This is a genomic window from Acidovorax sp. Q11 (assembly GCF_054950075.1).
In genome coordinates this window covers 1-53,370 of the sequence record NZ_JBUDZG010000030.1, presented here as the reverse complement: position 1 = coordinate 53,370, position 53,370 = coordinate 1, and the positions used below count along the sequence as shown (strand labels likewise).

Sequence of the window (53,370 nt, the reverse complement as noted above, 5' to 3'; positions counted from 1 at the left end):
CGCGCTGGCGCTTCGCTTGCGGACCAATGCCTCCAATTGGTCACGCTCGTCTGTCGTTAAGTTCATCCTGTGCATACCTTCGAATATGGAGTGCATGCAGCCAATTTCAATGATTCAGTGGACTAGGCCGTCCCAGGCCAAGCGCAGGCCGGGCCTGAGCGGGGTTGAAAAACCCGTGCGGATGTTGTTCTCGCGGTTGGCCGAGATGGGAATGTCCACCGTGACCACCAGCGTGCGAAAACCTGCACGCTCCACACGGTGGATGAGCGCATCAATGCGCGCCTGGTCGCCGGGCAGGTAGGCCTGGAACCAGGTACCCGGGCTCTCGCGCGCCACCTCTTCCATCGGGATCAGCGAGGTGCCACTCATGACCGACACGATGCCCGCACGCTGCGCCGCACGCGCCAGCACCAGATCACCCCGGTAGGTGGACAACGCATTGATGCCCATGGGTGCAATGCCGAAGGGGCTGCTGTAGCGCTCGCCAAACAGCTCCACGGACTGGGAGCGCTGCGAGACGTCGCGCAGCACACGCGTGGCGAAGGCGTATTCGCCAAACACCTCGCGGTTGTCGCGCAGCGAGGCATTGTCTTCGGCCGCGCCCGCGATGTAGCCAAAAATGGGCCGGGGCAGACGCCGACGCGCGGCGTCCTCAAAGTCGTGCAGCGACAACATTCGGCGCAGCACGGCCGGGGGGCGCGGCAGTGGCGTTGCAGCAGGAGACAAGGGATCAGTGGCGGTGGTCATGGTGTGGACATCGGTACAAGCGTTCAGAACGCGTTCATGCGAGTCCCCACTCTAGGCAGCATTCGATGCGCATAAAAGCGAAATATCTAGAATGAAATCGTTCGCTTTTTCGACCAAAGACCATGCCAAGCCCTTCCATCAAGCAGCTCGAAGCCTTCTGGTGGGCCGCCACCTGCGCCAACTTCACCACTGCTGCAGACCGCGTGCATGTGTCGGTGTCGTCGCTGTCCAAGCGCATCGCCGAGCTGGAGTCGGTGCTGGGCCAGCCACTGTTTGACCGCAGCGGCCATCGTGCCGTGCTCACCGAAGCGGGCGAGCGCCTGCTGCCTGCAGCGCTTGATGTGCTCCAGGCCATGACGGCGCTGGGCCAGGCGGTGGATGCGCGCCCGGCAATCACTGGCCGGTGCCGCTTTGGTGTGGGCGATCTCTCGGCGCTCACCTGGCTGCCCGCCTTTGTGGCTGCCGCCCGGCAGGCCCACCCTCGCCTCGCGCTGGAGCCTGTGGTGAATGTGGGCAGCGTGCTGGAGCGCCGCCTGGACGATGGCGAGCTGGACTTTGCCGTGATCGCCGGGCGCTCCTCCCGCAGCAGCCTGCTGTCGCAACCGGTAGGGGCTGCGCACTTCACCTGGGCGGCCGCACCGGGCCTGCCCGGTGCGGGCAGGATGGGCGCCGGGGCCTTGCTGCAGCGCCATGCCCTGGTCACCCTGCCACCCGGTGCGGGAACCACGCGGCTGCTGGACGACTGGCTGTTGGCGCACCGCGTCACAGTGCCTGAGCGCATCCTGTGCAACAGCTGGGGGGCTGTGGCGGGAATGCTGCGCGCTGGCGTGGGCGTGGGCTTTCTGCCAGCGGGCTGGGTCCGCACACTCGGCCTGCGCGCGGTGGGCGGACGCACGCCGCTGGCGCCCCTGCACTACGCATACCAATGGCGACGGGGCGATACGCGGGCGCTGGTGGCTGCGATGTTGCGCCTGGCCCAGGCGCAGGTGGATTTTTCAGCCCCGCCTGCCCTGGCGGCCTGAGCGTCGGTCCCAAGCCTCCCGTAAAAGCACCATCACGCGCCCTGAATGCGTAGGCTGGAAGGAAAAAAACGGGCCACAAGGGCCCGTTACAGGAATGGAGGGGTGGCGCAGCGGCCCGCAGGCGCAAACGCCCCCAGGGTCATCGGCCCATCGGCCGCACCGTGCGTGCCCAGAAGGACCGAAGGAATCCGGCTTGTCCGAACGATCGAACATGCCGGGTTCCTTCACCCGGCCTCAGGCCTGCAATACCGCCAGACCACCCAGGTAAGGGCGCAGAGCCTCAGGCACCACCACACTGCCGCCGGCCTGCTGGTAGTTGTAGTTCCGGCACGCTTCGCTTCACTTTCGCGCTGCGAAAGTGAGCCTACACAGAAACTATCCGCTCAGGTCGGAGCAAGCTCCGACACTCCGCCCATGTATGGGCGGAGAACGGACGGAACCTCGACGGTTCCGTCCGCACGCTGATAGTTTTCCAGCACCGCCACCAGCGTGCGGCCCACGGCCAGGCCAGAGCCGTTCAGGGTGTGCAGCAACTCGTTCTTGCCTTGTGCGTTCTTGAAGCGGGCCTGCAGGCGACGTGCCTGGAAGGCTTCGCAGTTGCTCACCGAGCTGATCTCGCGGTAGGTGTTCTGCGCGGGCAGCCACACTTCCAGGTCGTAGGTCTTGGCGGCACCAAAACCCATGTCGCCGGTGCACAGGCTCATCACGCGGTAGGGCAGGCCCAGCTTCTGCAGCACGGCCTCGGCGTGGCGCGTCATTTCTTCCAGCGCTTCGTAGCTCTTGTCGGGGTGCACGATCTGCACCATTTCCACCTTGTCGAACTGGTGCTGGCGGATCAAGCCCCGAATGTCGCGCCCGCCGCTCCCGGCTTCCGAGCGGAAGCATGGTGTGTGGGCCGTGAGCTTGATGGGCAGGTCGGCCTCTGGCGTGACCACATCGCGCACAAAATTGGTCAGGGGCACTTCGCTGGTGGGGATGAGGTACAGCGCGGTGTTGTCCGGCACGGGCTCACCGTCCTGGCCGCCCTTCTTGGCGGCAAACAGGTCGCCTTCAAACTTGGGCAACTGGCCGGTGCCCTTGAGCGAGTCAGCATTCACGGCATAAGGCACATAGCACTCGGTGTAGCCATGCTCCTGGGTCTGCACGTCCAGCATGAACTGGGCGAGTGCGCGGTGCAGGCGGGCGATCGGGCCCTTCATCACCGTGAAGCGCGAGCCCGAGAGCTTGGCGCCCATGTCGAAATCCAGGCCCAGAGGCGTCCCCAGATCCACATGGTCCTTCACCTCGAACGCGAAACTGGGGGGCGCGCCCCAGCGGCGCACTTCCACATTGCCGGTTTCGTCGCTGCCTACGGGCACAGACTCGTGCGGCAGGTTGGGCACGGCGACCAGCATGGCCAGCAGCTCGGACTGGATCTGCTCCAGACGGGCAGCGGATTGTTCCAGCTCCGCCTTGCCTTCAGCCACCTGGGCCTTGACGGCTTCGGCGCCGTCCTTGTCACCCCGGCTCATCAGCATGCCGACCTGCTTGGACAGCTGGTTGCGCTGGGCCTGCAGCTCTTCGGTGCGGGTCTGCAGCGTCTTGCGCTCGGACTCCAGGGCCTGGAAAGCGGAGACATCCAGGAAGGCCTGGGGCTTTTTGCGGGTTTCCAGCCGCGCGATGGCGGTGTCGAGGTCTTTGCGGAGGAGAAAAATGTCAAGCATGGAGGGATTTTAGACGGCTAGAGGAGCCAGAAGGGCAGCGGCGATCAAAGGACAACACATACAAAAGGTGCAGCGCCAAAAGCACCTGGCACTGATGCAGGAAAGGCCAAATCTCCGCATCTAAGCAACGCTCATTTCAGTTGACGTTGAATGTATCCACCTTGCTTACCTCCATCACCGTTGTAGAGCGCTCGCCGGTCGGCCGAGACACACTGGACTCACTCTTTAATACCAAACCTCGATAAATCCCACCAGCCACAACCCAAAGAGTCTTTTCTTCATCCGTAGAAGACTGCGCATCATCAGAAACAATCAATTTCTCATTGATTTTAAACCGACAAACTTCAAATGCACCAAGAGGAGTTTCAACCACCTCTCGCCCGACATAAGTTCTAGATTCTGCGCCATCCGCAACCGAAGAAAGTGCCCCAGAGGGACTAGCCCGATATGAATTCACCAAATAACGCTGCCAAACCGTCTGACCGATCTCCATTCTTACCGGAAACGCTTTAGGCGGAACCATCTCATCAACAGATAAAAACATCTTTGCAGACGCCCTCTTATGCTCCTTCAAAACTCCATTTTCCAATGAAAAGTATGTATTTACATAATCAGGCCCACTAACCGTCGCTTCAAGTACACCGTTTGCCGAGGCGGACTGGCTTACAGTATAGTATTCCTGCTTCTGATATGACACTCCAGTGCTAGCACGAAAATCTTTTTGCACAGAAATTCTCATACCTGCCCGCAAAAAACCCTCATTAAAACAATCCTCGGATGTTTTAACCACCTGGCCATCACCACCTCCACCGCAAGAAATTAGCAGCGTACTAACAATAGAGATAGGGATAAATCTTTTCATCATACAATATCTAAAAATATATTACAAAAAAATCTCAAAGCGACAAAAATTCAAAAACAATCATTTTCAATTACTAAAAATATCGATTGCGCAAATAGGCGCCCAGGACAGCACCACTCGGCATGCAAAAATAACAATGTAAGCATATCCACACATCTAAGCAGCGCTTGATCAACCCAAACTGATCAGATCGAAGTTCGCACCGCACAAAATAAGACCGACCGTCTCCTGCGGCTGGGGCCGGTAGGCGCCGGTCTGCAGCGCGGCCAGGCCCAGCGCGGCAGCGGGCTCCACGGCCAGTTTCAGCTCCTTCCACAGCCAAAGCTGGGCGGCACGGATGGCGTCGTCGGGCAGCAGCAGCGCATCGTGCACGTGGCGCTGGCTCACCTCCCAGCCAATGGCCCCGATGCGGCGGGCGCCGAGGGAATCGGCGGCCACGCCACCCACGTCCACATCCACCGGCTGGCCCGCAGCGCGGGCCGCGTGCAAGGTGGGGGCGCGCTCGGGCTCCAGCGCGACCACATGGGCGCGGCTTTCTACCCACGCGGCCACGCCGCCAATCAGACCGCCGCCACCCACACTGACCAGCACCGTGTCGGGCAGGCGGCCGGCCTGCTCTTCCATCTCCAGCGCCAGGGTGCCTGCGCCCGCCACCACCTCGGGCTGGTCGTAGGCATGGGCCTGCAGTGCGCCGGTGGTCTTCTGGCGGGCCACGCAGGCTTCAAAGGCTTCGGAATAAGCGGCGCCAGTGACGACGACTTCAGCCCCCAGCGCGCGCAGGCGGGCTCGTTTGGCCTCGGGCGAGACCTCGGGCACAAACACCTCGCAGCGCACGCCCAGGGCCTGGGCAGCCGCCGCCACGGCAATGCCAGCGTTGCCGCCCGAGGCAATGATCACGCCGCTCTCGGGCACGGGGTTGGCCAGCAGACGGTAGAGCATGCCGCGCGCCTTGAAGCTGCCGCCCACCTGCAGGTGCTCCAGCTTGAGCCAGACCTCGGCGCAGTCCACCCCCAGGGATCGGCCGGACACGCGCATCAGCGGCGTGGTGCGCAGAAAGTCGGGCTGGGTGGCCAGTTGGCGGCGGGCAGCGGCAATGGCGGCGCGGTCGATCATGCAGGGGCTCCGGATGGCAGGTGGTGTCAAAAGAAGGGGCAGTGTAGGGGCTGCCCGCAACATGCAGACACAAGGCTGACTGCACGCGCGCCGCGCAACTGCCGATAACATGGACAGAGCAGCCCCCAACCAACGTCCGTTGCGGGCTTGCCTGCAGGAGGAAAGACATGTTCTTTGTGTTCGGCCCGTCGGGCCAGATGTACCGGGGCGGCCCGGAGAACCTGGCCCAGATCTCGTCGGTGCGGCGCGTGCAGCGGCCCCAGGCACTGCGCACCCGGGCGCTGGACCTGCCGGGGGAACCCGCGCCCGTCTTCCCTGCCCCGCCCCACGCGGCCACGGCAGAAGCCGCCCCCCCTGTGGTCAACCTGCGCCTGCAGGACGCCGTGAGCGCCTACTCACAAGCCGAACAGGGCCCCCAGCATGCCCGCCAGCCGCTGACCCGGGTCAGTGATGTCATGACCCGCGGCGCACTCAGCGTGCAGCCGGATGCGCGCGTGAACGACGCCTGGCAGACCCTGGCCGAGCACAAGGTGGCCCAGGCACCGGTGGTGGATGTGCTGGGCCGGGTGATTGGCCTGCTGTTACGGGCCGACATGGCGCCGCTGGACCTGCTGCCCGAGCCCGGCGCCGTGAAGCAGGCGATCGACCTGGCCCGCCGCCCGGTGGCGGAGGTGATGGTGAGCCCCGTGCCCACGGTGTCCCCCGACACCGAACTGCGCCGCGTGGCCGCCGTGCTGCTGGACACGGGCCTGCCAGGCCTGCCAGTGACGGACGAAGCGGGCGTGCTCTCGGGCTTTATCTCGCGCACCGACATCCTGCGCGCCGTGGCGGCCGATCCACCACTGGACCTGTGGAGCGGGCCTGCTGTGCCGTTGTGACGGAAAATTTGAATAAAAATGGCTGCTACCGCGCAATGGTCAAGCGTTAGTAGCTATCAATTGATGAGCAAAAAAAGAAAAGGGCGCCTGTGAGCGCCCTTTGTCTCTATTGAACCGCCCCACCGTCAGTGTGCAGACGGCCCCGTCTCGGGCGTGCGCTCGCGAATCTCCAGCCCCGTGGCCGCATCGATCTTGAGCCCCTTGGGCAGCGGGAACTTGATGGTCTCCTCGATGCCCGCCATGCTGCGCACCGACACCGCGCCCAGCGCCTTGATGCGGTCGATGACCTGCTGCACCAGGATTTCAGGCGCCGATGCGCCCGCCGTGAGCCCCACGCGCGCAAGGCCGTCAAACCACTCGCCTTTGAGCTCTTCGGCACTGTCCACCATGTAGGCGGTGGTGCCCAGCTTGGCCGCCAGCTCGCGCAGGCGGTTGCTGTTGGAGCTGGTGGGGCTGCCCACCACGATCACCACGTCCACCTGCGGGCTCAGCACCTTCACGGCGTCCTGCCGGTTCTGGGTGGCGTAGCAGATGTCCTGCTGCTTGGGCTCACGCACGCTGGGGAAACGCGCACGCACGGCGGCCGAGATTTCGGCGGCATCGTCCACCGAGAGCGTGGTCTGCGTGACCACGGCCAGCTTCTCGGTCTGCGCGGGCTGCACGCGCGCCACGTCTTCCACGTCTTCCACCAGGTGGATGCCCTGGTCGAGCTGGCCCATGGTGCCTTCGACCTCGGGGTGGCCCTTGTGGCCGATCATGATGAATTCGTAGCCCTCCTTGGCGAGCTTGGCGACCTCGACATGCACCTTGGTCACCAGCGGGCAGGTGGCGTCAAAAATGCTGAAGCCACGCGCCGCCGCCTCTTGCTGCACGGCCTTGCTCACGCCGTGGGCACTGAAGACCAGCGTGGCGCCCGGGGGCACGTCCGACAGCTCTTCAATGAAGATCGCGCCCTTGGCCTTGAGATCGTTCACCACGTAGGTGTTGTGCACGATCTCGTGGCGCACGTAGATGGGGGCGCCAAATTTCTGGATGGCGCGCTCCACGATCTCGATGGCGCGGTCCACCCCTGCGCAAAACCCGCGCGGCTCGGCCAGCAGGATTTCTTGCGGTGCCTGCATCACAGGATCCCGATCAGTTGCACTTCAAAGGTCACGGGCTGGCCCGCCAGCGGGTGATTGAAGTCAAACAGCACCGCGCCATCTTCACGCACTTGCTGCACGGCGCCTGCGTAACTGCCCTGGCCATCGGGCGTGGGGAACTGCACCACATCGCCCACGTTGTATTTCTCGTCGGGGTCGCCCAGCTCGTTCATCAGCTTGCGGGCCACCCACTGCTGCATGTCGGGGTTGCGCTCACCAAAGGCCTCGCCCGCAGCCAGCTCAAAGGTGGTGCGCGTGCCTTCGGCCAGGCCCAGCAGGCGCTGCTCCATGGCGGGCGACAACTCGCCCGTGCCCAGCGACAGGGTGGCGGGTTTGTCGGCAAAGGTGTTGATCACATCGCCTGCAGGGCCCGCCAGACGGTAGTGCAAGGTGAGGAAAGAGCCCGGCTGGACGGTGGGCAAAGCAGCAGCGGTAGAGGTCATGACAGTCTCGATAAACTCCTGCGATTGTAGAAAACCGGGCAAAGCCCTACCGCCACCACCGCCGCTGGCGCGTCCCACCTCCTCGTTCCATGGCCCTCAAAGACCTGCCCGCCGACGCCCAGCCCCGCGAAAAACTGCTGGCGCGCGGCCCCGCCGCCCTGGCCGATGCCGAGCTGCTGGCCATCCTGCTGCGCACCGGCATCGTGGGCAAGGGCGTGCTGCAGATGGCGCAGGAGCTGCTGGACCCGCCCGGCATCGACCCGGACACCGGCGCCATCAACGGCGGCTTCGGGGGCATTGCCGGGCTGTTGCACACCAACGCGGCCGACCTGGAGCGCATCAAGGGCCTGGGCCCCGCCAAACGCGCCGAACTGGTGGCCGTGCTGGAGCTGGCGCGCCGCGCCCTGGCCCAGCAGCTGCGCGAGCGCGAGGTGTTCGACTCGCCCGACACCGTCAAGCACTACCTGCAGCTGCACCTGGCCGCCAAGGGGCACGAGGTGTTTGCCGTGCTGTTCCTCGATGCGCAAAACCGCCTGCTGGCGCTGGAGGAGCTGTTTCGCGGCACGCTCACCCAGACCAGCGTGTACCCGCGCGAAGTGGTGCTGCGCGCCCTGCACCACCAGGCGGCCGCCGTGGTGCTGGCCCACAACCACCCGAGCGGCAGCGTACAACCCAGCCGCGCCGACGAGGCGCTGACACAGACCCTGAAAACCACGCTGGCGCTGGTGGATGTGCGCGTGCTCGACCATGTGATCGTGGCGCCGGGCCAGGCGTTGTCGATGGCGGAAAAGGGCCTGGTGTGACCGCCCCTGCGCCCGCACCGACCCCCCCGCCCACGGCGCTGCAAGCCGCGTTGGCACGCGCTGCGCGCACGGCGGCGGGCGGCCATGCCGCAGCCGCAGAGCCAGCCCCCGCGCCAGCCCCGCCGCCCTCCACGATCCACCGGTCCGCCCGGCGCGCGGGCCTGGCCGACAAAAAAGCGGCAGCCAAGGCCGCCATGCGCCCGCTGCGCCACGCCCCCGCCACACCCGCAGCCGCAGACAACCCCGCACCACCCCGCCGCCGCGCCCCCCCGGCCCCGCGCCGGGCAGGCGAGCGCATCACCCAGCTGCAGGACCTGGCCACCGTGGCCCGCCGCCTGCGCGAAGACCAAGAGCGCCGCGAGGCCGAAGACAAGGCCCGGCGCGAAGCAGCAGCACGGGCCGAGGCCGAGCGCCACCTCTTCAGCCGCAGCGTGGGCCCCGTCACCCCGCTGCGCAACCCCAACCTGGCGCGCGTGCGCCGCCACCAGCCGCCGCCGCTGCCGGTGCAGCACTGGCTGGACGAAGAACGGGTGCTGATGGAGTCGATCAGTGACGATTTCGACGTGAGCACCCTGCTCGACACCGATGACCAGCTCAGCTTTCGCCGGCCCGGCATTGGCGTGGAGATCACCCGCCGCCTGCGATCGGGCCACTGGAGCATCCAGCGCCAGCTCGACCTGCACGGCCTGCGCGTGGACGAGGCGCGCGAGGCGCTGGGCGACTTCATCCGCCACGCCCACAAGACGGGGCTGCGCTGTGTGCGCGTGGTGCACGGCAAGGGCCTGGGCTCGCCCGGCAAGAGCCCCGTGCTCAAGGGCCGCGTGCAGCGCTGGCTGGTGCAAAAAAGCGAGGTGCTGGCCTTTGTGCAGGCCCGGCCCATGGATGGGGGCGCTGGCGCGCTGGTGGTGTTGCTGCAGCCGGTGCTTCACAGAAATGCAAAAACAGGCTCTCTTCCGCATTCTGGATAAACCTTTTCAGCTACTATTTTTATAGCATTTTGATTTCTGCTTAGCGTTCGGGTTGAGTGGGTCAAAACCAGTTCAACATCTTCCATCCGTTCTGGCTGAACGTCTATCGAAGCCTGGGACAACCCCGGAGCCGTTATGGCTGAGCTTGTCAAAGCATTGACATGCTGGTTCGAAAAGCATGCTGGTGCGGAGGGCGGGAGCCGGGTTATCGCTCCTGCTTCGACAAGCGCAGCCCGAACGGTTGGGGTGTATACCAAGGCTTCGGCAGGCTCAGCCCGAACGGTTTGCGAGCCACATGAACTTAGGCAGTCCCAACCTTCACGGCCAGGAAACATTCACTACAAAAACAATAGCTTCCAAGGCATAACCATCAGGCGCCAGCAGCCAAAAAAGCCTCAAACCGGCCCCAACGCCATCCGCCCCGACGCCGACACCGTCGCCTGGCTCGCATGCCGCGTCTCCACCCGGTTGCGCCCCGCCCGCTTGGCGTCATAGCAAGCCATGTCCGCCGCGTACAACACCGACGGCACATCCTGCAAACTCGCATCCAGCACCACCAGCCCGATGCTCACCCCCAGCGTGAAACTGCGCCCCTGGTACGACGGCTCCCAGGCATGCACCGCCACACGCAGCTGCTCGGCCACCGCCTGGCCGCGTGCCAGGGCGCAGCCGGGCAACACCACGGCAAACTCGTCGCCTCCCAGGCGCGCCGCCCAGCCGATCTGGCGCACCTGCGATGCGAGCAGGCGGGCCACATGGCGCAGCACATCGTCACCCGCGTCGTGGCCGGCAATGTCGTTGACCACAGTGAAATGGTCCAGATCGAGGAACAGCACCACCCCGTCGCCCTGCGGCTCGTTACCATCCTCATCCTCTGCGGAACTGCGCTGGCGCGTGGAGCGCTCGGCCATCAGCAAGCCCAGGCGCTCGTCAAAAGCGGCGCGGTTGTAGAGCTGGGTGAGCGCATCGTGCGAGCGCTCCCAGGCGTGCTGCACCTGGGCTTCGCGGGCGGCGGTGATGTCTTCCAGGATCCACACGGTGCCGCCATGCATCTCGTCGGGCCGCACGCTGCGCCCCTGCACACGGGCCCACACGGGCGTGCCGTCCTTGCGCATGAAGCAGATGTCGCCGTCGAACGCACCGTGTGCCGCCATCTCGGAGCGCACGCGCTCGCCCACCTGGGCATAGTCGGCGTCGCTGGCGTACACGGTGCGTGCAGGGCGGCCCTGCAGCTCCTGCGCGGTGTAGCCCAGCATCACGCAGGCCTGGCGGCCCACCACGTCGAGCATGCCGTGGCGCGAGATGATGATGCCCACCGAGGCGCTGTCCAGCACGGCCTGGAACTGGCCGTCCAGCGTGTCCTTGCGCTGCTGTTGCTGCTGGCCCTGCTGCACCAGGCCCTGGAACACGCGCACCAGCTCGCCGACCTCGCCGCCCGCACGGGGCCAGTCCTGGTCGGCCGGGGGCTGCTGGTGCCGGGTGCTGGTCTTGAGCAACTGGCGCGCCTTGTGGGTGAGCTGCGCCAGGGGCTGGGCCATCCAGCCCATCAGGGCCACGGCCAGCAGCATGCACAACAGCATGCTGGCCACGGCCAGCCACCAGGCCTCGCGCTGGGCACCGCGCAGGGGCGCCAGCAATGCCTGCGAGGTACTGACCCGCGCCACGATCCACTGCGGCAGGGGCATGCCCGCCATGCTCACAATGTGGTCGGGCTGCACATGGCTCATGCCCCGGCCCACCACGGGCTGGGCCTGGGTCAGCCAGCGGGTGTACACCGGCGCCAGCCCGGCTTCGTCGCGCACCTGGCCCAGGATGCGGGACGAGTCGGAGTGCGACAGGATGGTGCCGTCGCGTGTGAAGACGATGAGCTGCGAGTCCTCGCGCGCAGGCAGCGTCATGGACGGGGGCAGCAGGCTTTGCGACTGCAGGCGCAAGGCTCCGGCCACCACGCCCAGCACGGTGCCGTCTTCGCGGTGCAAAGGCATGGTGAACATCACACGCGGCTCGCCGCCGCGCCCCGCGATCAGCTCGGACACCAGGGGCTTGCCATCCACCAGGGTGCGGCGCAGGGCGTCGCGCTCGGCCGGGTCCAGGTCGGCGGCCTTTTGCTGCTGCCCGGCACGCAGGTTCAAGCGCAGCTCGCCGTTGTCGCGGGCCACCTGCATGGTGTCGAAGAACTGCACGGCGGGCAGGCCCTGCTGCAGCAGCCATTCGAGCGACGATGGGGATTCGAGCATGCCGGGCGTGATGCCTGCGGCCACGGTGCGCAGCACCTTCTGGCTTTGTTCGATCTTGCTGGCCAGCAGGCGGGCCACCACCTCGACCTCATCGGTCTGCTGGTTGACCACCCTGCGCACGGCCTCTTGCCCCGACGCGCGCGTGACCAGCCAGGCCGCCAGAGCCCCCGACAAGGCCACGGCCAACGCTGCCACCAGCATGAGCCACAGCACCAGCGCACCCGGCACCAGCCAGCCGGGTGCGTCGTCGGGCGCAGCCGAAGGTGCGGGGGCTGTCATGGACACCCCGGCACAGGAGCGTCGCAGGCACACGGTAAGTTAGGCATGGGGACGGGTCACAGCAGACATGTCCCAACAAATATACGCAGCCCCCGGGGCCGGGGGCTTGGGTGGAACCCTTGGAAAAACGCAAGGAAAAACCCTGAGTGCGGCGCCGCCCCGCTGCGCGGGGACGGCGGGCCCTCAGCACCCCGCCATGGACTGCAACGCCCGGGGTTGGGGCAGGTTCAGCACGTTGCCGGTGCCATGGATGAGGCCCAGCTCCCGCAAATGGCGCAGCACGCGCGAGAAGGTTTCGGGGGCAATGCCCAGTTGCGCGGCAATCAGGCGCTTGCGCTGGTGCAGCGTGACCTGCATGGCGCCCGTCGGGTCCGATTCGGCGTGCTTGAGCAGCCACTGCGCGCAGCGCGACTCCGCATCTTGCGCGAGGCGGCTTACCGCCAGTTCGGATTGCTGCCGGTAGCCCTGGGCCATGTCCAGCAGCAGGCCGCGCGCGCCTGCTGGCATGGCTGCCAGGCTGCGCCGGAATTCCTCAATCGGCAGGCGCCGCACCTGCAGGCGCGTGTCGGCCACCATGTCCACCGGGAAGGGCAGGCCCATCAGGGCCGACGCGGCATCCAGCCAGAACGGCCCCTCCACCGCGCCCAGCTGGTGGCGCAGAAAGCCGTCATCCAGCACGCCGCGCAGCACGCGGCCGCTTTCCAGGTGCAGCACGGAGGTGAGGACCTCGTTGCGCCTGCGCAGCACTTCGCCGGGGGCGATCACCTCGGTGTCAGCGGGCAGGGAGAAAAGGGTAGAGGGCAGCATGGAAGCCACTTTGCCGTGTCGCTGCGCCGGGGGCATTGAGCAAGATCAAAGCCAAACCACGTCGCAAGCCGCGCCCTGCAAGGGTTTTGCGCAAAAACACAAGAAAGCTGCGTGCGGACCTGCTACCGCCCACCTGCCTGCACCCGGCCCTGCTTGCACTGCGATGGGATGTGCAGCTGTAAGAACCTGTGTCAGCAGAGGCACGGAAATTGCGGATTCCTGCGTGCGGGCCCGCCGCTGCACCACGGTGCACACCGGGCCGCAATCCCCCCTTTCCCAACGCCGGGCATCCGGCATTTCACCTCCAGGAAAATCCATGAAAAAAAACCTGTCCACACTGTCTCTGTCCCTCTCGCTGGGCGGCGCACTGCTGCTGTGCACCGCCGGGGCCCAGGCCCAAAGCTCGGTCCAGCTGATGGGGCTGACCGATGTGTACGTTGGCTCCATGAAAAATGCCGGTGACGCGGGCCGCAGCGCGGTGGTGGGCAGTGGTGGCATGACCACGTCGTGGTTCGGCGTCAAGGGCACCGAGGACCTGGGCGGCGGGCTCAAGGCCAACTTTGCGCTCACCTCGTTCATCAAGGTGGACAGTGGCGTGCAGGGCCGCTTCGCCAACGACACCTTCTTCTCGCGCGATGCCAACGTGGGCCTGTCGGGCGGCTTCGGCACCGTCACCGTGGGCCGGGGCATGGCGCCCAACTTCCTGCCCTCCATCGTGTCGAACCCGCTGGGGGATTCGTTCACCTTCGCGCCTGTGATCCTGCACATGAACGTGCCGCTGTTCAACGGCACCGGCTGGGGGTCCACCACACCGTCGGACACGGGCTGGGCCAACGAGATCATCTACAGCACGCCCAACTTTGGCGGGCTCTCGGCCAACCTGCACTACCAGTTTGGCGAGATTGCGGGCGACAGCGGCAAGAAGAACGTGGGCATCAACGCGCTGTACTTCAACGGCCCCATCACCCTCACCGGCTTTTACGAGCGCGACCAGATGAGCAACCCCGCCGTGCCCAGCACCTACCTGGGCACCACCAAGACCGACTGGATGCTGAGCGGCGCCTACGACTTCACAGTGGTGAAGGCCTTTGCCAGCTACGGCCAGGCCAAGGCCGACAACACCACCAACAAGGCCAAAACCACGCAGCTGGGCGTGTCGGTGCCCGTAGGCGCCACTGGCAAGGTGCTGGCATCGTGGGCTCAGACCACGCTGAGCGCCACCGACATCTCGCGCAAGACCTTCACCGTGGGCTACGACCATTTCCTGTCCAAGCGCACCGACCTGTACGTGATGGCCATGGCCGACCGCATTACCAACCAAGCCAAAGGCAGCAGCGTGGGCGTGGGCGTCCGCCACCGTTTCTGAGGCTTTTCTAGCAGGGCCTTTTTGAAGAAAAAAGGCCTCTTCCGCGCTACAGAGAATCTACACAAGCTATCAAAACAGTAGCATTCATGGATCTGTAACCAAACTGTCACGGCGGCTGGGTATCTTTGCGTCCTTGCTCAGAGACCCACAACGCGATGCAGAACACCCAATGGAGCCGGCTGGAGGCGATGATGGCGCTGCTGTCGCCCGCTGCACGCCATGGCACCGGCCCGCTGGCCCGGCTGATGCAGGCGGGTGGGCTGCATTGCGTCTTCCAGCCCCTGGCTGATCTGCGCGAGGGCAACATCCATGCCCACGAAGCCCTGATCCGGGGCCCCCAGGACTCCCCCCTCCACACCCCCGACGTGCTGCTGAGCCTGGCGCGGCAGGAGGGCATCCTGCAAGACTTCGAGCTGCTGTGCGTATTCACCGCCCTCGCCCAATGGGGCCAGCACGAGGCGCCGGGCCGCCTGTTCGTCAACATCAGCGCCGACGCGCTGGTGCACGGCGTGGCGCTGGTGGGCGCCGAGATGCTGGGCGAGACCGTGCGCAGCTTTGGCCTGAGCGCCCGCATGCTGGTGCTGGAGATCACCGAACACGAGCGCGTGAGCGACATGCCCGTGCTGCGCCAGGCCATCAAGGCCGTGCACGCCTGCGGTGCGCGCGTGGCGCTGGACGATTTTGGCGACGGCCGCTCCAGCCTGCGGCTGTGGTCCGAGGTCAAACCCGACTTCGTGAAGATCGACAAATACTTCATCCACGACATCAGCGACCACCCTGAGAACCTGCAGATGCTGCAAGCCATCAAGGGCATTGCCGATGTGTTTGGCACCAAGCTGATTGCCGAAGGCATCGAAACCCGCGACGACCTGCGCGCGCTGCGCGACCTGGACATCCCCTACGGCCAGGGATGGCTGCTGGGCCGCCCGGCGCGCGAGCCACGCAACACGGTGGAGGGCCCGGCGCTGGAAGTGATGCAGGACCGCCGCGTGGCCGTGCTGCCGCACCTGGGCCAGACCGCGCGCCCGGGCATTTTGCGCAGCCTGCTGGTGGTGCAGGCCCCCACCGCATCGCCCGCCACCAGCAACGATGCGGTGGCCGCGATCTTCCACCAGCACACCGACCTGCATGCACTGGCCGTGGTGGACGGCACCCGCCCCGTGGCGCTCATCAACCGCCAGCAGTTCATGAACCACTACGCCACGCTGTACTTCCGCGAAGTGCACGGCCGCAAATCGTGCCTGGCATTTGCCAACCATGCACCGCGCGTGGTGGAGCTGGACTGCGATGTGGACCAGCTCGTGGGCATCCTCACCTCGCAGGACCAGCGCTACCTGAACGACGGCTACATCGTCACCGACAACGGCCGCTACCTGGGCCTGGGCACGGGCGACCAGCTGGTGCGCGCCGTGACCGAAACCCGCATCGAAGCCGCGCGGCACGCCAACCCGCTCACCTTTCTGCCCGGCAACATTCCCATCAGCCTGCACATGCAGCGCCTGCTGGAGAGCGGCACCGAGTTTGTGGCCTGCTACGCCGACCTGAACAACTTCAAGCCCTTCAACGACCACTACGGCTACTGGCGCGGCGACCAGATGATCCGCCTGGTGGCGCGCCTGGCCACGGCCCACTGCGACGCGCGCCGCGACTTCGTGGGCCATGTGGGCGGGGACGATTTCATGCTGATCTTCCAGAGCAGCAACTGGCTGCAGCGCTGCAAGAACATCGTGGACGAGTTCGCCCGCGAGGCCGTCACGCTGTTTGACGACGGCGCCCGGCTGGCGGGCGGCATCCATGCAGAAGACCGGCATGGCGTGCGGCGGTTCTTTCCGTGCACCACGCTCGCCATCGGTGCGGTGCGCATCACGCCCGGGCGCTTCCGGCACGCCGAAGAAGTGGCCAACCTGGCCGCCGTGGCCAAACACGAGGCCAAGCTGGCCGCCACCGGTGTGGTGCTGCACGGCGGCTTCACCGAATCCAGCCTGGGCGCGCTGGCCGCCACGCGGGCGCTGCAGGATGTGCTGGCGGCGTAGTTTCCGTCGGGTGTATGGATGGGGCGATTCACGCTGCCAGCCAGTTCGCCTCTACCTCTCGCGCGCCTCTGAACGAAGTCCATGCGCTCATGGATTCTGTGCGCGCCCGGATTGAGTTCCCAGGCACACAGCCTTTCAACTGTGCAGGCTATAGTTTGATGGGCTGAGGTATGCCGGGTTTCTCGGAATTTTTATAGCTGTGCTTTTGTGCAGCACATGGACCGCCATCCCAAGCTGCAAGCCACTTTCAGGAGAAATCAGTGTCCAGAATATCCCGCAAGTCCCAGTTCATCCCGCAGGTTTTGCGGTCTTAGTTGCGTTGGGCCGCCCCCAATGCTCACTTCCTTCCGCCTAACACTGATTCAAGAGCCCGACGGCACGGGGGAACTATCCGCTGAGGTCAACGCAAATGGCTTCGCCGGAAAAGGATCTGCTTGGTTCAACATTGCCGAGATCACTGCCTTTGCACAAGCGCTTGCGAGCACCTATCCGCTGCAGCCAGATAAAGCCCTTGAGCTAAAAGGTGGCCGGTGGAACTCAGTAGTACACGGGCAACTGGAGCATGTTCACCTCGGCATGCGCTTTTATCCAATAGGTAACCTCGGAACGATCGGCTGCCGTGTTCACCTGGCGCACCAAAACGAAAGTGCGAGCCTTGTACCGGAGTACGCTGTCACCGTCGAGCTACGCACAGACTATGAGGCGCTGCGAGAGTTCGGCGCATCTCTGCTCTCAGTCGCGAAGGGAGAGAGCGATGAAGCCATCTTGCCGTGCAGTGCGGCTTAGCCCTTCTATCGAGAGGACGCTTACCGGCCTTCGTACTACCAGCGCCTCTCATATCAAGCGTTAACCGTCACCAAGCAAACCAGTCCTCCATCGCGCTACGCGCCACCCATAAACATGAACGAAGCCGAAATCGCCTCAGGCCTGCCAAGCACACCGCACTATCAGTACGCGCAGCGCGTGGGGGGCCAGCTCTTCCTTGCGGGCCAAGTGCCGCAAGCCTCCGATGGCTCGATCGTGGCGCCCGAGGAACCGCGCGCCCAGGCATCGCAGTGCTTGGCGAATCTGAGCAAGGTTCTGGCCGTTCACGGATTTGCCGCGCCCGACATTCGCCGCCTTGTTGTCTACGTCGTCGGCGAACAGGCCGACCTTTCAGCCGCCTGGGGTGCCGTGACCGAGTACTTTGGCGGGCAAGTGCCTCCGGCAACGCTGTTGGGTGTCGCCCGCCTGGGATACCCGGGGCAGGTGGTGGAGATCGACGCCACCGTCGTCAAGGGCTAGGAGTCTGCACGGCTTCGCTTGAGCGCAGAGTGACGCCGCACTCAGCACTCCACACTGCGCAGCCTCAAGGCCCCGTAGGCGCCCCTGCCTCGAACCAGCGCTTGACCAGCGCACGCTCGGCATCCGTCATGCCAGTGGCGTTGTTCATGGGCATGAGCTTTTGCACCACCACCTGCTGGTAGACGGCCTGGGCATGCTGCTGGGCCAGCGCGGGCGAATCGAGCCGCAGGTTCTTCATCTGCACCTGCTCGCCGTGGCACATGTAGCAGCGCTGCTCCAGCACAGCCTGCACCGATTTGGAGTCAATTTGGCCGCCTGCGCCCGCTGTGCCTGCCCCGGTAGCTCCTGAAACAGGAGCAACACCGGTAGCTGGCGCGGGGGCGGCCACGGCTGCAACAGCGGCGACGGGTGCCGGGCGCATCCAGGCGATGGCGCCCACAATCACCACCACGCCCACCAGCGCATAGGGCAGCGGGTTGCCGTTGCGGCCCAGCTTGTAGCCGTGGCGCATGACGAAGAACTGGCGAATGGCCGCGCCCGCAAACATCATCAGGATCAGCACCAGCCAGTTCTGCGGGTGGCTCCAGGTAAAGCTGTAGTGGTTGCTGAGCATCGCAAACAGCACGGGCAGCGTGAAGTAGGTGTTGTGCACGCTGCGCTGCTTGCCACGTTTGCCGTGGATCGGGTCCACGGGCTCGCCCGCCTTGATCTGCGCAATGACGGTGCGCTGGCCGGGGATGATCCAGAAGAACACGTTGGCGCTCATGGCCGTGGCGATCATCGCGCCCACCAGCAAGAAGGCCGCGCGGCCCGCAAACCAGTGGCAGGCCAGCCACGAGGCAATGCACACCAGCACCAGCACCAGCGCGCCCACGATGGCGTCGCCGTTCTTCCTCTGGCCAAAGATGCGGCAGATGGCGTCGTACAGCACCCAGAACACCACAAAGAACGCCAGCGCCACGACGATGGCCGTGGCGGGCGCCCAGTCCATGCGCGACTTGTCGATGAGGTAGGTGCTGGCGCTGTAGAGGTAGGACACCGTGAACAGCGCAAACCCGCTGATCCAGGTGCTGTAGCTTTCCCAGAAGAACCAGTGCAGGTGCCCCGGCAGCTTGGGTGGCGACACGGCGAACTTGACGGGGTGGTAGAAACCGCCGCCGTGCACGGCCCAGAGTTCGCCGCTCACGCCCTGTTTCTTGAGATCGTCGTCCTCAGGCGGCGTGAGGCTGCTGTCGAGAAAGACGAAGTAGAACGACGAACCAATCCAGGCGATGGCGGTGATGACGTGGACCCAGCGCAAGAGCAGGTTGGCCCAGTCGAGAAGGTAGCTTTCCATAGTTCTCAACCTTGGCGGCGTGCGGGCGAATGTGCCGCGCATGCCGCTTGTACAACCTGCTCACCACTGCGGGCGCTCTGAGCAGAAGAAGGGGGTCGCGCACCTGGGCAGAGAGAATCTGCTGGGCACCGCTGCGACCAGTGAATCAAAGTGTATGCAGAAATTGTTCCCGCTTCCAGCCCCAGTCTGGTGCCTGCGGGGCGGGAATTACCCGCATTCAAGCTGTTGTGACGGCAGGTGCATGAATCGTTCCAGCCACAGGTTCTCAGGCCGCCTTCAGACTGAGCAGCAGCTGCGCCGCCACGGCCACGGCGATCACCTCGGGCTCCTTGCCATCGATGCCGGGGATGCCGATGGGACAAGTCACCTGGGCCAGCTCGTCCTGGCTGAAGCCCCGGCTGCGCAGGCGGCTGCCAAAGGTGGCCCATTTGGTCTGGCTGCCAATCAGGCCGATGAAGGGCAGGTCCCGCTGCTGCCGCTGGCGGTGCAGGCAGGCGGCCACCACGTCCAGGTCCTCGGCGTGGCTGAAGCTCATGATCAGCACGCGGCTGCCCGGCGCCAGGCCCGGCACAGCCCCCTGCACGGGATCGGAATGCTCGCAGACTGCGTCGTCGGGCGGTGGCTCGGGGAAGATGCCGTCGCGGCTGTCGATCCAGGTCAGCGCAAACGGCAGCGGCGCCAGCACACGGGCCAGCGCATGGCCCACATGGCCGCCGCCAAACAGCGCCACGGGGTGCTGGCGGGGCGCCAGGCGGATAGCCAACCCTGGGGCATCAGCCGCTGTGAGCAGCGCAAATCCCAGGTGCACCACACCGCCGCAGCACTGGCCCAACGCCGGACCCAGCGCAAAGCGCAGCGGCGCGGAGTTGTCGGCAGCGGCGCCCGACAGGCGCTGGCGCGCTTCGGCAATGGCCTGGAACTCCAGATGCCCCCCGCCAATGGTGCCCACCAGGCGGTCGGCAAACACGGCCATCCAGGCCCCGGCCTCGCGGGGCACCGACCCTTGGGTAGACTCTACGGTTACCAGGCATGCTGGCCCGGCGGTCAAACCGTCCAACAGCAAACGCAAATTTGTCACCGCCATTCCTTTGTCGTTAACGCCCCTGGCCGCTGGCACCGCTGGCGGCCCCTGCCACATCCACACCATGCCCGACACGCCCCCCAACCGCTCCCCCGGCCCACGCAGCCACTGGCTGCTGGCAGGCATCATGGCCCTTGGCGCCGCCCTGGTATCGGCCTGCAAAGCCCCGCCTGAGCCCACCCCGGCGCCTGACAGCGTGCCGTCCACCAGTGCGGAGTCCGGTGGCGTCAAGGGCCCGGTGCCCGCTGCCGCCGGGTCGGCCCGCCCCTCTGCAGCCGCCACGCCGCTGGCCTATCGGCAGGATGCGGCCACCCACCTCTATGGCCTGAACCGCGAGCGCATCTTCAAAGGCAAGCTGCCCGCCCAGTTGTACGCCATCGGCGTGCTGCAGGTGGACATTGACCGCAGCGGCAAAGTCACCCGCCTGCACTGGATGCGCGCCCCGCGCCACGCCCCGGAGGTGGTGGCCGAAATCGAGCGCACCGTGCGCGCTGCGGCGCCCTTCCCTGCACCCACGCGCCTGGGCAAGGTCACCTACACCGACACCTGGCTATGGGACAGGGGCGGGCATTTCCAGCTCGACACCCTGACCGAAGGGCAGCTCTAGGTATATCCCTTTGAGCGGCTTCGCCGCTCGGCGCATCCACCAGGGGCGGTCGCGCCTCCTACGAACCTCGGTATGTTGAGTAGCTCCACGGGCTCACCAGCAGCGGCACGTGGTAGTGCTGGTCGGCATGCGCAATGCCGAAGTCCAGGCTCACCTGGTTCAAAAAATTGGGCTCGGGCAGTTGCACGCCCCGGGCCTTGAAGTAGCCTGCCACATCAAAACGCAGCCGGTAGGTGCCGGTGCGCAGGCTGGCGTTGTCGAACAGCGGCGCATCGGTGCGGCCGTCGTGGTTCAACACCAGGCGCTTGATCAGCGTGGCGTTGTCACCCTCGGTGGAGTACAGCGTCACCTCCATGCCGGCGGCGGGGCAGCCGTTCATGGTGTCGAGAACGTGGGTGCTCAATCCCATAGGGAATCTCCTGAAACGGGTTTACAGCCGATCGGCGAGGATTGCCAGATCGCAGCGTGTAGACCAAAAGTGTATACACTTTTCGCCATTCCAACGTATCATGCCACCATGGAATCTTCATCCACCAGTGCGATTGTCGAGGCGCTGACCCGCGCCATCGTGGAGCACCGCCTGCAGCCAGGCACCAAATTGGCCGAGCAGAAACTGGCTGACCACTTCGGCGTGTCGCGCACGCTGGTGCGCCAGGCGCTGTTCCAGCTCGCGCAGAACCGCCTCGTCACGCTGGAGCCCGCGCGCGGCGCTTTTGTCTCCACGCCTTCCGTCGAAGAAGCCCGCCAGGTGTTTGCCGTGCGCCGCATGCTCGAAACCGAGATGACGCGCGCCTTTGTGCAAACCGTGACCCCCGCCAAGATCAAGGCCCTACGCGCCCATGTCGCCAGCGAGAAGGCCGCCATGGGCACGGCCGATGCCAGCAGCCGCACCGAGCTGCTGGGCGACTTCCATGTGCGCATGGCCGAACTCATGGGCAACGAGGTGCTGGCGCAGATGCTGGGCGACCTGATCTCGCGCTGCGCGCTCATCACGCTGATGTACCAATCCGCCAGCGCCGCCGAGCACTCGCATGAAGAGCATGGCGACATCGTGGCCGCGCTCGCCGCGCGCGACGAGGCCCTGGCCGTCTCGCTCATGCAGGCCCACCTGGAACACGTGGAAGCCAGCCTGACGTTTGACCGCAAACGCCCGGCCAGCGACCTGGCCGCCGCACTCATGCCGTGACCCTTTGATGAATCCCTGACACCCATGATCTACGACTCCACCCAGCACTACCCCCGCGACCTCATCGGCTACGGCAAGACCCCGCCCCACGCGCAGTGGCCGGGCGGCGCCCGCATTGCCGTGCAGTTCGTGCTGAACTATGAAGAAGGCGGCGAGAACGCCGTGCTGCATGGCGACGCGGGCAGCGAGCAGTTCCTGTCTGAAATGTTCAACCCCGCGAGCTACCCCGAGCGGCACATGAGCATGGAAGGCATCTACGAATACGGCTCGCGCGCTGGCGTGTGGCGCATCCTGCGCGAGTTCGAAAAGCGCAAGCTGCCGCTCACCGTGTTCGGCGTGTCGAGCGCGCTGCAGCGCCACCCCGAGCTGACGCAGGCCTTCATGCAGCTGGGCCATGAAATCGCCTGCCACGGCCTCAAGTGGGTCCACTACCAGCACATCCCCGAAGAGGTCGAGCGCGCCCACATGGCCGAGGCCATGGAGATCATCGAGCGCATGACGGGCCACCGCGCGCTGGGCTGGTACACCGGCCGCGACAGCCCCAACACCCACCGCCTGGTGGCCGACTTTGGCGGCTTCGAATACGACAGCGATTACTACGGCGACGACCTGCCGTTCTGGATGGACGTGAAAAAGAGCAATGGAGCCACCGTGCCCCAGCTCATCGTTCCCTACACGCTCGACTGCAACGACATGCGCTTTGCGCTGCCGCAGGGCTATTCGCACGCCGACCCGTTCTATCAGTACATGAAGGACACCTTCGACGCGCTGTACGCCGAAGGCGATCCGGCAGGCGACAACGCGCCCAAGATGATGAGCATTGGCATGCACTGTCGCCTGCTGGGCCGCCCTGGCCGCATCACGGCGCTGCAGCGCTTTCTGGACCATATCCAGCAGCACAGCAACGTGTGGGTGTGCCGCCGCATCGACATCGCGCGCCACTGGAAACAGGCACACCCCTACCCTTCACAGAAAGCAGGCTGAGCATGGCCCTGACCCTGGAACAACTCAACGCCGCCAGCCCTGCCGAGGCCCTGCAGCTGCTGGACGGCCTGTACGAACACTCGCCCTGGATCGCCGAGCAGGCGCTGGCGCAGCGGCCCTTCCGCTCGCAGGCTCACCTGCAGCATGCGCTGGCCCAGGTGGTGCGCTCGGCGGGCCAGGACGCGCAGCTCGGGCTGATCCGCGCCCACCCCGAACTGGCGGGCAAGGCCATGGTGGCGAAGAATCTCACGGCCGAATCCACCAACGAGCAGAGCAAGGCGGGCCTCACGCAGTGCACGCCCGAGGAGTTCGCACGCATCCAGGCGCTCAACGCCGCATACAACGAGCGCTTCGGCTTCCCCTTCATCCTGGCGGTGCGCGGTCCGCGTGGCACGGGCCTGGCCAAGCAGGAAATCATCGACACCTTTGCCCGGCGCCTGGACAACCACCCCGAGTTCGAGCTGGCCGAAGCCCTGCGCAACATCCACCGCATCGCCGAGATCCGCCTGAACGACAAGTTCGCCGCCGAGCCCCTGTTGGGCAACGACGTGTGGGACTGGCAGGAAAAGCTCGCCGAACACTCCGACCCCGGCTTCGCCGAAAAAGGCCAGCTCACCGTCACCTACCTCACCGACGCGCACCGCGCCTGCGCCCAGCGCATCAGCCACTGGATGCGCGACTGCGGCTTCGACGAGGTGGAGATCGACGCCGTGGGCAACGTGGTGGGGCGCTACCACCCGGCCACGGAAGGCGCCCACGGCGCCGCGCCGGGCCGCCCCAAGCAAGCCGCGGCCCCCTCGGGGGGCAGCGCAGCACACGAAGTGGCAAGCGTGGGGGCTCCAAAGTACCTCATGACCGGCAGCCACTACGACACGGTGCGCAACGGCGGCAAGTACGACGGCCGACTGGGCATTTTTGTGCCCATGGCCTGCGTGCGCGAGTTGCACCGCGCCGGCAAGCGGCTGCCCTTCGGCATCGAGGTGGTGGGCTTTGCCGAAGAAGAAGGCCAGCGCTACAAGGCCACCTTCCTCGGCTCGGGCGCGCTCATTGGCGACTTCAACCCCGCCTGGCTCGACCAGAAGGATGTGGACGGCGTGACCATGCGCGCAGCCATGCAGCACGCGGGCCTGTGCATTGACGACATTCCCAAGCTGCAGCGCGACCCCGCGCACTACCTGGGCTTCATCGAGGTGCACATCGAGCAGGGCCCGGTGCTCAACGAGCTGGACCTGCCCCTGGGCGTGGTCACTTCCATCAACGGCAGCGTGCGTTTTCTGTGCGAGATGATCGGCACCGCGAGCCACGCCGGCACCACCCCCATGGACCGCCGCCGCGACGCGGCTGTGGCCGTGGCCGAACTGGCGCTTTACGTGGAGCAGCGCGCCGCGCAAGACGGCGACTCGGTGGGCACCATCGGCCAGCTGCAGGTGCCTGCAGGCTCCATCAACGTGGTGCCCGGCCGCTGCCAATTCAGCCTCGACCTGCGCGCGCCCACCGACACGCAACGCGACGCGCTGGTGAGCGACGTGAAGGAGCAGCTTGCCAAAATCGCCGCCCGCCGCGGCCTGCGCTACACGCTGGAAGAATCCATGCGCGCCGCCGCCGCGCCCAGCGCGCCCGCGTGGCAGCACCACTGGGAACGCGCCGTAGACACGCTGGGCGTACCCGTGTTCCGCATGCCCAGCGGGGCAGGACACGATGCGATGAAACTGCACGAAATCATGCCCCAGGCCATGCTCTTCGTGCGCGGGCTGAACTCCGGCATCAGCCACAACCCGCTCGAATCCACCACCAACAACGACATGCAGCTGGCCGTGGACGCCTTCACCCAGGTGCTGCGCCAACTTGCCGAGGAACAACAACCATGACCACCCCCAACAACAACTACGCAGCGCTGGACGCCTGGATCGACCAGCACTTCGACGAGGAAGTGCGCTTTCTGCAGGCCCTGGTGCGCGTACCCACCGACACGCCACCCGGCAACAACGCACCGCACGCCGAACGCACGGCCGAGCTGCTGACCGAATTTGGCTACACCGCTGAAAAGCACGCCGTGCCCGCCGCCGACGTGTTGGCCTACGGCATGGAATCCATCACCAACCTCATCGTGCGCCGCCAGTACGGTGCGCAGGGCGACGGCGGCAAGACCATCGCCCTGAACGCGCATGGCGACGTGGTGCCTCCCGGCGAAGGCTGGACGCACGACCCCTATGGCGCAGAGATTGTGGACGGCGCCATGTACGGCCGCGCCACCGCCGTGAGCAAGAGTGACTTTGCAAGCTTCACCTTTGCGGTGCGGGCGCTGGAAGCCGTCGCCCAGCCCGCGCGGGGCGCGGTGGAACTGCACTTCACCTACGACGAAGAGTTCGGCGGCGAACTCGGCCCCGGCTGGCTGCTGCAAAAAGGGTTGACGAAGCCCGACCTGATGATCGCTGCCGGCTTCAGCTACGAAGTGGTCACCGCCCACAACGGCTGCCTGCAGATGGAAGTGACCGTGCACGGCAAGATGGCCCACGCCGCCGTGCCCCACACCGGCGTGGATGCGCTGCAGGGCGCGGTGCACATCCTGAACGCGCTGTATGCGCAGAACGATGAGTACAAGAAGGTCACCTCCAACGTGGCGGGCATCAAGCACCCCTACCTGAACGTCGGCCGCATCGAGGGCGGCACCAACACCAATGTCGTGCCCGGCAAGGTCATGTTCAAGCTCGACCGCCGCATGATCCCCGAAGAGAACCCGGTGGAGGTGGAAGCCGCCATCCGCCGCATCATCGAGCAGGCGGCGGGCGAGCGCGACGGCATCCGCGTAGAGATCAAGCGCCTGCTGCTGGCCAACGCGATGACACCGCTGGCGGGCAACCAGCCGCTGGTGGACGCCATTCAGAAGCATGCGCAGGCCGTGATCGGTGAGCCCGTGCCCGCCGTGGGCACGCCGCTGTACACCGACGTGCGCCTGTATGTGGAGCGCGGCATCCCCGGCGTGATCTACGGTGCGGGCCCGCGCACCGTGCTTGAGTCGCACGCCAAACGTGCCGACGAGCGTCTGCAGCTGGAAGACCTGCGCCGCGCCACCAAGGTGATTGCGCGCTCGCTGAGCGATCTGCTCGCCTGATGCGGTCTCGCGCTCAGGCGCTGCGGCCTGCCCGCTGCGCCTGCGCCAACCGCGAAAGCCGCTGCACCAGGGCCGGGTACTGCGATTCGGACGTATTGCCGTAGCCCAGCACCAGGCCGTTGTCTTCGGGCTGTGCGCGCAGGGCAAAGCGTGACAGCGGCGCGGGGGCCATGTCGTAGGCGCGGGCCGCCTCGGCAATCGCCTGGTCGGGGTATTCGGGCGGCAGGCGCACCGTGAGGTGCATGCCGCTGTCACCCCCCAGCACCCCATGGGGCACAGCCAGGTGCTGTGCCAATGCGTCGCGCAACAGCGCCTGTCGGCTGCGGTACAGGCGCCGCATGCGTCCCAGGTGCCGGCTGAACTGCCCGCTCTCGATGAACTCCGCCAGCGCCAGCTGCTCGTGGCGGTGCCCGCCGCGCAGCGTCTCCCTGAGCAGTGGTGCGGCCACGGCTGCCAGGGCCTGTGGCAGCACCACAAACCCGAGCCGCAACGACGGGAACAGCGTCTTGCTGAACGTGCCCACGTACATCACCGGCGCTTCAGGCACCAGGCCCTGCATGGCACCGATCAACTCGCCCGCATGGCGAAATTCACTGTCGTAGTCATCCTCGATGATCCAGGCGCCACAGGCCTGCGCCTTGCGGATCAGCGCCAGCCTGCGGGCCACGGGCAGCACCCCACCCGTGGGGTACTGGTGCGACGGCGTGGTGTAGATGAGCCGGGGCGGCTCTGCCGTCCAGGCATCGGCAGGCACCACCAGGCCCGCGCCATCCACCCGCAGGGCTTCGACCTTCAGGTCACCACACTGGAACGCCGTCTGCGCCCCCCGGTAGCCCGGGTCCTCCAGCCAGGCCGTGTCACCCGGGTTGGCCACCAGCCGCACACACAGGTTCAGCGCCTCTTGCGCACCTTCGGTGATGACCACCTGCCCTTCCTCGCAGCGCACCCCGCGCGCCACCGCAAGGTGCCGCATGATGGCGCCCCGCAAGGCGGCTTCGCCCGCCGGATTGCCATAGCCCAGGGCCGACACGCCGGACGCCTTGAAGGCGCGGTCAAAACAGCTCTTCCAGGCACTCAAGGGGAAACGCGCCAGCGCCGGCACACCGGGCCTGAAGGCCAGGGTCTCGCCCGCATCGGCAAAACGGCTGACGACCTGCGCGCTGCGTTCGGACAGGCGGGGCGGCACAGCGCGTGCGGGGTCCGCATGGCCTCGGGCACGGTTGCGGTCCAGCGCGGACACCTTGGTGCCCCGGCGGCTCAGCTCGATGTAGCCCTCGGCCCCCAGCTGCTCATAGACCGCCGTCACGCTGTTGCGCGAAACGCCCAGGTCCGCCGCCAGGTCCCGCGACCCCGGCAGGCGGCAGCCCGAGGGGAAACGCCCATCCAGGATGGCATCGCGGATGCGGGTCAGGAGCTGGCGCTGTAGCGAATCGCCCTGCCGATCTCGCACCAGCGGGGCGTCCAGCAAGACATGGCGAACGGGATCGGTGACAGGGATGCGTTGGGTCATGGAGTGCCTGTGAAAAGCCGCCGGTTTGCAAATCCAGTGGCACCATCAGATTGTGCCAGCGTGGATCTTTTTGATGATCCACAAAAATCCTAAAGTCACACGCTCAATCTCCCTCTTTTGCCCCTTCGACCGCGCAATTCCATGCCCACCTTCATGAATGATTTCGCCCAGCCCATCGGCGCCCCTGTGCCCGGCTGGACGCCCCGCCCCCAACCCACCGGCGTGACCCTGGCGGGCCGCCACTGCCTGCTGGAGCCCCTGCAGGCCGACCGCCACGCGGCCGACCTGGACGCCGCCTACCGGCTCGCGCCGGACCCGCGCGCCTGGACCTACATGTTCACCGGCCCGTTCGACACGCCGCAGGACTACCTGCGCTATGCCCAAGGCGCCGCACAGAGCACCGACCCGCGCCACTTCGCCGTGGTGGACCGGGCCACAGGCAAGGCCGTGGGCACGCTGGCGCTGATGCGCATCGACCCCACCCACGGCGTGATCGAGGTGGGCAACGTGATGTTCTCACCGCTGCTCCAGCAGACCCCTGCCTCCACCGAGGCGCAGTTCCTGCTCATGGCCTATGTGTTCGACACGCTGGGCTACCGCCGCTACGAGTGGAAGTGCGACAGCCTCAACGCCCCCTCGCGGCGCACCGCCGCGCGCCTGGGTTTCCAGTTCGAGGGCATCTTCCGCCAGGCCGTGGTCTACAAGGGCCGCAACCGAGACACCGCCTGGCTTTCCATCATCGACACCGAATGGCCGCTGCTGCGCCAGGCCTTCGAGGCCTGGCTGTCGGACGACAACCAGGACGCCGAGGGGCGCCAGCGGCGCTCGCTGACGCAGGTGCGCGAATCCCTGCCACGTTGAGCAGGGCGTATGCCCGGGCTTGCGCACGCGGCGCAGCAATGACGCGCGCGCATGGGCTGAGTACGCAATGGCACACTGCCGCCCGCAGTGAGGCAAGCGCCCCCTACACTTGCTGCGGCCCCCTTGCGGGGCGGCATTCCCTTTCTTTTCCTTCCAAGCAAAAAACCAAGGAGCAGCTTCCATGTACATCCGACACACGCTGTTGGCCTCCAGCCTCGCGCTGGCGCTGGCCAGCCTCACGGCCTGCGGCAGCGCCCCCACCACGGCAGCAGCGCCCGCACCCGCCGTGCAGCAGACGGCCGCCGCCCAAGCCGCCAGCGCCGCCTATGACTTCAGCATGGACGTGTTCCACCCCGTGGTGGCGCGCAACGGCATGGTCGCCACCGAGCAGGAGCTGGCCTCGCAGATAGGCCTCGACATCCTCAAGGCCGGTGGCAACGCGGTGGACGCGGCCGTGGGCATTGGCTTTGCGCTGGCCGTGGCCCTGCCCAATGCGGGCAACCTGGGCGGTGGCGGGTTCATGGTGGTGCACGATGCCAAGACCGGCAAGAGCGTGGCGCTCGACTTCCGCGAAGTGGCGCCATCAAAGGCCACGCGCGACATGTACCTCGATGCCAAAGGCAACGTGGTGGATGGCAAGTCGCTCTACACCCACTACGCCGTGGGCGTGCCCGGCACCGTGGCCGGCATGGAGCACGCGCTCAAGACCTGGGGCACCCTGCCCCTGTCGCGCGTGATTGCCCCCGCCATCGAGCTGGCGGACAAGGGCTTCCCGGTCAGCGAGACGCTGGCCAAGATCCTGCAGCAGGAAAAGAAGAACATGGGCCAATGGCCTGCCACCCAGGCCATCTTCTGGAAGAACGGCGAGCCCCTGAAGGTGGGCGACCCGCTGGTGCAGAAGGACCTGGCCCAGTCCATGCGCCTGATCGCCCAGCAGGGCGCCAAAGCGTTCTACGAAGGCGACATCGCTCAGAAGATCGCCGCCGAGATGGCGCCCCACGCGGGCGCCATCAGCCTGCAGGACCTGCGCGAATACAAGGTGGCCGAGCGCGTGCCCACGCGCGGCACCTACCGGGGCTACGAGATCGTGACCATGCCGCCACCCTCTTCCGGCGGCCCGCACCTGGTGCAGATCCTGAACATGCTGGAGCCCCTGCCGCTCGCCCAATGGGGCCCCAACAGCGCGCAGACCATCCACTACATGGCCGAGAGCAGCAAGCTGGCCTACGCCGACCGCTCCGAATACCTGGGCGACCCGGACTTCGTGAAGATTCCGCTCAAGGGCCTGACGTCCAAGCGCTACGCCGAATCGCTGGCCAAGGGCATCGACGCCAACCGCGCACGCCCAGCCAAGGAGATCAAGCCCGGCCAGCCCCAGCCGTATGAAAGCGACCAGACCACCCACTACTCGGTGGTGGACAAGGCCGGCAACGCCGTGGCCGTGACCTACACGCTGAACACCAACTTCGGCAGCGGCATCGTCGCCAAGGGCACGGGCATCTTGCTCAACAACGAGATGGACGACTTCTCGGCCAAGCCCGGCGTGGCCAATGCCTACGGTCTGGTTGGTGGCGACGCCAACGCGGTGGCCGCCAAGAAGCGCCCCCTGTCGTCCATGACGCCTACCCTGGTGTTGAAGGACGGCAAGCCCACCCTGGTGACCGGCAGCCCCGGCGGCGCGCGCATCATCACCACGGTGCTGCAGACGGTGGTCAACACCATCGACTTCGGCATGAACCCTGCGGAAGCCGCAGCAGCACCGCGTGTGCACCACCAGTGGACGCCCGACGAGCTGCGCGTGGAAAAGGGCCTCTCGCCCGACACCCTGGCCCTGCTCAAGCAGCGCGGCCACAACATCGCGGTGAAGCCGTCGATGGGCCGCACGCAGACCATCCAGATCCGGGGTGGCGCGCTGTATGGCTACTCGGACCCGCGCAATCCGGATGGGAAGACGCTGGGGTATTGATTGCTATACCTTTGATAGCTTCTAGCGCTTGATAGACAAGCGGTAGCGGCCATTTCAATGAAAAATCCCGCTCGCCGAAAGGCCGGCGGGATTTTTTACACGGTCTATTCGGCTATCGTCTGGGCAGCAGCGGTGCGAGCATTCCTAGACCCAGTGAAAACTCACTCGGTGCGCTTGTGCGCAATCTGAACTCCATCGACCTCGAGTGCAGAAAACTGTATTGGCGCCCCTGACCAATACGTTAGCTCCACATCACTCGGACCTGTCCAACGCGCTTGCACCTCCGGCATTTCGTGCCTTCGAGGGTCTGTTTCTTCTGTCAGTGAGCCGTGACGCTCGTAAGACACCAACGTGTTGCCAGGGCGATTGGGGAACGGACCAATGCTGTCGACTATCGCCACGTGGGTGGTCCAAGCAACTGTTCCACTGCACTTGCGTTCAAAAATCACTAGCTTTTTGTGGCCATCTGGAGAGCGAGCCTCTTCAAGGATCGTGTTTTCGCAGCTATCGAAGAGATAGAAAGCAGCAGCAAGAGCCGCGAAGACAAGCGGAAAGCACAACCACCCAACAAGAACCCTGGGCGTTCGGCGCAGTTTGTTGGCAATCTCACTCACGGCAATTAAGTCCTGCTCTGGACATACAAGGGTAGCTTGGAAATCCGAGCAGCATAGCGTGTAGCGGCTGGGCTAAATGCACTGGCTATCGAACCGAGAAGTTGCTTCACGACGCTTGGATCGCGGTCTGCCCTATCTCAAAATTCGCCATCTTCTCCAACGCCCGCACCATCGCCGAGTGGTCCCACCCCTGACCGCCATGCGCGACGCAGGCGTTGAACAGCTCCTGCGCCATGGCCGTATTGGGCAGCGGCACCCCCAGCGTGCGAGCGCTCGACAACGCAAGGTTCAGATCCTTTTGGTGCAGCCCGATGCGAAAGCCCGGCTCGAACCTGCGCTGGATCATCCGCTCGGCATGCACCTCCAGGATCTTCGACGATGCGAAACCGCCCAGCAGCGCCTGGCGCACACGGGCGGGGTCGGCGCCCGCGCGGGCGGCAAAGAGCAGCGCCTCGGCAACGGCTTCGATGTTCAGGGCGACGATGATCTGGTTGGCCACCTTGGCGGTCTGGCCGTCGCCGTTGCCGCCCACCAGGGTGATGTTCTTGCCCAGGCGTTCGAACAGCGGCCGGATGCGCTCGAACACCGCCTCGGGGCCACCGACCATGATGGACAGCGTGGCGTTCTTCGCGCCCAGTTCGCCGCCCGAGACGGGGGCGTCCAGGTACTGTGCGCCCAGGGCCTCGATGCGCGCCGCAAAGTCCTTGGTGGCCACGGGCGAGATGGAACTCATGTCCACCACCACCTTGCCCACGTTGCCTTTGAGGCCCTGGGCCACACCGTCGGCGCCGAACAGCACCTTCTCCACATCGGGCGTGTCGGGCAGCATCAGGAAGATGATGTCGGCCCGCTCGGCCACGCCGCGCGCGGTGGTGCACTGCGTGGCGCTGCTCTCGGCAATCTGTGGCGCCACACGGCCGCGCGTGTGCACATACAGCTGGTGGCCCGCAGCGATGAGGTGGCCGCACATGGGCGCGCCCATGATGCCCAGGCCGATGAAACCGAGTTTGAGGGGGGTGTCGGTCATGTTCTTGTTCTCCTTGTGTGGTGGTGATTCGTCGATCCGTGGGTTGTGGCTCATGCGGTCAGCGCCGTGCGCCACCCCAGGCCGATTTCCGTGGTGCGCGCGGGCCGGTACTCGCAACCCACCCAGCCGTCGTATCCGATGCGGTCCAGGTGCGCGAACAGGTAGCGGTAGTTGATCTCGCCCGTGCCCGGCTCGTTGCGGCCGGGGTTGTCGGCCAGCTGCACGTGGCCGATGCGTTCCAGGTGCTTTTGCAGCGTGGCCGCGATTTCGCCTTCGGTGCGCTGCGCGTGGTAGATGTCGTACTGCACATAGGCGTTGCTGGCATCCACTTCGTCCAGGATGGCCAGCGCCTGGTCCGTGCGGGTCAGGTAGAAGCCCGGGATATCGAAGGGGTTGATGGGCTCGATCAGCAGGCGCAGGCCGGCCGCCCTCAGTTCGGTGGCAGCAAAGCGCAGGTTCTCGACCAGGGTGCGGCGCAGCACCGCAGCATCCACCCCTGCAGGTGCCTTGCCCGCCAGGCAGTTGAGCTGCGGCACGCCCAGCGCCTGGGCGTAGATGATGGCCTGGGCCACACCGGCGCGAAACTCCACAATGCGTGCCGGGTCGCAGGCAATGCCGCGCTCGCCAGCGGCCCAGTCGCCTGCGGGCAGGTTGTGCAGCACGATCTGCAGCTGGTGTTTGTCGATGCGCGCGCGGATGTCCTCCGCTGCAAACTCGTAGGGAAAGAGGAACTCCACGGCCTCGAAGCCGGTGCGCGCGGCGCGCTCGAAGCGGTCGAGAAAGGGAACCTCGGTGAACAGCATGCTGAGGTTGGCAGCAAAACGGGGCATGAAAAGTCTCCGGTAACACGAGGGAAAAAATGCGGCTCGCCTCAGTCCAGCAGGGCCAGGGCGGTGGGTGCGTCAGTGGGCTGCGTCGCCAGTTCCTCGAACTCGACGATGTTGTCGATCTCGGTGCCCATGGCGATGTTGGTCACGCGCTCCAGGATCACCTCGATGACCACGGGGGTGCGGTGCTCGGCCATCCAGGCCTCGGCCTGGGCGAGGGCGGGCGCAAACTCGTCGGGGCGGTGCACGCGGATGGCCTTGCAGCCCAGGCCTTCGACCACCTTCACGTGGTCCACGCCGTAGCCGCGCGCCACCTCGCCCTCGGCCATGTTCACGTTGTCGAACGCGAGCTGCACGCAGTAGTCGATGCTGAAGCTGCGCTGCGCCTGGCGGATCAGGCCCAGGTAGCTGTTATTGACCAGCACGTGGATGTAGGGCAGCTTGAACTGCGCGCCCACGGCCAGCTCTTCGATCATGAACTGGAAGTCGTAGTCGCCCGACAGCGCCACGATCTTGCGCGCCGGGTCGGCCACGCGCACGCCCAGGGCGGCGGGCACCGTCCAGCCCAGCGGGCCGGCCTGGCCGCAGTTGATCCAGTGGCGCGGCTGGTACACATGCAGAAACTGCGCACCCGCGATCTGCGACAGGCCGATGGTGGAGACGTAGCACACGTCCTTGCCCAGCGCGCGGTTCATGCACTGGTACACGCGCTGCGGCTTCATGGGCACGCTGTCGAAGTGGGTCTTGCGCAGGTAGTCCACGCTGTGCTTGCGGCCCCGGCACTCGGCCGCCCACGCGCTGCGGTCGCGCAGCTGGCCCACCGCCTTCCATTCACGCGCCACCTCCACAAAGAGCTTGAGCGCAGCGCCCGCGTCGGAAACGATGCCGAAGTCCGGCGCAAACACGCGGCCGATCTGGGTGGGTTCGATGTCCACGTGCACGAACTTGCGGCCCTTGGTGTACACATCGACCGAGCCCGTGTGCCGGTTGGCCCAGCGGTTGCCGATGCCCAGCACGAAGTCGCTGGCGAGCATGCTGGCATTGCCGTAGCGCTGGCTGGTCTGCAGGCCGCACATGCCGGCCATGAGCGGGTGGTCGTCGGGGATGCTGCCCCAGCCCATCAGCGTGGGGATGACCGGCACGCCCAGCACTTCGGCAAACTGCACCAGCAGGTCTGACGCATCGGCGTTGATGATGCCGCCGCCCGCCACGATGAGCGGGCGCTCGGCGGCATTCAACAGGCTCAGTGCCTTCTCGATCTGGGCGCGCGTGGCGGCGGGCTTGTAGGGCACCAGGGGTTCGTAGGTGTCGGGGTCGAACTCGATCTCGGCCAGCTGCACGTCGATGGGCAGGTCGATGAGCACCGGCCCGGGCCGGCCCGAGCGCATAACGTGGAATGCCTGCTGGAACACCTGCGGCACCTGCGCGGGCTCCAGCACGGTGGTGGCCCACTTGGTCACGCTCTTGGCAATGGTGGCGATGTCCACGGCCTGGAAGTCTTCCTTGTGCAGGCGGGCGCGCGGCGCCTGGCCGGTGATGCACAGGATGGGGATGGAGTCCGCACTGGCCGAGTACAGGCCGGTGATCATGTCGGTGCCTGCGGGGCCGCTGGTGCCGATGCACACACCGATGTTGCCAGCCACGGCACGCGTGTAGCCCTCGGCCATGTGGCTGGCCCCCTCCACATGGCGCGCCAGGATGTGGCCAATGCCGCCGTGCGCCTTGAGCGCCGCATACAGCGGGTTGATGGCCGCGCCGGGCACGCCGAATGCGACGCTCACGCCCTCTTTCTCCATCACCTTCACGGCGGCCTCGATGGCCTTCATTCTTGCCATTGCACATCTCCTTCGGTTTGTGGTCGGTTGAATCGGTTGGATGAGGCGACTCTAGGCAAGCACCCTCTGCGGCGGAAGGTGGCGGCAGACCATAAAATTTATTCCACACAGGAATAAGCCACGGCGCACGCCCGCGCCACCATGCACAACACAGGAGACAACCACGATGGACCGGCTCGATGCCATGGAGATGTTTGTGCGTGTGGTGGAGACCGGCAGCTTCACCAAGGTGGCGCAGGAGTTCGCCACCACACAGCCCACGGTGACCAAGCAGGTGGCAGCGATGGAGGCGCACCTGAAGGTGCGGCTGCTCAACCGCAACACGCGCGGCGTGAGCCTGACCGAGCCCGGCGCGCTGTACTACGAGAAGTGCAAGGCCATCGTGACCGACGTGGGCGAGGCCGAGAGCGTGGTGCGTGTGCGCCAGACGCAGGTGCACGGGCAGCTGCGCGTGGGCAGCTCGGTGGCGTTCGGGCGGCGCGTGGTGGTGCCGCTGGCGCTGGAGTTCATGGCGCAGAACCCGCAGGTGCAGCTGGACCTGAGCTTCGAGGATCGCTACACCGACCTGGTGGCCCACGGCATCGACGTGGCGATCCGCCTGGGCAAGCTGGCCGACTCGGCCCTGGGCGCGCGCACGCTGGGCATGAACCCCTGGGTGCTGGTGGCCTCGCCCACCTACCTGCGCCGCCACGGCACGCCGCGCAGGCCGTCGGACCTGAAGGACCACGCCACGCTGATCTACAGCAGCGTGCAGGGCAACGACCTGTGGCGGCTGCGCAATGCGAGCGGCGAGGCGGTGTCGGTGCCGGTCACGGGGCGGCTGCGCTCCAACAACCTCTCGGCCCTGCTGGCGGCGGCGCGTGCGCACATGGGCATCGCGGCGCTGCCGCACTATGTGGCGGTGGATTCGCTGGCGGCCGGGCGCGTGGTGGAGGTGCTCAAGACCTGCCGCCTGCCCGAGCAGGAGATCCACGCCGTGTACCCCTCGCCCCGCCTAGTGCCGCAGAAGGTGCAGGCCTTCGTCGCGTTTCTGCAGGGGCGGTTTGCCAAGGACTGGTGGGAGGAGAAGCGGCCATCGCCCTGAGCCGGACACCACCGGGCGTGGCCCGCCCCAGCGGCGCGCCTGGTGCCAGGGATCCTCTGCACAAATCATCGCGCCGTGTGCATCTGCGGTCTCGGGCGGGCTGCGGCGTTGCAAATACTCGCAATAGCTACGGCTATTGCTGCGTTTTGCGCCTTGCAGCCTCTCCCGATCCGCAGCGCACACTTACCGCTCGATTCGTGCAGAGACCCCCTAGAGACGAAAAATCTCAATAAAAACAGGTCTCACCGCGCGTCCACCATAGGTTTACAGCTACAAAATCAGTAGTGCACGAAAGTCATTGACGTTGGTGTGCGTGGGTCCGGTGATGACCAGGTCGCCCAGCGCATCGAAGTAGCCATAGGCATCGTTGCGGTCCAGGTGGTCCGCGATGAACAAGCCCTGCGCCGCCGCACGCGCCAGGGTGTCGGGTGCCACGCGGGCACCGGCGTTGTCTTCCACGCCGTCGATGCCGTCGGTATCGGCCGCCAGCGCCCACACGCCCGCCTGGCCTTGCAGCGCCTGCGCGAGCCCCATGCAGAACTCGCCCGCCCGGCCGCCCCGGCCCTTGGCAGCACCGGGTGCGCGCGGGCGGATGGTGACGGTGGTCTCGCCGCCCGAGAGGATCACGCAGGGCCGCGCAAACGGCTGGCCGTGACGCGCCACCGCGCGGGCCAGCGCGGCGTGCACCTTGCCCACCTCGCGCGATTCGCCTTCGATCTCGTCGGAGAGGATGTAGGCTGCCAGGCCCGCCGCCCGCGCGGCCTCTGCGGCCGCCTCCAGCGACTGCTGGGGCGTGGCCGTCATGTGCACTACATGGTTCGCAAACACGGCGTCGCCGGGCTTGGGGGTTTCCAGCGCGCCTGCTTCCAGTGCAACGCGCACTGCGGGGGGCACGTCGATGCCATAGCGCGCCAGGATGGCCAGCGCATCGGCGCAGGTGGTGGCGTCGGGCACGGTGGGGCCGCTGGCGATCACCGAAGGGTCGTCGCCGGGCACGTCGCTGATGGTGAGCGTGACCACACGTGCGGGTGCGCAGGCCGCCGCCAGCCGCCCGCCCTTGATGCGCGAGAGGTGCTTGCGCACGCAGTTCATTTCGTCGATGGCGGCACCGCTCTCCAGCAGGGCCTTGTTGATGCGCTGCTTGTCTTCGAGCGTGAGGCCATCTGCCGGCAGCGTGAGCAGGGCGGAGCCGCCGCCCGAGATCAGGCACAGCACGAGGTCGTTTTCGGTGAGGCCCTCGGTGAGCGCCAGGATGCGCTCTGCGGCCGCCAGCCCTGCCGCATCGGGCACCGGGTGCGCAGCCTCGACCACCTCGATGCGCTGCGGCAGACCTTCCGGCCGGGGCGGCGTGTGGTGGTAGCGCGTGACGACCAGGCCCGACAGCGGCGCATCGGCCGGCCACAGCGCTTCCACGGCCTGCGCCATGGCGCCACCGGCCTTGCCCGCACCCAGCACCAGGGTGCGGCCGCCGCTCTCGCGGCTGGGGGGTGCGGGCAGAAAAGCAGCGGTGTTGTGCAGTGGCAGCGCGCGGCGCACAGCCACGCGGTAGAGGTATTCGAGGAAATCCCCGCTCTGGCGAACGGGGTCGGGCACGGTGTCGGTGATGGTCATGGGGTTGTCTCCGCGGGCGATTGTGGGGCCACGGTCACCGGCGCAGCAGTGCGTCGAAGTCAAAACTACTTCAACCCAGGCACAGGATGGCAACGCGCCACAGCAGTGCACAGCGCGGGATAACCCCATGTTCTGGCGTTCAACAGTTGTCTACAGTTCTTGTATGCAAGATTGATTGCAACACCACTCCGTCCTTTTTCTCCGCAAAGGGTTCCCATGCTCCGCTTCCTCAACTCCTTGTTCGGCCGGGTGATCCTGGCCTTGATTACCGGCGTGGCCATCGGGCTGCTCTGGCCCGACACGGCCGTGCAGCTCAAGCCGCTGGGCGACGGTTTCATCAAGCTCATCAAGATGCTGATTCCGCTCATCGTGTTCTGCGTGGTGGTGCATGGCATTGCGGGCACAGGCGACTTGCAGCGTGTGGGGCGTGTGGGGGTCAAGTCGCTGATCTACTTCGAGGTGGTCACCACCATCGCACTGGTGCTGGGCCTGGCGCTGGCGTTCTGGTTTGAGCCCGGCGTGGGCATGAACGTGGACCCCAAGGCGCTGGACCCCAAGGCCATGGGCGCCTATGCGGAAAACGCCAGCAAGCTCACGGGCGGCGGCTTCAGCGACTTTTTGCTCAAGCTCATCCCCACCACCGCCGTGAGCGCGTTTGCCAACGGCGACGTGCTGCAGGTGCTGCTGTTCTCCATCGTATTCGGCTGCGCGCTGGCGCTGATGGGGGAGCGCGGCGCGCGGGTCACCGGCCTCATAGAAGACCTGTCGCACGTGCTGTTCAAGACCATGGGCCTCATCATCAAGCTGGCGCCGCTGGGCGTGCTGGGCGCGATTGCGTTCACCGTGGGCAAGTACGGCATCGGCTCGCTCAAGCAACTGGGCATGCTGGTGGTGCTGTTCTATGCCGCCGTGTTCATCTTCGTGGTGGTGGTGCTGGGCCTGATCATGCGGTTCTCGGGCTTCAGCCTGTTCAAGCTGCTGCGCTACCTGCGCGAGGAGCTGGCCGTGGTGTTCGCCACCACCTCGTCGGACAGCGTGCTGCCCCAGATCATGGCCAAGCTCAAGCACATGGGCATCCGCGATTCGACCGTGGGCCTGGTGATCCCCACGGGCTACTCGTTCAACCTGGACGCGTTCTCGATCTACATCACGCTGGCGGCCGTGTTCATCGCCCAAGCCACCAACACGCCCATCACCATGACCGACCTGCTGACCATCCTGGCGATCTCGCTGGTCACCTCCAAGGGCGCACACGGCGTGCCGGGTTCGGCCATTGTGGTGCTGGCGGCCACGCTGCATGCGATTCCAGCCATCCCGGCCATTGGCCTGGTGCTGGTGCTGTCGGTGGACTGGTTCATGGGCATTGCCCGCGCGTTGGGCAACCTGATCGGCAACTGCGTGGCCACCGTGGCGATTGCCGCGTGGGAGGGAGACATCGACCGCGACCGCGCCCACGCGGTGCTGGACGGGCAGAACCTCCCGCCCCTGCAACCTCCGCAGCAGCAACCGCTGCGGCAGCCACAACCGGCGCCACAATCGGCCCCATGAGCACCAACCAGACCCAGATCGCCCAGCAGGTGGTGGAATCCATCCTGGCCCAGAAACTCGCCCCCGGCGAGCGCCTGGGCGAGCAGGAGCTGGCCGACCTCTTCGGCGTGAGCCGCACCCTGGTGCGCGAGGCGCTGATGCAGTTGCAGGCACGCGGTTTTGTCGAGGTGCGCCCGCGCCGGGGCTGGTATGTGGTGGAGCCCTCGGTGGACGATGCACGCGATGCGTTCTCGGCCCGGCGCATCATTGAATCGGGCATCCTGGCCGATGCGGGCCGCCCGCTGCAGGCGGTCATCCCCCGCCTGCGTGCCCACATTGCCGACGAGCAGCGTGCCATCGAAGGTGCCGATGCCGCAACGCGCGCCTTCCTGCTGGCCGACTTTCATGTGTGCCTGGCCGAGGCCATGGGCCACCGCAGCCTGAGCGACATCTTGCGCGACCTCACGGCGCGCACCACGCTGGCGGCATCGCTCTACCAGTCGCGCCACGAAGCCAGCCAATCGTGCGCGGAGCACGAGTCCATTGTCGAGGCCCTGGAAGCGGGCAACGCGGCCCTGGCCCGCGAGCGCCTGCTGGCCCATATCGGCCATGTGGAAGCCGCGCTCAACCCCGGCCAGCCGCTGGTGCGCGACCGCCTGCGCGATTCGCTGGCCCCTTTGGCGGCGCCGCGCAGCGCGCCCTGACTCGCCCACCCACACAGGGTCGGCCCAAAGCCCCCACCCCTCTCCTCCACCGCCTGGCGCGCTGGGGGTCGTGGCGCTGCACCTAAGGGTTTACCGGGATAAGCCGTTTCGCATATTTTGTATACGATTTTTGTATGGACTGCTGTGCACCACATTGCACACAGATTACCGCCCATCCCTCAGGCACCGTACAAAAGGAACTCCCATGACCCCGCCCGTGCATCCCGTGGACGAACACCTGCCCCTGGGGCGCCTCACGGCGCTGGGCCTGCAGCATGTGCTGGTGATGTATGCCGGCGCGGTGGCCGTGCCGCTCATCGTCGGCCGCGCGCTCAACCTCACGCCCGATCAGGTGGCCAAGCTGATCTCGGCCGACCTGTTTGTGTGCGGCCTGGTCACACTGATCCAGGCGCTGGGCGCCTCGCAGTGGTTCGGCATCCGCCTGCCAGTGATGATGGGCGTGACCTTTGCCTCGGTGGCGCCCATGGTGTCCATGGCGCAAAGCACGGGTGGCACGGCCGGGGCCGGGCTGATCTTTGGCTCGGTGATCGGCGCGGGCGTCATCTCCATCCTGATCGCGCCGCTGGTCAGCCGCATGCTGCGCTTCTTCCCGCCCGTGGTCACCGGCACCATCATTGCGGTCATCGGCATCAGCCTGATGCGCGTGGGCATCAACTGGATTTTTGGCAACCCCGTGGGGCCCACAGCGCCCAATGTGGTGAACCCCGAGCACGTCAAATGGCTCAGCGAGATGCAGTCCGTCGCCGGTGCACCCGGCTCATCGCTGCCGCCCGTGCCTAAGGGCTTTGCGGTGGTGCCCACCGTGCCCAACCCCAAGTACGCCGACCTCACGGGCGTGGGCATCTCGGCCGTGGTGCTGGTGTCCATCCTGCTGATCGCCAAGTTTGCCAAGGGCTTCATTGCCAACATTTCTGTGTTGCTGGGCATCGTGATTGGCGCGGTGATTGCGGTGGCCATGGGCCTGATGTCGTTCGAGAAAGTGGCCAAGGCCCAGTGGTTTGACCTGGTGCTGCCGTTCGAGATCGCAGGCCCGGTGTTTGACCCCATCCTGATCCTGACCATGACGCTGGTGATGATCGTGGTGATGATCGAATCCACCGGCATGTTCCTGGCCCTGGGTGAGATGACCGACCGCAAGATCGACCAGGCCGACCTCACACGCGGCCTGCGCACCGACGGCCTGGGCACGCTGCTGGGCGGCATCTTCAACACCTTCCCGTACACCAGCTTCTCGCAGAACGTGGGCCTGGTGGCCGTCACCGGCGTCAAGAGCCGCTTTGTGTGTGTGGCAGGCGGCGTGATCCTGATCGTGCTGGGCGTGCTGCCCAAGATGGCAGCGCTGGTCGAGTCGCTGCCCACCATGGTGCTGGGGGGCGCGGGCCTGGTGATGTTCGGCATGGTGGCCGCCACGGGCATCCGCATCCTGGGCGGGGTGGACTTCAAGCACAACCGCTTCAACGCGATGATCGTGGCCGTGTCCATCGGCGTGGGCATGATCCCGCTGATTGCGCCCAGCTTCCGTCAGTGGATGCCGCATGCGATCCACCCCCTGATTGAATCCGGTATCCTGCTGGCCTCGATCGCGGCCGTGGCCCTGAACGTTTTCTTCAATGGCGCCAGCCGCGACACCTCCGCCGCTGTGAACGCCGCGCGCCAGGCCGACGCCCACTAGCATCCCGCCTGCCCGCTGCCGAGGAAACCCTGCCCCACCGCCCCGGGGCCCCGGGGCCCCGCCCTCTTGCCGGCTTTGCCGCAAGAGGGTTTTGGCTTCATGCTGCATACGCATAAACCGCCATGCCAGCCGCCCTCGCCATCGGGTAACCTAGTTTTGCATTCCGCCGAGGACTTCCAGGATTTCCGTATGACCCAGAAACTTTCCGCCGCCGAAGAATCGCTGCGCGACGCTGCGCGCGAATACCACCGCAACCCCGGCCGGGGCAAGATTGCGGTGACGCCCACCAAACCTTTGTCCAACCAGCGCGATCTGTCGCTGGCCTACTCGCCCGGCGTGGCCTACCCCTGCCTGGACATCCAGGCCGATCCGTCCAAGGCATTCGACTACACCTCGCGCGGCAACCTGGTCGGCGTGATCACCAATGGCACAGCCGTGCTGGGCCTGGGCGACATTGGACCGCTGGCTGGCAAGCCGGTGATGGAAGGCAAAGGCTGCCTGTTCAAGAAGTTTGCGGGCGTCGATGTGTTCGACATTGAACTGGCCGAGCGCGACCCCGACAAGCTGGTCGAGATCATCGCGGCGATGGAGCCCACGCTGGGCGGCGTCAACCTTGAAGACATCAAGGCTCCCGAGTGTTTCTACATCGAGCAAGAGCTCTCCAAGCGCATGAACATCCCGGTGTTCCATGACGACCAGCACGGCACGGCCATCATCAGCAGCGCCGCGCTGCTCAACGGCCTGGAGCTGGTGGGCAAGGAGATTGGCGCAGTCAAGATTGCGGTGTCGGGTGCAGGCGCCGCCGCCATTGCCTGCGTGAACGTGATGGTGGGCCTGGGCGTGAAGGTGGAGAACATCTTCATGTGCGACTCCAAGGGCGTCATCTATGAAGGCCGCCCCGGTGGCTACGACGAATCGAAGGCGCGCTACGCCCAGAAGACTGACGCACGCACGCTCGCCGATGCGGTGGATGGCGCCGACGTGTTCCTGGGCTGCTCGGCCCCGGGCGTGCTCACGGCCGAGATGGTGAAAACCATGGCACCGAAGCCCATCATCCTGGCGCTGGCCAACCCCGAGCCCGAGATCCGCCCCGAGCTGGCCAAAGCCATCCGCCCGGACTGCATCATCGCCACGGGCCGCTCTGACTACCCAAACCAGGTGAACAACGTCCTGTGCTTCCCGTACATCTTCCGGGGTGCGCTCGACTGCGGCGCCACCAAGATCACCGAAGCCATGAAGCTGGCCTGCGTGCGCCAGATCGCGGACCTGGCCAAAGCCGACATCAGCGAGGAAGTGGCCAGCGCCTACGCGGGCAAGGAGCTCACCTTTGGCTCCGACTACCTCATCCCCACGCCGTTCGACTCGCGCCTGATCCTCAAGATCGCGCCCGCCGTGGCCAAAGCCGCAGCGGAGTCGGGTGTGGCCACGCGCCCCATTGAAGACATGGAAGCCTACAAGGAGACCCTGTCGCGTTTCGTCTACCAGACCGGCATGCTGATGCGCCCCGTGATCAACGCGGCCAAGGCCCTGCCCGATACGAAAAAGCGCGTGGCCTACGCCGACGGCGAAGACGAGCGCGCCCTGCGCGCCGCACAGATGGCGATTGACGACAAGATTGCCCAGCCCATCCTCATCGGCCGCCCTGCGGTGATCGCCGCGCGCATTGCCAAGGCCGGCCTGCGCATGCAGCTGGGCAAGGACGTGGAGGTGTGCAACCCCGAGGACGACCCACGCTTCCGCCAGTACTGGGAGCACTACCACAGCCTCATGAAGCGCAACGGCGCAACGCCCGAAGTCGCCAAGGCGGCCGTGCGCCGCTCCAACACCATCATCGCCTCGCTGATGGTCACGCTGGGCGACGCCGATGCCATGATCTGCGGCCTGGTGGGCACGTATGAGACTCACCTGGAGCGCATCCACAGCATCATCGGCCGCCAGGACGGCGCACGCGACTACGCCGCGCTCAACGCGCTGATGACCAACCGGGGCACGCTGTTCATTGCCGATACCTATGTGAACGAAGACCCCACGGCGCAGCAACTGGCCGACATCGCCTGGATGTCGGTGCAGGAAGTGCAGCGCTTTGGCCTGCCGCCCAAGGTGGCCTTCCTGTCGCACTCCAGCTACGGCTCGTCCAAGCGCGCCTCGGCCCGCAAGATGCGCGAAGCACGCGACCTGTTCGTGGCCGCCCACCCCGAGATCGAGTGCGATGGCGAGTTGCACGGCGACGCCGCGCTGGAGCCCAACATCCGCAACGCCTACATGGCGGACTCCACGCTCACCGACTCGGCCAACCTGCTGATCTGCCCCAACCTGGATGCCGCCAACATCCTCTACAACGTGCTCAAGACCACCACCAGCGGCGGCGTGACCGTGGGCCCCATCCTCATGGGCGGCGCCGCCACGGCGTACATCCTGACCCCTGCGGCCACCGTGCGCCGGGTGTTCAACATGACGGCCCTGGCCGTGGCCAGCGCTGCAGCACGCGCGGGCTGACGGATAGCGTTGATCGCGCTACACACAAAAGAAAGGCCCCTCGGGGCCTTTCTTTTTGGGTGAGACGGCTTTAACGAACAGAGACATCCACATAGTCCGCCACCGGCGGCAGGTGCTCGACCAGCCAGTGGGAGTCGAGTTGCAGCGCCTTCTTGATCTCGGCGGGCAGGCTGGCAATGGTGTCGGCGGGGGACATGGGCTCTTCCAGGCCAATCTCGGCCAGCAGGGTGGCCACATGCAGGATGCCGCCCAGGCGGCAGAACGGGGTGGCGGCCACGGGGTCTTCGGCCGTCTCCAGCGCCCGGGTGATGGTGTCTGGGAAGCGCCAGCGCCGCGCCAGCTCGGCCGTCACCTGGGCTTCGGTAAAGCCCAGCAGTGTGCGTTCGCGCTCCCAGCGCCCGCCCGCGTGGTGGGGCAGCTGTTCGATGGCCGGGATCTGCTCGGGCGCCTTCTGCGCAATGATCAGTTCACCGAGCCGTACCAGAAAGCCTGCGAGCCACGACTCCTGCACGTTGGAGCCCAGCGTGCGGGCCAGCCACTGTGAATAGCCCGCAATGGCCATGCTCTCCTTCCAGAACGCATCGGCGTCCACCCCGGGCGCATCTTTGAACACGCCCGACATGCACGACGCCAGCGCCAGTGTGCGCACCTGGTTGAGCCCCACCATGGTGATGGCATCGTCCAGCGACGCCACCTGCCGGGGCAGGCCAAACCGCGCGCTGTTGGCCAGACGGATCAGCTTGGCCGTAAGGGCCGGGTCTTTGGAGATGGCCGCCCGCACCTTCTCGAAAGGGATGTCATCGTCCTTCATGGTGGCGATCAGCTCGCGCGCCACGTCGGGGATGGTGGGTAATTGCACGTTCTCGAAAAAAGCCTGGATGTCTGCCATGAGAAGCCCTCCCAAGTGCTGTTGTGGACAAGGATGTGATGCCAGCAATCGAAAACCAGAAATGGAACCAGAGGAATTGTTGTACCACCGGCGCACAGCCGCGTTCTGAGCGTTTGCACCTATGCGCTGCGGCGTCGCTGCGCCCACCCAAGGCAACGGCCCCGGGGGCGACCGCCACAGGCCAGTGTGTGCCCTCGCCGGTTCTCCGGCCAACCTGCCAAAACCCTTTTGCACCATTTCGGGAAAGCCTGTAGAACCGCATGCACCAAACTGGCGAACAATAGCCCGCACCCTCTCCCCGCCCCGGTGAAACCAGGCATCGTTTTTGCTGACTGGACCACCATGGCGTGGTAGCGAACCGCTGGGGCGCGCCCGTGCTTCGGCTTTTGTTTTCGCTTGTGCCCCGCAGTTGCTCCCACTTTCCCCGCCGTCTTCTGACAGGAACCTATCCATGAACAAACGTACTCTCCTGCAAGCCGCCCTTTTGCTCGCCACCGCCAGCACCTTCAGCACGGCCCAGGCCCAGGCCACTACGCCCATCAAGTTCCAGCTCGACTGGCGCTTTGAAGGCCCCGCCGCCCTGTTCCTGCAGCCCGTGGCCAAGGGCTACTTCAAGGCTGCGGGCCTGGATGTGGCGGTGGACGCAGGCAACGGCTCGGGGGGCGCGGTGCAGCGCGTGGCCTCGGGCACGTACGACATGGGCTTTGCCGACCTGGCTGCCGTGATGGAGTTCCACGCCAACAACCCCGACGCGCAGAACAAGCCCGTGGCGGTGATGATGGTCTACAACAACACGCCCGCCTCGGTCATGGCGCTCAAGAAGAGCGGCATTGCCAAGCCCGCCGACCTGGCCGGCAAGAAGCTGGGCGCCCCCGTGTTTGACGCAGGCCGCCGCGCGTTCCCGATCTTCCAGAAGGCCAACGGCATTGGCGCCGTGACCTGGACCGCCATGGATCCCCCACTGCGCGAAACCATGCTGGTGCGCGGCGATGTGGACGCCATCACCGGTTTCACCTTCACCTCGCTGCTGAACCTGGAAGCACGCGGTGCCAAGGCCGCCGACGTGGTGGTGCTGCCCTATGCCGACTTCGGCGTGAAGCTGTATGGCAACGTGATCATCGCGTCGCCCAAGCTCATCAAGGAGAACCCGGCTGCCATCAAGGCCTTCCTGTCGGCCTTTGCCAAGGGCGCCAAGGAGGTGATCGCCAACCCCGCCGCCGCCATCGAGCATGTGAAGGCGCGCGACGGCATCGTGAACGTGCCGCTCGAAACCCGCCGCCTGCAACTGGCCATCGACACCGTGATCAACAGCCCCGACGCGCGCGCCGAAGGTTTTGGCAAGGCCGTGCCTGGCCGCCTGTCGCTGATGGCCTCACAGGTGTCCGACGCATTCAACACCAAGACGCGCGTGAACGCCGACGATGTGTGGAACCCCAGTTTCCTGCCCAGCACGGCCGAGCTGAACATCCTTCCGAAGAAGTGACACCCCCTGAGTCGCTTCGCGCCTTCCCCCTCTCTCGACTCGCTGCGCGAGTCGGGAGGGGGACGCCCCCGGTGCGGCGGGGCGGCCCTTGCACGGGGGCGCTGGCCTGGGCCGCGCCCAGCATCAACCTCGGTGCACAAACACTACTCACTACGGACCTCTGATGCAGGCTGCTGATTCCTACTTTGTGGACTTCCGCGATGTCTGGCTCGCGTACAACGACGAGCTGCGCGCCAAGAACCAGTTTGCGGTCGAAGCCATCGACCTGCAGGTGCGGCGCGGCGAGTTCATCGCCATCGTTGGGCCCTCGGGCTGCGGCAAGTCCACCTTCATGAAGCTGGCCACCGGTCTGAAGATGCCTTCGATGGGCAAGATCCTCATCGACGGCCAACCCGTGACCGGGCCGCTCAAGGTCTCGGGCATGGCCTTCCAGGCGCCGTCGCTGCTGCCCTGGCGCACCACGGTGGACAACGTGCTGCTGCCGCTCGAAATCGTCGAACCCTACCGTAGCAACTTCAAGCAAAAGCGCAAGGAATACGAAGAGCGCGCCCGCAAGCTGCTGCAAAAGGTGGGGCTGGCGGGCTATGAGGACAAGTTCCCCTGGCAGCTGTCGGGCGGCATGCAGCAGCGCGCCAGCATCTGCCGCGCGCTGATCCATGAGCCCAAGATGCTGCTGCTGGACGAGCCCTTCGGCGCGCTCGACGCCTTCACGCGCGAAGAGCTGTGGTGCATCCTGCGCGACCTCTGGACCGAGCAGCAGTTCAACGTGATCCTGGTCACGCACGACCTGCGCGAATCGGTCTTTCTGGCCGACACGGTCTATGTGATGAGCAAGAGCCCAGGCCGGTTTGTGGTGCGCAAGGAGATCGAGCTGCCCCGCCCGCGCGACCTGGAGATCACCTACACCAAGGAGTTCACCGACATCGTGCACGAGCTGCGCGGCCACATCGGAGCCCTGCGCAAGGTCGGCGCTCCCATCCAGCAATAAACAAAGCGAGTCATGCACAAAAAAACCGTGGAGCGCTGGTCCCCCTGGATCCTGCTCGTCGCCATCATCCTGTTGTGGCAGATCGTCTGCTCGGCCTTCAGCGTCCCTGAATACCTTTTCCCCAGCCCCTGGGTCATTGCCACGCAACTGGTCGAGTTCAGCGGCGTGATTGCCGCACACGCCTGGCGCACCTACTGGGTCACCATGGCCGGGTTTGGCATTGCCATCGTGGTGGGGGTGCTGCTGGGCTTCGTCATCGGCAGCTCGCGCCTGGCCTACGCCGCCGTGTACCCGCTCATGACCGCCTTCAACGCCCTGCCCAAGGCAGCCTTTGTTCCCATCCTCGTGGTGTGGTTCGGCATCGGCGTGGGCCCGGCCATCCTCACGGCCTTTCTCATCAGCTTCTTTCCCATCATGGTCAACATCGCCACCGGCCTGGCCACGCTGGAGCCCGAGCTGGAAGACGTGCTGCGCGTGCTGGGCGCCAAGCGCTGGGACGTGCTGACCAAGGTGGGCCTGCCCCGTTCCATGCCGTACTTCTATGGCTCGCTCAAGGTGGCGATCACGCTGGCCTTTGTCGGCACCACGGTATCGGAGATGACCGCTGCGAACGAAGGCATTGGTTATCTGCTCATCAGCGCAGGCTCGTCCATGCAGATGGGCCTAGCGTTTGCGGGCCTGATGGTGGTGGGCGCCATGGCCATGGTGATGTACGAGCTGTTCAGCTGGATTGAAAAGCGCACCACGGGGTGGGCGCACCGGGGGTCTCAGGGTGAGTGAGCCACTGGGCGATGCCCGGGTAGCGCGCCTGCTGCGCCGCGCCAATGCCGTAGCCCAACGCGCCATGGACATGGGCCGCCATCCTTTCGGCGCCTTGCTGGTCGCGCCCGATGGCGAGACCGTGCTGGCCGAGCAGGGCAACATCGACACCGTGAACCATGCCGAGAGCACGCTGGCCCGCGCAGCAGCGGCCAACTACCCCGGCGCCTACCTGGCCCAGTGCACGCTGGTCACCACCTTCGAGCCCTGCGCCATGTGTGCGGGCACCATCTACTGGGCAGGCATCGGCCGCGTGCTGTATGGTGCCGAAGAAACCGCCCTGCTCGCGCTAACGGGGGACCACCCCGAGAATCCCACGCTGGCCCTGCCCTGCCGCACGGTGTTTGCGAGCGGACAGCGCCACACCGAGGTGCTGGGCCCCGTGCCCGCACTGGCGGAAGAGATCACTGCCCTGCATCGCGATTTTTGGCGATAAACTGCTCCACCGCCCGCCCACAAAGCGCATATTGCTCCTTTTTTTGTAGCAAGCTCCCCACGCAACACCGGCCGCAGGCACCCTGCCGCTATACTGCCGCCCCGTTTGGACGACAGCAGGATCACCCGGCATGCGCTTGACCATTCTTTTGCGCCTTCTGGCCCTTGGGGCCGCAGCAGGTCTGGCCGCATGTGGCGGCACGGCCCCGACCCAGACGGGGGCGGGCAGCGAAGCCGCGCCCCTCGCCACGCCCTCCACGCCCGCAACGCCCCCCATCCGCATCGGTATCGCCCTGGGCGGCGGCGCGGCCAAGGGGTTTGCACACATCGGTGTGATCAAGATGCTGGAAGCCAACGGCTTTGCACCTGCGGTGGTGTCGGGCACCAGTGCGGGCAGCGTGGTGGGTGCGCTCTACGCCAGCGGCATGAACGCCTTCGAGATGCAGGAAAAAGCCGTGGCGCTGGACGAAGCCAAGATCCGCGACCTGCAGCTCTCGTCCGGCGGCCTGGTGCTGGGTCAGAAGCTCGAAGACTATGTGAACGAGCAGGTGCGCCGCAAGCCGCTGGAGCAGATGGCCAAGCCCTTTGTGGCCGTGGCCACGCGGCTGGAAGACGGCGAGCGCACCGTGTTTGCACGCGGCAACACCGGCCAGGCCGTGCGTGCATCGAGCAGCGTGCCCGGAGTGTTCCAGCCCGTCACCATCGGCAAGTACCACTTTGTGGACGGCGGCATCGTGAGCCCCGTGCCGGTGGATGCCGCCCGCCAGCTGGGCGCCGACATCGTGATCGCGGTGGACATCTCCAACAAGGCCCGGGGCCAGACGCCCGGCAACATGTTGGGCGCGCTGAACCAGTCGATCGCCATCATGGGCCAGAAGCTGGGCCAGGCCGAGCTGGCGCGGGCCGACGTGATCATCCGCCCGCAGGTGCTGGACATCGGTGCGGCCGACTTCAGCCAGCGCGCCAGCGCCATTGTGGAAGGCGAAAAGGCCGCGCTGGCCGTGATGCCGCAGATCCGCGAGCGTGTGGCCCAGTTGCAAGCCGAGCGCGCGCGGGCTGCGCAACTGGCGCAGGAAAAGGTGCGTGAAGCGGAGTACAAGGACTGCATGGACAAGCGCAGCCGCCTGCAGCGGCTAGCGGGCATGGCCGGGATGGGTGAGGCATGCGCGGCGGCGGCCGCCAAGTAAGAGCAGTCCAGCAGATCAAAGCAGGCTGGAGAGACTGGAGAGGCTTGCAAGAAGACCACGACCGGCACGCCAGCACCGATGCCCAATGGATGTCTTGCATTGAGCGGATGAATTCGCCAAGGCTTGCGGCCGCTATCCGGCGTTCTCTCGCTCCGCATTGGCAATCAGCCCGCGCAGGAACGCCATGATGAGGCGCCCCGAGGGATCGGGACGCGTGCTCATCCGCTGCAACGCCAGGCCATGCGACAGGGCCATGAAGGCAGCGGCCAGCTCGGCAGGTTCGGCAGGTTCGGCAGGCGGAATCCTTCCGAGCTTGTGGAACAACTGGCCAATCACCTGGCCCAGCTCGCTGCGGTGCCGATCCCACACCTTCTGGTACTCCGCGGCGAACGTCTGACTGCGGTTGGCGTGCAATTGCAGTTCGATAGAAAGCATGCACCAATCCGCGTCGTGATTGAGCGTGGAAGCCCAGGCATCCAGCTCGGCAAATAGCTGCTCGGAATCGTCCCCGTCACCCGACATGACCCGGGACAGGTGCGTCGCCTCTGCCGTCATGTGGCGCCGCAGCAGCTCGAGCAACACATCTTCCTTGCTCGAAAAGTTGGAATAGAACGCGCCCTGGGAGTAGCCCGCCTTGTTCGCAATGTCGCGGATGGACGCGCCCCCATACCCGTTCGCAACAAACAACTGCTGCGCAGTTTCGATCAGGCGTTCGCGCGTTTGCGCTTGGCTTTCCTCTCGGCTCAAGCGCTTTCTTACTGTCGTGGGGCTCATGCCAAAAGATATCACATGAACTTTCGAGATGGACCTGGGGCCCTCGCCGGTGCAGCCAGGCTGGGTCAGCTTTCAAATATCACTTGATATTTATTTTGCCCGCCGATAAACTAAAAGATCATTTGATTTTTGAAGTTCAATCGACATGAAACAATCCAAGGGCTTGCGGGCCGCTTTTGTCACCGGCGCTACCGGCCTCCTCGGAAACAACCTTGTGCGCGAACTGGTCGAGCGCGGCTTCTTCGTCAAGGCACTCGTCCGCTCCAAAACCAAGGGCCAGCAGCAGTTTGCAGGGGTGGAGGGTGTTGAACTGGTGCAGGGCGACATGGCGGACGTGCCCGCCTTCTCCAAAGCGCTCCAGGGTTGCGACGTGGTGTTCCACACCGCCGCGTTCTTCCGGGACAACTTCAAGGGCGGCAGCCACTGGGCAGAACTGAAGCGCATCAATGTGGACGGCACCAAGGACCTCATCGAGCGGGCATATGACGCGGGCATCCGGCGCTTCATCCAGACCTCGTCCATTGCGGTGCTCAATGGCGCGCCAGGCATGCCCATGGACGAGACCTGCCTGCGCGAGCTGGCGGATGCCGAGGACGACTACTACCGAAGCAAGATACTGGCCGACCAAGCCGTGTCGGCCTTTCTGGCTGCGCACCCGGACATGCATGCCAGCTTCGTTTTGCCCGGATGGATGTGGGGACCGGCCGATATCGGCCCCACCTCTTCCGGGCAGTTTGTCAACGACGTGGTGCTGGGAAAACTGCCGGGGCTGGTGCCCGGCAGCTTTTCCGTTGTGGATGCCCGCGATGTAGCGAATGCGCAGATTGCGGCTGCAGAGCAGGGGCTGCGCGGCGAACGCTATCTGGCTGCCGGCCGCCACATGACGATGCAGGAACTGGTGCCTTTGGTAGGAAAGATCGCGGGCATCAAGACGCCGACACGCAACCTGCCCTTTCCGCTCCTGTATCTCCTGGCGAGCGTCCAGGAGCTCTACGCACGCATCACCGGCAAGCCCATCCTGCTCAGCCTGGCTACCGTGCGGTTGATGCGCAAGGAGGCGGGACGCAGCCATTTCAATCATGCCAAGAGCGAGCAACAGCTTCAGCTGAAGTTTCGCCCGGTCGAGCAAACCGTTGCCGACACGGTGGCCTGGTACCGAGGTAATGGCTGGCTGCCCAGCATACCGAACCGATAGCGCCAGACATGCGGCTGCGTCGCTCCGGCAAAAAGGGCACGAGCAGCCAACCCCCAACGCGTGCAACGCACCCTCGGCAGCCGTTCATCCGCCTGGTGACACGTGTCTTGTGCCTTGCCACGCTCCCATCGCATTACCACCCTGAAGGAGATATCGTGACGAACAGACTGGCTTGGAAACTATGGATGTCCTTCGGCGCTGCTTTGCTGGCAGCCGCCGCACCACAAGAGTCCGCTGCGCAGGGAATCCCTGCGGCCCGGGCTGCGAACAGCATGGCCGAATTCTGCGCAAAAGGACAGGCCGAGTACCCGGGCGGCATCGCTCGCCTGCATCCCTCGTTCAAATTCAACATCTGTTGGTGGCTGGAGGATGCAGGGATCGAAGCGCGTACCTTTGACGAGGTCATTGGAGCGCTGCCGGAACACGCGGGGCCATCGCAGCCGACCTGGCAGGCAACGTTCAGCAAGCCCGCGCAGATGCACGCAGAAAGAGCACGCGTGGCCGCCGAGCAGGGCGACAACCTGGCGGCATCGGCCGCCTACAAAAAGGAGGCTTTCTACTGGCGGATGAACCGCATCCCCAAGCGTATTCCCGCTGCAGACCTGCGCGCGACCGAACAAGCCTATGCAGCCCTGGGCAAACCACTCCAGCGGATTGCCTTCAAGGCCGGCGGCAAAGAGTTCATTGGCTACTTCCAGGCCCCATCCACCCACCGCAGCGGCGATGCAAAGCTGCCAACCTTGGTGATCCTTGGCGGCCTCGACAACCTGAAGACAGAGATGATCCGGCACAGCGACTACTTCGCAAGCCGTGGGTTTGCAACCATCGTTGTGGAGAACCCGGACACCGGGGAGAACCAGCTGGGGTTCCACCCCGACTCCCATGTGATGTTCGACGCCATTGCCGACTACATCCAGCAACGCAGTGATCTGGATGCCAGCCGGGTGGCGGTGTACGGCTGGAGCATGGGCGGCTATCTGGCAACGCTTGGCGGACTGAAGAACGACCTCTACAAAGCGGTTGTCAACATTGGCGGCCCCAGCGATTCCAGCTTTGAAAGCGCGCATTGCATGGTGGCTCCGGCATGGATCGTCGCGCCGTACACCATGTTTGCGAACATGGATCCGCGGACCACACTTCGGCAGACGATGTGCAACTATTACGAAACCTTCCAGCTCTCCCGCCAGTTGAAGACGCCGACGAGGGGGCAGTTGCAAAAACCCATTCTGATGGTGAACGGGATCCACGAAGACTTGGTGTCCAAGGACGAACCCTCTTCTCTGGCCGCGCTCGGCTTCAACGTGACCCAGTTGGTCTACGGGGACGATGGGCATACGGCGGAGCTGCACATGCGGGAGCACTTTGATTTCGCGGCGAGCTGGCTGGTGCAGCGGCTCAGGGTTGCGAATTGATCTGACCAGACCTGGCAGGCGCGCGGTCGCGCAGGCAGGACGTGCTGCACGGCGCCTTGCGCTGACGCTTGGGGTACAGTCGGCCGTCCCTCGGGACTGCTGCCGCCACCTCTGTCCGCTTCGCCCATGTCGTCACCTTTTTCCGCCATCAAACCCAGCATCAAGCTGTCCGACCAGGTCGCCAGCGCGCTGGAGGCCGAGATCCGCGCGGGCCGCATCCAGGCGGCCGAGAAGCTGCCCACCGAGGCGGTGCTGGCGCAGCAGTTCCAGGTGAGCCGCACGGTGGTGCGCGAGGCGATCTCGCGGCTGAAGTTGTCCGCGCCGAAGTAGAACTGAGCCACCGCGCCGCTTGAATCGTGAGCCAGGGGTGGGAGCCGACGCTGTGATGGTCGGCTGTGGATAAGTGTATGCCTTGCCTTGTTCTGTGACCTCTTTTCGCT

The 53,370-nt window shown here is 65.7% G+C and carries 44 protein-coding genes and 3 pseudogenes; 28 read left to right on the top strand and 19 right to left on the bottom strand.

Features of this window, described 5'->3' with window-relative positions; genetic code table 11:
• Positions 1-120 precede the first annotated feature (120 nt).
• A pseudogene (locus ACYZGB_RS19000) lies at positions 121-747 on the bottom strand (alpha-hydroxy acid oxidase); the annotation flags it as partial.
• A 122-nt stretch (positions 748-869) separates the two neighbouring features.
• Here ACYZGB_RS19000 and ACYZGB_RS18995 point away from each other — a divergent pair.
• Positions 870-1,769, top strand: coding sequence for a LysR family transcriptional regulator (locus ACYZGB_RS18995; RefSeq protein WP_462390424.1), 900 nt, complete (start codon positions 870-872; stop codon positions 1,767-1,769).
• Between the two features lie 383 nt (positions 1,770-2,152).
• Here the strand turns inward: ACYZGB_RS18995 and serS are convergent, their stop codons facing one another.
• The 3 genes from serS to ACYZGB_RS18980 form a co-directional block, all read right to left on the bottom strand.
• Complete coding sequence (serS, locus tag ACYZGB_RS18990) at positions 2,153-3,472, bottom strand: serine--tRNA ligase (RefSeq protein ID WP_462390423.1); 1,320 nt, start codon at positions 3,470-3,472, stop codon at positions 2,153-2,155.
• Between the two features lie 136 nt (positions 3,473-3,608).
• A complete protein-coding gene (locus ACYZGB_RS18985) occupies positions 3,609-4,334 on the bottom strand; it encodes a hypothetical protein (protein ID WP_462390422.1) in 726 nt (241 codons plus the stop codon).
• Positions 4,335-4,505: 171 nt separating this feature from the next.
• Complete coding sequence (locus ACYZGB_RS18980; protein ID WP_462390421.1) at positions 4,506-5,447, bottom strand: threonine/serine dehydratase; 942 nt, start codon at positions 5,445-5,447, stop codon at positions 4,506-4,508.
• Between the two features lie 167 nt (positions 5,448-5,614).
• Between ACYZGB_RS18980 and ACYZGB_RS18975 the strand changes: the two genes are divergently transcribed.
• Complete coding sequence (locus tag ACYZGB_RS18975; protein ID WP_462390420.1) at positions 5,615-6,325, top strand: CBS domain-containing protein; 711 nt, start codon at positions 5,615-5,617, stop codon at positions 6,323-6,325.
• Positions 6,326-6,450: 125 nt separating this feature from the next.
• Here the strand turns inward: ACYZGB_RS18975 and ispH are convergent, their stop codons facing one another.
• Together ispH and ACYZGB_RS18965 are read right to left on the bottom strand one after the other, a co-directional pair.
• Positions 6,451-7,446: a 4-hydroxy-3-methylbut-2-enyl diphosphate reductase gene (gene ispH / locus ACYZGB_RS18970; RefSeq protein ID WP_462390419.1), complete on the bottom strand. Its 996-nt coding sequence runs from the start codon at positions 7,444-7,446 to the stop codon at positions 6,451-6,453.
• Positions 7,446-7,910 carry an FKBP-type peptidyl-prolyl cis-trans isomerase gene (locus ACYZGB_RS18965; protein WP_462390418.1) on the bottom strand — a complete coding sequence of 155 codons (465 nt, stop codon included), beginning with the start codon at positions 7,908-7,910 and terminating at the stop codon, positions 7,446-7,448. Before ACYZGB_RS18965 ends, ispH begins: the two co-directional genes overlap by 1 nt.
• 89 nt (positions 7,911-7,999) lie before the next feature.
• Here ACYZGB_RS18965 and radC point away from each other — a divergent pair, with 89 nt between their 5' ends.
• Positions 8,000-8,713, top strand: coding sequence for a RadC family protein (radC, locus tag ACYZGB_RS18960; RefSeq protein ID WP_462390417.1), 714 nt, complete (start codon positions 8,000-8,002; stop codon positions 8,711-8,713).
• Positions 8,714-8,907: 194 nt separating this feature from the next.
• A complete protein-coding gene (locus ACYZGB_RS18955; protein ID WP_462390426.1) occupies positions 8,908-9,681 on the top strand; it encodes a Smr/MutS family protein in 774 nt (257 codons plus the stop codon).
• A gap of 395 nt (positions 9,682-10,076) precedes the next feature.
• On the opposite strand, the gene ACYZGB_RS18950 is transcribed toward ACYZGB_RS18955, so the two are convergent.
• The gene (locus tag ACYZGB_RS18950; protein ID WP_462390416.1) at positions 10,077-12,197 is read right to left on the bottom strand and encodes a sensor domain-containing diguanylate cyclase; all 2,121 of its coding nucleotides are present in this window, start codon (positions 12,195-12,197) and stop codon (positions 10,077-10,079) included.
• Between the two features lie 183 nt (positions 12,198-12,380).
• A complete protein-coding gene (locus ACYZGB_RS18945) occupies positions 12,381-13,004 on the bottom strand; it encodes a Crp/Fnr family transcriptional regulator (protein WP_462390415.1) in 624 nt (207 codons plus the stop codon).
• Between the two features lie 316 nt (positions 13,005-13,320).
• Between ACYZGB_RS18945 and ACYZGB_RS18940 the strand changes: the two genes are divergently transcribed.
• From ACYZGB_RS18940 to ACYZGB_RS18925, 4 genes are all read left to right on the top strand, one after another.
• Positions 13,321-14,370 carry a porin gene (locus tag ACYZGB_RS18940; RefSeq protein ID WP_462390414.1) on the top strand — a complete coding sequence of 350 codons (1,050 nt, stop codon included), beginning with the start codon at positions 13,321-13,323 and terminating at the stop codon, positions 14,368-14,370.
• A 155-nt stretch (positions 14,371-14,525) separates the two neighbouring features.
• Positions 14,526-16,403, top strand: a complete 1,878-nt coding sequence (locus ACYZGB_RS18935; RefSeq protein ID WP_462390413.1) for an EAL domain-containing protein — start codon at positions 14,526-14,528, stop codon at positions 16,401-16,403.
• Between the two features lie 333 nt (positions 16,404-16,736).
• Positions 16,737-17,189 carry a hypothetical protein gene (locus tag ACYZGB_RS18930; RefSeq protein ID WP_462390412.1) on the top strand — a complete coding sequence of 151 codons (453 nt, stop codon included), beginning with the start codon at positions 16,737-16,739 and terminating at the stop codon, positions 17,187-17,189.
• A 114-nt stretch (positions 17,190-17,303) separates the two neighbouring features.
• Complete coding sequence (locus ACYZGB_RS18925) at positions 17,304-17,687, top strand: RidA family protein (protein WP_462390411.1); 384 nt, start codon at positions 17,304-17,306, stop codon at positions 17,685-17,687.
• A gap of 64 nt (positions 17,688-17,751) precedes the next feature.
• Here ACYZGB_RS18925 and ACYZGB_RS18920 read toward each other — a convergent pair whose 3' ends face one another.
• Together ACYZGB_RS18920 and xdhC are read right to left on the bottom strand one after the other, a co-directional pair.
• Positions 17,752-19,023 (bottom strand): urate hydroxylase PuuD, encoded by a 1,272-nt coding sequence (locus ACYZGB_RS18920; protein ID WP_462390410.1) that lies wholly within the window; start codon positions 19,021-19,023, stop codon positions 17,752-17,754.
• A 265-nt stretch (positions 19,024-19,288) separates the two neighbouring features.
• Entirely contained in the window at positions 19,289-20,107 is an 819-nt protein-coding gene (gene xdhC, locus ACYZGB_RS18915; protein WP_462390409.1) for a xanthine dehydrogenase accessory protein XdhC, read from the bottom strand.
• A gap of 124 nt (positions 20,108-20,231) precedes the next feature.
• Here xdhC and ACYZGB_RS18910 point away from each other — a divergent pair, with 124 nt between their 5' ends.
• On the top strand, positions 20,232-20,711 hold the full coding sequence (locus ACYZGB_RS18910) for a hypothetical protein (RefSeq protein ID WP_462390425.1): 480 nt from the start codon (positions 20,232-20,234) through the stop codon (positions 20,709-20,711).
• 58 nt (positions 20,712-20,769) lie between these two features.
• On the opposite strand, the gene uraH is transcribed toward ACYZGB_RS18910, so the two are convergent.
• On the bottom strand, positions 20,770-21,120 hold the full coding sequence (gene uraH, locus ACYZGB_RS18905) for a hydroxyisourate hydrolase (protein ID WP_462390408.1): 351 nt from the start codon (positions 21,118-21,120) through the stop codon (positions 20,770-20,772).
• Positions 21,121-21,228: 108 nt separating this feature from the next.
• On the opposite strand from uraH, the gene ACYZGB_RS18900 reads away from it, so the two are divergent.
• Genes ACYZGB_RS18900 through ACYZGB_RS18885 form a run of 4 tightly spaced genes read left to right on the top strand, consistent with a single transcriptional unit; the run spans position 21,229 to position 25,993 of the window.
• Positions 21,229-21,897 carry a GntR family transcriptional regulator gene (locus tag ACYZGB_RS18900; protein ID WP_298449898.1) on the top strand — a complete coding sequence of 223 codons (669 nt, stop codon included), beginning with the start codon at positions 21,229-21,231 and terminating at the stop codon, positions 21,895-21,897.
• A gap of 24 nt (positions 21,898-21,921) precedes the next feature.
• Entirely contained in the window at positions 21,922-22,881 is a 960-nt protein-coding gene (gene puuE, locus ACYZGB_RS18895; protein ID WP_462390407.1) for an allantoinase PuuE, read from the top strand.
• A 2-nt stretch (positions 22,882-22,883) separates the two neighbouring features.
• Entirely contained in the window at positions 22,884-24,749 is a 1,866-nt protein-coding gene (uraD, locus tag ACYZGB_RS18890; protein ID WP_462390406.1) for a 2-oxo-4-hydroxy-4-carboxy-5-ureidoimidazoline decarboxylase, read from the top strand.
• Positions 24,746-25,993, top strand: a complete 1,248-nt coding sequence (locus ACYZGB_RS18885; protein WP_462390405.1) for a M20 family metallopeptidase — start codon at positions 24,746-24,748, stop codon at positions 25,991-25,993. The genes uraD and ACYZGB_RS18885 overlap by 4 nt, the downstream gene beginning before the upstream one ends.
• A gap of 13 nt (positions 25,994-26,006) precedes the next feature.
• Here the strand turns inward: ACYZGB_RS18885 and pdxR are convergent, their stop codons facing one another.
• Complete coding sequence (gene pdxR / locus ACYZGB_RS18880) at positions 26,007-27,503, bottom strand: MocR-like pyridoxine biosynthesis transcription factor PdxR (RefSeq protein ID WP_462390404.1); 1,497 nt, start codon at positions 27,501-27,503, stop codon at positions 26,007-26,009.
• Positions 27,504-27,644: 141 nt separating this feature from the next.
• On the opposite strand from pdxR, the pseudogene ACYZGB_RS18875 reads away from it, so the two are divergent.
• A pseudogene (locus tag ACYZGB_RS18875) lies at positions 27,645-28,352 on the top strand (GNAT family N-acetyltransferase); the annotation flags it as partial.
• A gap of 193 nt (positions 28,353-28,545) precedes the next feature.
• Positions 28,546-30,330: a gamma-glutamyltransferase gene (gene ggt, locus ACYZGB_RS18870; protein ID WP_462390403.1), complete on the top strand. Its 1,785-nt coding sequence runs from the start codon at positions 28,546-28,548 to the stop codon at positions 30,328-30,330.
• Between the two features lie 161 nt (positions 30,331-30,491).
• Here ggt and ACYZGB_RS18865 read toward each other — a convergent pair whose 3' ends face one another.
• The 4 genes from ACYZGB_RS18865 to gcl all read right to left on the bottom strand — a co-directional run bounded on the left by ACYZGB_RS18865 (position 30,492) and on the right by gcl (position 34,633).
• On the bottom strand, positions 30,492-30,944 hold the full coding sequence (locus ACYZGB_RS18865) for a hypothetical protein (protein WP_462390402.1): 453 nt from the start codon (positions 30,942-30,944) through the stop codon (positions 30,492-30,494).
• A 106-nt stretch (positions 30,945-31,050) separates the two neighbouring features.
• Positions 31,051-31,971, bottom strand: a complete 921-nt coding sequence (gene glxR, locus ACYZGB_RS18860) for a 2-hydroxy-3-oxopropionate reductase (RefSeq protein ID WP_462390401.1) — start codon at positions 31,969-31,971, stop codon at positions 31,051-31,053.
• Positions 31,972-32,021: 50 nt separating this feature from the next.
• Entirely contained in the window at positions 32,022-32,801 is a 780-nt protein-coding gene (gene hyi, locus ACYZGB_RS18855) for a hydroxypyruvate isomerase (protein ID WP_462390400.1), read from the bottom strand.
• 41 nt (positions 32,802-32,842) lie between these two features.
• Positions 32,843-34,633, bottom strand: a complete 1,791-nt coding sequence (gcl, locus tag ACYZGB_RS18850; RefSeq protein WP_462390399.1) for a glyoxylate carboligase — start codon at positions 34,631-34,633, stop codon at positions 32,843-32,845.
• Positions 34,634-34,799: 166 nt separating this feature from the next.
• Between gcl and ACYZGB_RS18845 the strand changes: the two genes are divergently transcribed.
• Entirely contained in the window at positions 34,800-35,717 is a 918-nt protein-coding gene (locus ACYZGB_RS18845) for a LysR family transcriptional regulator (protein ID WP_462390398.1), read from the top strand.
• A 270-nt stretch (positions 35,718-35,987) separates the two neighbouring features.
• Here the strand turns inward: ACYZGB_RS18845 and ACYZGB_RS18840 are convergent, their stop codons facing one another.
• Positions 35,988-37,328: a glycerate kinase type-2 family protein gene (locus ACYZGB_RS18840; protein ID WP_462390397.1), complete on the bottom strand. Its 1,341-nt coding sequence runs from the start codon at positions 37,326-37,328 to the stop codon at positions 35,988-35,990.
• A gap of 216 nt (positions 37,329-37,544) precedes the next feature.
• Here ACYZGB_RS18840 and ACYZGB_RS18835 point away from each other — a divergent pair, with 216 nt between their 5' ends.
• From ACYZGB_RS18835 to ACYZGB_RS18820, 4 genes are all read left to right on the top strand, one after another.
• Positions 37,545-38,876, top strand: coding sequence for a C4-dicarboxylate transporter DctA (locus ACYZGB_RS18835; protein WP_462390396.1), 1,332 nt, complete (start codon positions 37,545-37,547; stop codon positions 38,874-38,876).
• Positions 38,873-39,559, top strand: a complete 687-nt coding sequence (locus ACYZGB_RS18830) for a GntR family transcriptional regulator (protein WP_462390395.1) — start codon at positions 38,873-38,875, stop codon at positions 39,557-39,559. Before ACYZGB_RS18835 ends, ACYZGB_RS18830 begins: the two co-directional genes overlap by 4 nt.
• 205 nt (positions 39,560-39,764) lie before the next feature.
• Positions 39,765-41,252, top strand: a complete 1,488-nt coding sequence (locus ACYZGB_RS18825) for a nucleobase:cation symporter-2 family protein (RefSeq protein ID WP_462390394.1) — start codon at positions 39,765-39,767, stop codon at positions 41,250-41,252.
• A 189-nt stretch (positions 41,253-41,441) separates the two neighbouring features.
• Positions 41,442-43,748, top strand: coding sequence for an NADP-dependent malic enzyme (locus ACYZGB_RS18820; protein WP_462390393.1), 2,307 nt, complete (start codon positions 41,442-41,444; stop codon positions 43,746-43,748).
• Positions 43,749-43,818: 70 nt separating this feature from the next.
• Here the strand turns inward: ACYZGB_RS18820 and ACYZGB_RS18815 are convergent, their stop codons facing one another.
• The gene (locus tag ACYZGB_RS18815; RefSeq protein ID WP_462390392.1) at positions 43,819-44,637 is read right to left on the bottom strand and encodes an HDOD domain-containing protein; all 819 of its coding nucleotides are present in this window, start codon (positions 44,635-44,637) and stop codon (positions 43,819-43,821) included.
• Positions 44,638-45,088: 451 nt separating this feature from the next.
• Between ACYZGB_RS18815 and ACYZGB_RS18810 the strand changes: the two genes are divergently transcribed.
• The 5 genes from ACYZGB_RS18810 to ACYZGB_RS18790 all read left to right on the top strand — a co-directional run bounded on the left by ACYZGB_RS18810 (position 45,089) and on the right by ACYZGB_RS18790 (position 49,549).
• Entirely contained in the window at positions 45,089-46,120 is a 1,032-nt protein-coding gene (locus ACYZGB_RS18810) for an ABC transporter substrate-binding protein (RefSeq protein WP_462390391.1), read from the top strand.
• 163 nt (positions 46,121-46,283) lie between these two features.
• The gene (locus tag ACYZGB_RS18805) at positions 46,284-47,108 is read left to right on the top strand and encodes an ABC transporter ATP-binding protein (protein WP_462390390.1); all 825 of its coding nucleotides are present in this window, start codon (positions 46,284-46,286) and stop codon (positions 47,106-47,108) included.
• A gap of 12 nt (positions 47,109-47,120) precedes the next feature.
• A complete protein-coding gene (locus tag ACYZGB_RS18800) occupies positions 47,121-47,888 on the top strand; it encodes an ABC transporter permease (protein WP_063462470.1) in 768 nt (255 codons plus the stop codon).
• Positions 47,881-48,363, top strand: a complete 483-nt coding sequence (locus ACYZGB_RS18795; RefSeq protein ID WP_462390389.1) for a nucleoside deaminase — start codon at positions 47,881-47,883, stop codon at positions 48,361-48,363. Before ACYZGB_RS18800 ends, ACYZGB_RS18795 begins: the two co-directional genes overlap by 8 nt.
• Positions 48,364-48,493: 130 nt before the next feature.
• The gene (locus ACYZGB_RS18790; protein WP_462390388.1) at positions 48,494-49,549 is read left to right on the top strand and encodes a patatin-like phospholipase family protein; all 1,056 of its coding nucleotides are present in this window, start codon (positions 48,494-48,496) and stop codon (positions 49,547-49,549) included.
• A 132-nt stretch (positions 49,550-49,681) separates the two neighbouring features.
• Here ACYZGB_RS18790 and ACYZGB_RS18785 read toward each other — a convergent pair whose 3' ends face one another.
• Complete coding sequence (locus ACYZGB_RS18785; RefSeq protein WP_462390387.1) at positions 49,682-50,296, bottom strand: TetR/AcrR family transcriptional regulator; 615 nt, start codon at positions 50,294-50,296, stop codon at positions 49,682-49,684.
• Between the two features lie 172 nt (positions 50,297-50,468).
• On the opposite strand from ACYZGB_RS18785, the gene ACYZGB_RS18780 reads away from it, so the two are divergent.
• From ACYZGB_RS18780 to ACYZGB_RS18770, 3 genes and pseudogenes are all read left to right on the top strand, one after another.
• The gene (locus ACYZGB_RS18780) at positions 50,469-51,518 is read left to right on the top strand and encodes an SDR family oxidoreductase (protein ID WP_462390386.1); all 1,050 of its coding nucleotides are present in this window, start codon (positions 50,469-50,471) and stop codon (positions 51,516-51,518) included.
• Positions 51,519-51,673: 155 nt separating this feature from the next.
• Positions 51,674-52,930, top strand: a complete 1,257-nt coding sequence (locus ACYZGB_RS18775) for an alpha/beta hydrolase family protein (RefSeq protein ID WP_462390385.1) — start codon at positions 51,674-51,676, stop codon at positions 52,928-52,930.
• A 126-nt stretch (positions 52,931-53,056) separates the two neighbouring features.
• Positions 53,057-53,242, top strand: a pseudogene (locus ACYZGB_RS18770) (FadR/GntR family transcriptional regulator); the annotation flags it as partial.
• Positions 53,243-53,370 lie beyond the last annotated feature (128 nt).

Excerpts from the sequence above, each read along its gene's own strand:
- pdxR (WP_462390404.1), bottom strand. The coding sequence starts at position 27,503 with ATGACCCAACGCATCCCTGTCACCGATCCCGTTCGCCATGTCTTGCTG.
- ggt (WP_462390403.1), top strand. The coding sequence starts at position 28,546 with ATGTACATCCGACACACGCTGTTGGCCTCCAGCCTCGCGCTGGCGCTG.
- ispH (WP_462390419.1), bottom strand. The coding sequence starts at position 7,446 with ATGCAGGCACCGCAAGAAATCCTGCTGGCCGAGCCGCGCGGGTTTTGC.
- glxR (WP_462390401.1), bottom strand. The coding sequence starts at position 31,971 with ATGACCGACACCCCCCTCAAACTCGGTTTCATCGGCCTGGGCATCATG.
- ACYZGB_RS18900 (WP_298449898.1), top strand. The coding sequence starts at position 21,229 with ATGGAATCTTCATCCACCAGTGCGATTGTCGAGGCGCTGACCCGCGCC.
- ACYZGB_RS18980 (WP_462390421.1), bottom strand. The coding sequence starts at position 5,447 with ATGATCGACCGCGCCGCCATTGCCGCTGCCCGCCGCCAACTGGCCACC.
- ACYZGB_RS18845 (WP_462390398.1), top strand. The coding sequence starts at position 34,800 with ATGGACCGGCTCGATGCCATGGAGATGTTTGTGCGTGTGGTGGAGACC.
- ACYZGB_RS18965 (WP_462390418.1), bottom strand. The coding sequence starts at position 7,910 with ATGACCTCTACCGCTGCTGCTTTGCCCACCGTCCAGCCGGGCTCTTTC.
- hyi (WP_462390400.1), bottom strand. The coding sequence starts at position 32,801 with ATGCCCCGTTTTGCTGCCAACCTCAGCATGCTGTTCACCGAGGTTCCC.
- ACYZGB_RS18840 (WP_462390397.1), bottom strand. The coding sequence starts at position 37,328 with ATGACCATCACCGACACCGTGCCCGACCCCGTTCGCCAGAGCGGGGAT.
- ACYZGB_RS18825 (WP_462390394.1), top strand. The coding sequence starts at position 39,765 with ATGACCCCGCCCGTGCATCCCGTGGACGAACACCTGCCCCTGGGGCGC.
- ACYZGB_RS18790 (WP_462390388.1), top strand. The coding sequence starts at position 48,494 with ATGCGCTTGACCATTCTTTTGCGCCTTCTGGCCCTTGGGGCCGCAGCA.
- radC (WP_462390417.1), top strand. The coding sequence starts at position 8,000 with ATGGCCCTCAAAGACCTGCCCGCCGACGCCCAGCCCCGCGAAAAACTG.
- ACYZGB_RS18925 (WP_462390411.1), top strand. The coding sequence starts at position 17,304 with ATGAACGAAGCCGAAATCGCCTCAGGCCTGCCAAGCACACCGCACTAT.
- ACYZGB_RS18950 (WP_462390416.1), bottom strand. The coding sequence starts at position 12,197 with ATGACAGCCCCCGCACCTTCGGCTGCGCCCGACGACGCACCCGGCTGG.
- uraH (WP_462390408.1), bottom strand. The coding sequence starts at position 21,120 with ATGGGATTGAGCACCCACGTTCTCGACACCATGAACGGCTGCCCCGCC.
- ACYZGB_RS18920 (WP_462390410.1), bottom strand. The coding sequence starts at position 19,023 with ATGGAAAGCTACCTTCTCGACTGGGCCAACCTGCTCTTGCGCTGGGTC.
- ACYZGB_RS18885 (WP_462390405.1), top strand. The coding sequence starts at position 24,746 with ATGACCACCCCCAACAACAACTACGCAGCGCTGGACGCCTGGATCGAC.
- ACYZGB_RS18815 (WP_462390392.1), bottom strand. The coding sequence starts at position 44,637 with ATGGCAGACATCCAGGCTTTTTTCGAGAACGTGCAATTACCCACCATC.
- gcl (WP_462390399.1), bottom strand. The coding sequence starts at position 34,633 with ATGGCAAGAATGAAGGCCATCGAGGCCGCCGTGAAGGTGATGGAGAAA.
- puuE (WP_462390407.1), top strand. The coding sequence starts at position 21,922 with ATGATCTACGACTCCACCCAGCACTACCCCCGCGACCTCATCGGCTAC.
- ACYZGB_RS18805 (WP_462390390.1), top strand. The coding sequence starts at position 46,284 with ATGCAGGCTGCTGATTCCTACTTTGTGGACTTCCGCGATGTCTGGCTC.
- ACYZGB_RS18945 (WP_462390415.1), bottom strand. The coding sequence starts at position 13,004 with ATGCTGCCCTCTACCCTTTTCTCCCTGCCCGCTGACACCGAGGTGATC.
- ACYZGB_RS18995 (WP_462390424.1), top strand. The coding sequence starts at position 870 with ATGCCAAGCCCTTCCATCAAGCAGCTCGAAGCCTTCTGGTGGGCCGCC.
- ACYZGB_RS18910 (WP_462390425.1), top strand. The coding sequence starts at position 20,232 with ATGGCCCTTGGCGCCGCCCTGGTATCGGCCTGCAAAGCCCCGCCTGAG.
- ACYZGB_RS18975 (WP_462390420.1), top strand. The coding sequence starts at position 5,615 with ATGTTCTTTGTGTTCGGCCCGTCGGGCCAGATGTACCGGGGCGGCCCG.
- ACYZGB_RS18985 (WP_462390422.1), bottom strand. The coding sequence starts at position 4,334 with ATGAAAAGATTTATCCCTATCTCTATTGTTAGTACGCTGCTAATTTCT.
- ACYZGB_RS18810 (WP_462390391.1), top strand. The coding sequence starts at position 45,089 with ATGAACAAACGTACTCTCCTGCAAGCCGCCCTTTTGCTCGCCACCGCC.
- ACYZGB_RS18830 (WP_462390395.1), top strand. The coding sequence starts at position 38,873 with ATGAGCACCAACCAGACCCAGATCGCCCAGCAGGTGGTGGAATCCATC.
- xdhC (WP_462390409.1), bottom strand. The coding sequence starts at position 20,107 with ATGGCGGTGACAAATTTGCGTTTGCTGTTGGACGGTTTGACCGCCGGG.
- ACYZGB_RS18820 (WP_462390393.1), top strand. The coding sequence starts at position 41,442 with ATGACCCAGAAACTTTCCGCCGCCGAAGAATCGCTGCGCGACGCTGCG.
- uraD (WP_462390406.1), top strand. The coding sequence starts at position 22,884 with ATGGCCCTGACCCTGGAACAACTCAACGCCGCCAGCCCTGCCGAGGCC.
- ACYZGB_RS18835 (WP_462390396.1), top strand. The coding sequence starts at position 37,545 with ATGCTCCGCTTCCTCAACTCCTTGTTCGGCCGGGTGATCCTGGCCTTG.
- ACYZGB_RS18955 (WP_462390426.1), top strand. The coding sequence starts at position 8,908 with ATGCGCCCGCTGCGCCACGCCCCCGCCACACCCGCAGCCGCAGACAAC.
- ACYZGB_RS18800 (WP_063462470.1), top strand. The coding sequence starts at position 47,121 with ATGCACAAAAAAACCGTGGAGCGCTGGTCCCCCTGGATCCTGCTCGTC.
- ACYZGB_RS18780 (WP_462390386.1), top strand. The coding sequence starts at position 50,469 with ATGAAACAATCCAAGGGCTTGCGGGCCGCTTTTGTCACCGGCGCTACC.
- ACYZGB_RS18935 (WP_462390413.1), top strand. The coding sequence starts at position 14,526 with ATGCAGAACACCCAATGGAGCCGGCTGGAGGCGATGATGGCGCTGCTG.
- serS (WP_462390423.1), bottom strand. The coding sequence starts at position 3,472 with ATGCTTGACATTTTTCTCCTCCGCAAAGACCTCGACACCGCCATCGCG.
- ACYZGB_RS18940 (WP_462390414.1), top strand. The coding sequence starts at position 13,321 with ATGAAAAAAAACCTGTCCACACTGTCTCTGTCCCTCTCGCTGGGCGGC.
- ACYZGB_RS18930 (WP_462390412.1), top strand. The coding sequence starts at position 16,737 with ATGCTCACTTCCTTCCGCCTAACACTGATTCAAGAGCCCGACGGCACG.